Origin of the sequence: Streptomyces rectiviolaceus, assembly GCF_039533825.1 — a bacterium.
GTDB lineage: Bacteria > Actinomycetota > Actinomycetes > Streptomycetales > Streptomycetaceae > Streptomyces > Streptomyces rectiviolaceus.
Map to the genome: position 1 here is coordinate 1 of NZ_BAAAUG010000016.1, position 44,419 is coordinate 44,419.

The 44,419-nt window shown below is 69.5% G+C and carries 36 protein-coding genes and 1 pseudogene; 17 read left to right on the top strand and 20 right to left on the bottom strand.

What is annotated here, in order from left to right:
• From ABD378_RS03475 to glgB, 3 genes are all read left to right on the top strand, one after another.
• Window positions 1-855 (top strand): alpha-glucosidase C-terminal domain-containing protein (locus ABD378_RS03475; RefSeq protein WP_344518827.1); only part of this gene is annotated, 855 nt, incomplete at its 5' end.
• A gap of 119 nt (window positions 856-974) precedes the next feature.
• Window positions 975-2,396 (top strand): maltokinase N-terminal cap-like domain-containing protein, encoded by a 1,422-nt coding sequence (locus ABD378_RS03480; protein ID WP_344518828.1) that lies wholly within the window; start codon window positions 975-977, stop codon window positions 2,394-2,396.
• A gap of 26 nt (window positions 2,397-2,422) precedes the next feature.
• A complete protein-coding gene (glgB, locus tag ABD378_RS03485) occupies window positions 2,423-4,753 on the top strand; it encodes a 1,4-alpha-glucan branching enzyme (protein ID WP_344518829.1) in 2,331 nt (776 codons plus the stop codon).
• 1 nt (window position 4,754) lies between these two features.
• On the opposite strand, the gene ABD378_RS03490 is transcribed toward glgB, so the two are convergent.
• The 6 genes from ABD378_RS03490 to ABD378_RS03515 all read right to left on the bottom strand — a co-directional run bounded on the left by ABD378_RS03490 (window position 4,755) and on the right by ABD378_RS03515 (window position 9,990).
• A complete protein-coding gene (locus ABD378_RS03490) occupies window positions 4,755-6,995 on the bottom strand; it encodes a HelD family protein (RefSeq protein WP_344518830.1) in 2,241 nt (746 codons plus the stop codon).
• Window positions 6,996-7,156: 161 nt separating this feature from the next.
• Entirely contained in the window at window positions 7,157-7,495 is a 339-nt protein-coding gene (trxA, locus tag ABD378_RS03495) for a thioredoxin (protein WP_344518865.1), read from the bottom strand.
• 24 nt (window positions 7,496-7,519) lie between these two features.
• Window positions 7,520-7,912: a MerR family transcriptional regulator gene (locus ABD378_RS03500; protein ID WP_344518831.1), complete on the bottom strand. Its 393-nt coding sequence runs from the start codon at window positions 7,910-7,912 to the stop codon at window positions 7,520-7,522.
• 48 nt (window positions 7,913-7,960) lie between these two features.
• Entirely contained in the window at window positions 7,961-8,323 is a 363-nt protein-coding gene (locus tag ABD378_RS03505; RefSeq protein WP_344518832.1) for a VOC family protein, read from the bottom strand.
• Window positions 8,324-8,371: 48 nt separating this feature from the next.
• Window positions 8,372-9,283 carry an NAD(P)-dependent oxidoreductase gene (locus tag ABD378_RS03510; RefSeq protein WP_344518833.1) on the bottom strand — a complete coding sequence of 304 codons (912 nt, stop codon included), beginning with the start codon at window positions 9,281-9,283 and terminating at the stop codon, window positions 8,372-8,374.
• Between the two features lie 101 nt (window positions 9,284-9,384).
• Window positions 9,385-9,990: a mycothiol-dependent nitroreductase Rv2466c family protein gene (locus tag ABD378_RS03515; protein WP_344518834.1), complete on the bottom strand. Its 606-nt coding sequence runs from the start codon at window positions 9,988-9,990 to the stop codon at window positions 9,385-9,387.
• A gap of 133 nt (window positions 9,991-10,123) precedes the next feature.
• Between ABD378_RS03515 and ABD378_RS03520 the strand changes: the two are divergent.
• Window positions 10,124-11,122: pseudogene (locus ABD378_RS03520) on the top strand (glycoside hydrolase family 16 protein); the annotation flags it as partial.
• A 54-nt stretch (window positions 11,123-11,176) separates the two neighbouring features.
• Here ABD378_RS03520 and ABD378_RS03525 read toward each other — a convergent pair.
• From ABD378_RS03525 to ABD378_RS03540, 4 genes are all read right to left on the bottom strand, one after another.
• Window positions 11,177-12,079 carry an SGNH/GDSL hydrolase family protein gene (locus ABD378_RS03525; RefSeq protein WP_344518835.1) on the bottom strand — a complete coding sequence of 301 codons (903 nt, stop codon included), beginning with the start codon at window positions 12,077-12,079 and terminating at the stop codon, window positions 11,177-11,179.
• 187 nt (window positions 12,080-12,266) lie between these two features.
• Window positions 12,267-12,755 carry an HIT family protein gene (locus tag ABD378_RS03530; RefSeq protein WP_344518836.1) on the bottom strand — a complete coding sequence of 163 codons (489 nt, stop codon included), beginning with the start codon at window positions 12,753-12,755 and terminating at the stop codon, window positions 12,267-12,269.
• Complete coding sequence (locus ABD378_RS03535; protein WP_344518837.1) at window positions 12,752-12,979, bottom strand: hypothetical protein; 228 nt, start codon at window positions 12,977-12,979, stop codon at window positions 12,752-12,754. Before ABD378_RS03535 ends, ABD378_RS03530 begins: the two co-directional genes overlap by 4 nt.
• Before the next feature lie 2,356 nt (window positions 12,980-15,335).
• Entirely contained in the window at window positions 15,336-17,075 is a 1,740-nt protein-coding gene (locus ABD378_RS03540) for an MFS transporter (protein ID WP_344518838.1), read from the bottom strand.
• Between the two features lie 145 nt (window positions 17,076-17,220).
• On the opposite strand from ABD378_RS03540, the gene ABD378_RS03545 reads away from it, so the two are divergent.
• Window positions 17,221-17,868 carry a TetR/AcrR family transcriptional regulator gene (locus ABD378_RS03545; protein ID WP_344518839.1) on the top strand — a complete coding sequence of 216 codons (648 nt, stop codon included), beginning with the start codon at window positions 17,221-17,223 and terminating at the stop codon, window positions 17,866-17,868.
• On the opposite strand, the gene ABD378_RS03550 is transcribed toward ABD378_RS03545, so the two are convergent.
• Entirely contained in the window at window positions 17,865-19,325 is a 1,461-nt protein-coding gene (locus ABD378_RS03550; RefSeq protein WP_425583811.1) for a cation:dicarboxylate symporter family transporter, read from the bottom strand. The genes ABD378_RS03545 and ABD378_RS03550 overlap by 4 nt on opposite strands.
• A gap of 185 nt (window positions 19,326-19,510) precedes the next feature.
• On the opposite strand from ABD378_RS03550, the gene ABD378_RS03555 reads away from it, so the two are divergent.
• From ABD378_RS03555 to ABD378_RS03575, 5 genes are all read left to right on the top strand, one after another.
• Window positions 19,511-21,199, top strand: coding sequence for a sensor histidine kinase (locus tag ABD378_RS03555; protein WP_344518840.1), 1,689 nt, complete (start codon window positions 19,511-19,513; stop codon window positions 21,197-21,199).
• Entirely contained in the window at window positions 21,196-21,882 is a 687-nt protein-coding gene (locus tag ABD378_RS03560; protein WP_344518842.1) for a response regulator, read from the top strand. Before ABD378_RS03555 ends, ABD378_RS03560 begins: the two co-directional genes overlap by 4 nt.
• A 222-nt stretch (window positions 21,883-22,104) precedes the next feature.
• Complete coding sequence (locus ABD378_RS03565; protein ID WP_386543845.1) at window positions 22,105-23,466, top strand: extracellular solute-binding protein; 1,362 nt, start codon at window positions 22,105-22,107, stop codon at window positions 23,464-23,466.
• 52 nt (window positions 23,467-23,518) lie between these two features.
• On the top strand, window positions 23,519-24,466 hold the full coding sequence (locus ABD378_RS03570) for a carbohydrate ABC transporter permease (protein WP_344518844.1): 948 nt from the start codon (window positions 23,519-23,521) through the stop codon (window positions 24,464-24,466).
• On the top strand, window positions 24,467-25,339 hold the full coding sequence (locus tag ABD378_RS03575) for a carbohydrate ABC transporter permease (RefSeq protein ID WP_344518845.1): 873 nt from the start codon (window positions 24,467-24,469) through the stop codon (window positions 25,337-25,339).
• Here ABD378_RS03575 and aac(3) read toward each other — a convergent pair.
• Window positions 25,329-26,186 (bottom strand): aminoglycoside 3-N-acetyltransferase, encoded by an 858-nt coding sequence (gene aac(3) / locus ABD378_RS03580; protein ID WP_344518846.1) that lies wholly within the window; start codon window positions 26,184-26,186, stop codon window positions 25,329-25,331. The genes ABD378_RS03575 and aac(3) overlap by 11 nt on opposite strands.
• 123 nt (window positions 26,187-26,309) lie before the next feature.
• Between aac(3) and ABD378_RS03585 the strand changes: the two genes are divergently transcribed.
• Complete coding sequence (locus ABD378_RS03585; RefSeq protein WP_344518847.1) at window positions 26,310-28,559, top strand: protein kinase domain-containing protein; 2,250 nt, start codon at window positions 26,310-26,312, stop codon at window positions 28,557-28,559.
• A gap of 21 nt (window positions 28,560-28,580) precedes the next feature.
• Here ABD378_RS03585 and ABD378_RS03590 read toward each other — a convergent pair whose 3' ends face one another.
• On the bottom strand, window positions 28,581-29,057 hold the full coding sequence (locus ABD378_RS03590; protein ID WP_344518848.1) for an HIT family protein: 477 nt from the start codon (window positions 29,055-29,057) through the stop codon (window positions 28,581-28,583).
• A gap of 295 nt (window positions 29,058-29,352) precedes the next feature.
• On the opposite strand from ABD378_RS03590, the gene ABD378_RS03595 reads away from it, so the two are divergent.
• On the top strand, window positions 29,353-30,009 hold the full coding sequence (locus ABD378_RS03595) for a hypothetical protein (protein ID WP_344518849.1): 657 nt from the start codon (window positions 29,353-29,355) through the stop codon (window positions 30,007-30,009).
• Between the two features lie 721 nt (window positions 30,010-30,730).
• Window positions 30,731-31,462: a helix-turn-helix domain-containing protein gene (locus tag ABD378_RS03600; protein WP_344518850.1), complete on the top strand. Its 732-nt coding sequence runs from the start codon at window positions 30,731-30,733 to the stop codon at window positions 31,460-31,462.
• 67 nt (window positions 31,463-31,529) lie between these two features.
• Here the strand turns inward: ABD378_RS03600 and ABD378_RS03605 are convergent, their stop codons facing one another.
• A complete protein-coding gene (locus tag ABD378_RS03605; protein WP_344518851.1) occupies window positions 31,530-32,555 on the bottom strand; it encodes a 6-phosphofructokinase in 1,026 nt (341 codons plus the stop codon).
• Window positions 32,556-32,846: 291 nt separating this feature from the next.
• On the opposite strand from ABD378_RS03605, the gene pta reads away from it, so the two are divergent.
• From pta to pyk, 3 genes are all read left to right on the top strand, one after another.
• Window positions 32,847-34,931 (top strand): phosphate acetyltransferase, encoded by a 2,085-nt coding sequence (gene pta, locus ABD378_RS03610; protein ID WP_344518852.1) that lies wholly within the window; start codon window positions 32,847-32,849, stop codon window positions 34,929-34,931.
• Window positions 34,928-36,172 carry an acetate kinase gene (locus ABD378_RS03615; protein ID WP_425583810.1) on the top strand — a complete coding sequence of 415 codons (1,245 nt, stop codon included), beginning with the start codon at window positions 34,928-34,930 and terminating at the stop codon, window positions 36,170-36,172. The genes pta and ABD378_RS03615 overlap by 4 nt, the downstream gene beginning before the upstream one ends.
• 120 nt (window positions 36,173-36,292) lie before the next feature.
• A complete protein-coding gene (pyk, locus tag ABD378_RS03620) occupies window positions 36,293-37,723 on the top strand; it encodes a pyruvate kinase (protein WP_344518853.1) in 1,431 nt (476 codons plus the stop codon).
• 107 nt (window positions 37,724-37,830) lie between these two features.
• Here pyk and ABD378_RS03625 read toward each other — a convergent pair whose 3' ends face one another.
• The 4 genes from ABD378_RS03625 to ABD378_RS03640 all read right to left on the bottom strand — a co-directional run bounded on the left by ABD378_RS03625 (window position 37,831) and on the right by ABD378_RS03640 (window position 42,067).
• On the bottom strand, window positions 37,831-39,150 hold the full coding sequence (locus ABD378_RS03625) for a hypothetical protein (RefSeq protein ID WP_344518854.1): 1,320 nt from the start codon (window positions 39,148-39,150) through the stop codon (window positions 37,831-37,833).
• Window positions 39,140-39,694 (bottom strand): DUF6114 domain-containing protein, encoded by a 555-nt coding sequence (locus ABD378_RS03630; protein WP_344518855.1) that lies wholly within the window; start codon window positions 39,692-39,694, stop codon window positions 39,140-39,142. The genes ABD378_RS03625 and ABD378_RS03630 overlap by 11 nt, the downstream gene beginning before the upstream one ends.
• A 140-nt stretch (window positions 39,695-39,834) precedes the next feature.
• On the bottom strand, window positions 39,835-40,452 hold the full coding sequence (locus ABD378_RS03635) for a DUF6230 family protein (protein WP_344518856.1): 618 nt from the start codon (window positions 40,450-40,452) through the stop codon (window positions 39,835-39,837).
• Window positions 40,453-41,077: 625 nt separating this feature from the next.
• Window positions 41,078-42,067, bottom strand: a complete 990-nt coding sequence (locus ABD378_RS03640; protein WP_344518857.1) for a tetratricopeptide repeat protein — start codon at window positions 42,065-42,067, stop codon at window positions 41,078-41,080.
• A 365-nt stretch (window positions 42,068-42,432) separates the two neighbouring features.
• Here ABD378_RS03640 and ABD378_RS03645 point away from each other — a divergent pair, with 365 nt between their 5' ends.
• Entirely contained in the window at window positions 42,433-43,068 is a 636-nt protein-coding gene (locus ABD378_RS03645; RefSeq protein ID WP_344518858.1) for a TetR/AcrR family transcriptional regulator, read from the top strand.
• Here the strand turns inward: ABD378_RS03645 and ABD378_RS03650 are convergent.
• The gene (locus tag ABD378_RS03650) at window positions 43,056-44,072 is read right to left on the bottom strand and encodes a GDP-mannose 4,6-dehydratase (protein ID WP_344518859.1); all 1,017 of its coding nucleotides are present in this window, start codon (window positions 44,070-44,072) and stop codon (window positions 43,056-43,058) included. The genes ABD378_RS03645 and ABD378_RS03650 overlap by 13 nt on opposite strands.
• Window positions 44,069-44,419 (bottom strand): UDP-N-acetylglucosamine--N-acetylmuramyl-(pentapeptide) pyrophosphoryl-undecaprenol N-acetylglucosamine transferase (locus ABD378_RS03655; protein WP_344518860.1); only part of this gene is annotated, 351 nt, incomplete at its 5' end. The genes ABD378_RS03655 and ABD378_RS03650, both read right to left, overlap by 4 nt.

The following is a 44,419-nucleotide window of genomic DNA, read 5'->3' on the forward strand; positions in this document are numbered from 1 at the left end:
CACATGGCCTTCCACTTCCCCGTCATGCCCCGCATCTTCATGGCCGTACGCCGCGAATCGCGCTACCCCGTCTCCGAGATCCTCGCGAAGACCCCCGCCATCCCCTCCGGCTGCCAATGGGGCATCTTCCTGCGCAACCACGACGAGCTCACCCTCGAAATGGTCACCGACGAAGAACGCGACTACATGTACGCGGAATACGCCAAAGATCCGCGCATGCGCGCCAACATCGGCATCCGACGGCGCCTTGCCACCCTCCTGGACAACGACCGCAACCAGATCGAACTCTTCACCGCCCTGCTCCTCTCGCTGCCCGGATCCCCGATCCTCTACTACGGCGACGAGATCGGCATGGGCGACAACATCTGGCTCGGCGACCGCGACGCCGTACGCACCCCCATGCAGTGGACACCCGACCGCAACGCCGGCTTCTCCTCCTGCGACCCAGGACGCCTCTACCTCCCCACGATCATGGACCCCGTCTACGGCTACCAGGTCACCAACGTCGAAGCCTCCATGTCATCCCCCTCCTCCCTGCTCCACTGGACCCGCCGGATGATCGAGATCCGCAAACAGAACCCCGCCTTCGGACTCGGCTCCTACACGGAACTGCCGTCGTCGAACCCGGCGGTGATCGCGTTCCTGCGTGAGTACAAGGACGACCTGGTGCTGTGCGTGCACAACTTCTCCCGCTTCGCACAGCCCACGGAACTGGATCTGCAGACGTTCAACGGACGGCACCCGGTGGAGCTGATCGGCGGGGTGCGCTTCCCGGCCATCGGCGAGCTGCCCTATCTGCTGACTCTGGCCGGACATGGCTTCTACTGGTTCCGGCTGCGCAAGGACGCGGCGTAGGCTCCACCCCTGCTACTCCTGTGCGGGGCGGTTTCCACCGCCCCGCCCTGGGCACTCTCCCGCACAACCGGCACTCCCGCACTCTTCCCTTGTCCGCACCGCGGAAAGGACGCGACGCCATGTCGGAAGCCGTCACCCGCCCGGGCATCACCACGGACGCGCTGCTCGCCTCGCTCGATCCGCTGCTGCGGGCGTGGCTGCCACGGCAGCGCTGGTTCGCGGGCAAGGGCCGTCCCATCACCGACTTCGCCCTGGTCACGGCGACCGAACTGCTTCCACCGACCTCCGAGTTGGGGCTTCTCCACTTGATCGTCCGGGTCCGGCAGCCGCAGGTGCCGACCCAACTCGGCGGCGCGCCCGCGCCGCCCGCCGACTGCTACCAACTCCTCCTCGGCATACGCCGCGAGCTTCCGCCACGGCTCGCGCCCGCCCTGATCGGGCATGTGACGCGGGGGCCCCTCGCCGGGTTCACGGTCTACGAAGCGCTGCACGACGCCCGGATGTCCGGGTTCCTCCTCGAGGCGTTACGGGTCCAGGCGCGCATCGGCAAGCTCCGCTTCGAGCGAGACCCGCACAAGGACATCGGCGACGATCTCGCCCCGCGCATGCTCGCCGCCGAGCAGTCCAACTCCTCGCTCGTGTACGGCGATACGTTCATTCTGAAGCTGTTCCGCCGCATCGTGCCCGGAGTCAATCCGGACCTCGAACTGCCCCTGATGCTGGCCCGAGAGCACTGCGTCCAGGTTCCCGCCCCCGCCGCCTGGCTCCTGGGGGCCGGAGAGGACGCGGCGGACGACGTGAACGTCCTCGGCGTGCTCCAGCCCTATCTGAAGGGCACAGTGGACGGCTGGGAGCTGGCCCTGCAAGAGCTCGCCGCGGACCGGGACTTCAGCGACGAGGCGCGGGCGCTCGGCCGCGCGACGGCCGAGGTTCACCTTGCGCTCGCCCGCGCGCTGCCCACCGTCACGCTGGGCCGCGCCCAGATGGAGCTGATCGCCGGGGGCATGGCCGACCGCCTGGACACGGCCGCCAAGGCGGTGCCCGCCCTGCTGCCGTACGCCCCCGCCCTGCACACGACCTTCGAGGCGCTCGCCGACCTGGGCAGGGGCGAGGAGACCTGGACGGCCCAGCGCATCCACGGGGACCTGCACCTGGGGCAGTGCCTGCGCTCCCCCGCCGGGGAGTGGTCGCTCATCGACTTCGAGGGTGAGCCATCGCGTCCGCTGTCCGAGCGCAGGCTGCCGCAGCCGCCGGTGCGCGACGTGGCGGGCATGCTCCGTTCCTTCGACTACGCGGCCCGCTCGCACGAGCCGTGGGCGCCGGAGTGGGCGGGCGACTGCCGGGCCGCGTACTGCGCGGGGTACGAGGAGGTCTCCGGCCGCGATCCCCGTACGGACCCGGTTCTGCTGCGCGCCTACGAAACGGACAAGGCGGTCTACGAAGTCCTCTACGAGGCCCGCCACCGCCCCGACTGGCTCCCCGTCCCCCTCGCCGCGATCAAGCGCCTCTCCACGAACGGCCCCGCCACCGATCCCCACTGACCTGCCATCGCCGAGGAGGCTCCCCCGTGACCCCCCGCCCGCAGCCGCGCAAACCGTCCGACGAGGCCAGCAAGAAGGGCAAGCGGAAGCCGGAGCCCGCACGGCGGACCCCGGAGCCGCCCCGGCAGAAGCAGCGCAGGAGCGGCCGCTCCACGTCGCCCGTCCCGCAGGCCGACCGTGCCCGCCTCCTGGGCGGCACGCACCACGACCCGCACGGGGTGCTCGGCGCCCACGTCGTGCGCGAGGGCATCGCCTTCCGCGCGCTGCGGCCGTACGCCCGCTCCGTCACCGTCGTCGCCAAGGATCTGCGGGCCGAACTGCAGGACGACGGGGAGGGGTTCTTCTCCGCGGTACTTCCGCTGCGCGAGGTCCCCGAGGACTACCGGCTCCACATCACGTACGAGGACGCCGAACTGGAGATACACGACGCGTACCGCTTCCTGCCCGCGCTCGGCGAGTTCGACCTGCATCTGATCGGCGAGGGCCGGCACGAGCAGCTGTGGCACGCGCTCGGCTCGCACCCGATGGTGCACGAGGGGGCGACAGGGACGCGGTTCACGGTGTGGGCGCCCAATGCCCTGGGCGTGCGCGTGGTCGGGAGCTTCAACTTCTGGGACGGCACCGGATTCCCGCTGCGCTCGCTCGGCGGCACAGGCGTCTGGGAGCTGTTCGTTCCCTCGGTCGGCGAGGGCGAGCTCTACAAGTATGAGATCACCCGGCCCGACGGCTCCAAGACGCTGCGCGCCGACCCGCTCGCCCGCCGCACGGAGACCCCGCCCGCGAACTCATCCGTCGTGCACGAGTCGCACCACGAATGGCATGACGAGGAGTGGCTCACGCGCCGGGCGGAGCTGCCCGTCCACCAGTCACCGTTCTCCGTGTACGAGGTGCATCTGGCGTCCTGGCGACCGGGCCTGACGTATCGCCAGCTGGCCGAGCAACTCCCCGCCTACATAGCTGACTTGGGGTTCACCCACGTCGAGCTGATGCCGGTCGCCGAGCACCCCTTCGGCGGATCCTGGGGCTATCAGGTCACCGGCTTCTACGCGCCGACGGCCCGCCTCGGCACACCGGACGACTTCAAGTACCTCGTCGACGCGCTGCACAGGGCGGGCATCGGCGTCCTGATGGACTGGGTGCCCGCGCACTTCCCGCGCGACGACTGGGCGCTCGCGGAGTTCGACGGACGGACGCTGTACGAGCACGAGGACCCGAACCGGGCCGCGCACCCCGACTGGGGCACCCTGGAGTTCGACTACGGCCGCAAGGAGGTCCGCAACTTCCTTGTCGCCAACGCCACTTACTGGTGCGAGGAGTTCCACATCGACGGCCTGCGCGTCGACGCCGTCGCCTCGATGCTGTACCTGGACTACTCGCGCGAGGACGGCGAATGGTCCCCGAACGTGCACGGGGGCCGCGAGAACCTCGACGCCGTCGCCTTCCTCCAGGAGATGAACGCCACCGTCTACCGCCGCGCCCCCGGCGTCGTCACGATCGCCGAGGAGTCCACGGCCTGGGACGGCGTGACCCGCGCGACGCACCACGAGGGCCCCGGCGGCTTCGGCGGGCTCGGCTTCGGCCTGAAGTGGAACATGGGGTGGATGCACGACTCGCTCGACTACGTGTCGAAGGAGCCCGTGCACCGCAAGTTCCACCACAACGAGATGACGTTCTCGATGGTGTACGCCTACAGCGAGAACTACGTCCTGCCGATCTCGCACGACGAGGTCGTGCACGGCAAGCGGTCCCTGGTGTCGAAGATGCCCGGCGACTGGTGGCAGCAGCGCGCCAACCACCGCGCCTACCTGGGCTTCATGTGGGCCCACCCCGGCAAGCAACTCCTCTTCATGGGGCAGGAGTTCGCGCAGGGCGCCGAGTGGGCGGAAGGGCACGGCCCGGACTGGTGGCTGCTCGACCCCGCGTACGGGGCCGAGGCCGAGCACCGGGGCGTACGCGACCTCGTACGCGACCTGAACACCGTCTACCGCCGCGAGCCGTCGCTCTGGCAGCGCGACACGGACCCCGGCGGATTCGCCTGGGTCGAGGGCGACGCGGCCGAGGACAACGTCTTCGCGTTCCTGCGGTACGGGGACGCGGACGGCAAGGACACCGACGGCGCACCGCTCCTTGCGATCTCGCACTTCTCGCCGGTGGTGCGGCACGAGTACCGCCTGGGCGTCCCCGGCGACTTCACCGCCTGGCGCGAGGTCCTGAACACGGACGCGGCGCGCTACGGCGGCGGCGACGTCACCAACCCGGACCCGGTCAAGACCGAGCCGGTGGCGTCGCACGGCCGCCCCGCGTCCCTGCGCCTCACCCTGCCGCCGCTGGCTACGGTGTGGCTGCGACCTGTGTGAATCAGCCGAACCGCTTGAGCGCCACCGGCAGCTCCTCGGCGTGCAGAATGCCGAGGCGCTGCGTGGCCCGCGTCAGGGCCACATACAGGTCGCTCGTGCCGCAGCGGCCCGGCTCCACCACCAGGACCGTGTCGAACTCCAGGCCCTTCGCCTGACGCGGGTCGATCAGAACGACCGGCCGCGTCAGGTCCGGGGCCTCCCCGGCCGTCACCCCGGGGAGCTTTCCGGCGAGCTCCTCATGCAGCTCGCGAGGGGCGATCACCGCGAGGCGGCCCTCGTCCCGTGCCTCGTCCGCCACCGCGTCGGCCACGGCCGCGGCGAGGTCGTCGGCGCGGCGCGCCCACGGGAGCACCCCCGTCGACCGCACCGAACTCGGCGGCCGGAAATCGGGGTACTCGACACGGGGCACCTCGGCGGCCACGTCCATGATCTCCACCGGCGTGCGGTAGTTGACGCCGAGCCGTGTGTACTCCCAGCGGTCCTCGACGTACGGCGACAGGATCGTCTCCCAGGAGCCGCAGCCGCCGGCCTCCGCGGTCTGCGCGGGGTCGCCGACCAGCGTCATCGAGCGGGTCGGACAGCGCCGCATCAGCAACCGCCAGGCCATGGCGGAGAGTTCCTGCGCCTCGTCGACGATGATGTGCCCGAACGCCCACGTCCGGTCCGCCGCCGCGCGCTCGGCGGCGCTGCGGTGGTCGGCCTCCTCCTGGCGCTCGGCCATCCGCTCGGCGTCGATGATGTCGTGCGCGAGCAGGACCTCGGAGTCCTCATCGTCCTTGTCCTCGAATTCGTACGTACGGGACGCGTACGAGACGTCGAGCACACCCTGGGCGTAAGCGATCTGCTTCGCCCTCTCGGCCTCCGCCATCGCCCGCGCCGCGCTGTCGTCGCTGCCGAGCAGCTCGGCGGCCTCGTCGAGCAGCGGGACATCGGCGGCCGTCCACTCGGCACTGCGCGGGCGCCGCACGACCTGGGCGTCCTCCTCCGACAGATGCGGCGTCGGCTCCTCCAGGAAGTCCGCGAGGAAGCCCTCCGGGGTGAGCTGCGGCCACAACTCATCGATGGCGGCGTGCACTTCGGGGCTCGCGGCGATCGCCTTGCCGAGCTGGGCGATGTCGTCGGGGCCGAGGAAGTTGGGGCCACCGTACGGGTCGGCGCCGAGCCGTTCGGCGAGCTGCTCGGTGAGCATGTCGATGACGCGGAAGGCGAAGTGCGGCCGGCCGAGGTTGTGCGGGACGTCCGCGTCACGGGCCGCCTCGCGTGCCTCCTCGGCGATCGTCCAGTCCAGGACGAGGTCGCCGTCGTCGTGCTCGATGACCAACGGGGCGCCGGGTTCCGGGGTCCGCTGCCGGTCGCGCACGGCGGCGGCGAGCACGTCCGTCATCTCCGCGCGGCCCTTCACCTCGGTGGCTTCGGGGGTTTCGGTGCCGGTGGCGCGCACGCCGGGGAACAGCTCGCCGACCGTCGAGAGCAGGACGCCCGTCTCGCCGAGCGCGGGCAGGACCTCGCTGATGTAGCCGAGGAAGGCGGGGTTCGGGCCGACGATCAGGACCGCGCGCTTGGCGAGCAGCCGGCGGTGGGCGTAGAGGAGGAACGCGGCGCGGTGCAGCGCCACGACCGTCTTGCCGGTGCCGGGGCCGCCCTCGACGACGAGGACGCCGTGGTGCGGGGCGCGGATGATGCGGTCCTGCTCGGCCTGGATGGTCTGCACGATGTCGTGCATGCGCCCGGTGCGGGCCGAGTCGAGCGCGGCGAGCAGCACCTCGTCGGCGTCCGCGCCCTCGTGCCCGGTGCGGGTGGTGTCGCCGAGATCGAGGATCTCGTCGTGCAGGGCCGTGACGTCGCGGCCCTCCGTGGTGATGTGCCTGCGCCGGCGGAGCCCCATCGGCGTATGCCCGGTCGCGAGATAGAAGGGGCGCGCGACTTCGGCACGCCAATCGATCACGAGTGGGGTGCGTTCGATGTCGGACGCGCGGATTCCGATGCGCCCGATGTGGTGATCACGGCCGTCGCGGAATTCGAGCCTCCCGAAGCAGAGCCCGTTCTCTCCCGCATTGAAGGCGGCCAGCAGTCCGGACCGCTCGGCCACCAGGACGTCACGCTCAAGCCTGGCCTGCAGACCAGTCCCGACCTGCGTCAACGACACCCGCACGGCGGCTTCCGCCTCCTCGCGCAGCGCGTCGAGGCGCGCGTACAGCCCGGAGACGAATTGCTGCTCTTCCCGCAATTCCTCGGTTGACAATTCAGCCCCTCGCCAGTTACAGTGCTCTTATACAGATTCTCGCGATTCCGGTCTGCCCAAATGGGCAAGGGATCGTGAAAGGATCCAATATACGCCAGGAAAAGCCCCGGACGTCAATTCGTCCGGGGCTTTTCTCTTTCTGCGTACGTGTGCCGCGTAGGTCAGAGCACCTCGGCCTCGGCAAGCTCGGCGAGGAGCTTGCGCTTGGGCCGGGCGCCCACCATGGACTTCACCGGCTCACCGCCCCGGAACACCAGGAGCGACGGCACGGAGAGAATCCCGTACGCGAGCGCCGTCTCCGGGTTGTGGTCCACGTCCAGCTGCACGATCTTCAGCCGCTCCGCCTCCTCGCGCGAGATCTCACTGAGCACCGGCGCGAGCTGCCTGCACGGCCCGCACCACTCCGCGCCGAACTCCACGAGCACGGGCAGATCCGCCTTGAGCACCTCCCCCTCGAAGTCCGCGTCCGTCACCTCGGCCACACCGTCCGCCTTGACCATTCCCATGCTTACGTTCCCTCTCCCTCAGCCCGTCAGCTCGCACTGCGGGTCCGGACCCCCCGAAACCACCGCCTCGGCACGCAACAGCTGCGCGCCCACCTGTTCGCGCACCGCGGTCAACTCACTTATCACCGCGTCGAGTTCACCGAGCTTGCGGCGGTACACGTCGAGTGAGGCGGGGCAGGAGTCGCCCGCCGGATGCCCCGAGCGCAGACACTCCACGAACGGCCGCGTCTCCTCCAGATCGAACCCGAAGTCCTGAAGGGTCCTGATCTGCTCCAGGAGACGTACGTCGTCCTCGTCGTAGGTGCGGTAGCCGTTGCTCCCGCGACGGGCGGGCAGCAGCCCCCGTGACTCGTAGTACCGAAGCGTCCGCGTGGTGGTGCCGGCCCGCTCCGCAAGTTCGCCGATGCGCATGTCTACGACGGTAATCCTTGACGCAGGCGTCAAGGCCAGCGTGGCTCGTCAGCGGGATTTCGGCGGCTGGTGCAGGCCGAAGGTCGAACCCTGGTCGTCCTTGCACAGCCGGAACCGGCCGAAGGCGGCGTCCGACTCCTCGCTCTCGCCGCCGATGGGCGCCTCGACCGTGCCGCCCAGCTTGATGACGTTGGCCAGGGCCGTGTCCATGTCGTCGACCTGGAAGAACAGATAGGGCGCGGCCCCCGCGTCGCCGCCGTGCATGCCGCCGGACACACCCGGCGTCCCGATCACATACCCCTGCCCGGACGGCCCTGGCTCGAAGGACCAGCCGAGCAGCTCGCCGTAGAAGGCCCGCCCCCGCTCCGGGTCCTCGACACCGATCTCGAAGAAGCTCGGTTCACCAGTCATCTCACGGCTCCTGCTCTGTGACGGCGGTCACTTTCACCGTACGCCGCTTCACCGCACCCCGCGTACGGCCTCGATGGTGGCCGTCCATCCGTCCGCGCCGTGCCCCTTGGCGATGGCCCGGTCCAGGACGGCCTTGATGCCGCTCAGCGCGCCCACGTCGAGGCCCCGGTGCGCGGAGGCATGGATGATGTGATCGACATTGACGGCCTCCGTGGCGAGTGGGGCCTCCTCGCCCGGATACTCGCCGGAGTCGACCTCGACCGCCGTCGACTCGATGGCCGGCGGGAAGATGGAGAGCAGGGCGCTCAGGTAGGGGGCCAGCTCCGATCCCTTCACGCCGTCCGCCCCGGCCAGCGCGAACGCGTGCACAAGGCCGGACATGCTGGTCCAGAAGAAGTCCAGCAGGGCGTTGTCGTAGACGGCGGCGAGACCGTGATCCTCACCGAGGTACACGGTGTTGCCGCCGAGCACCTTGAGCGTTCCCTCATGCCGCTCGTAAACGGCCCTCGGACCGCTGTGGAAGAGCAGCGCGTCCGCGGTGCCGATCACCGTCACCGGCACCAGGATGGCGCCGTCCAGGTACGCGATCCCCTGCTCGGCGGCCCAGGCGGCGGCCTCGCGTGAGCGCTCCGGGGTGTCCGAGGTGAGGTTGACCAGGACGCGGCCCGCCAGGTCCGCGGCGATCGGGCCGAGCACGGCCCGCGAGACCTCATAGTCGTAGAGGCAGACGACGACCACGTCCGAGGCGCGGACCGCCTCGGCGGCGGTGGCCGTGCGCACAGCGCCTCGGGCCACCAGGCCGTCGCCCTTGCCCGGCGTGCGATTCCAGACGGTGGTGGGATGACCGGCCTTGAGGAAGGCACCGGCGAGGGCCCGTCCCATGGCGCCGAGGCCGAGGACGGTTACGGGTGTCTTGTGCTTGTGGTTCGTCTGCTTCCGGTTCGTCATCTGGTTCGTCATGACGACCATGCTTGGCGAGCGCCCCGCTCCTCACAAGTACCGACTAATTAGTCAGGTACATACGAAAAGGTAAGCGTGCAAGGGGAGTTGGGGGGCCGCCATCAACCGAAGTCGAGTTCGCCGTACGCCCGCTTCAGCTCGCAGAACTCCTGGACACCCGCCATCAGCACCACCCCGTCCCACAGCCGCCCCGCCGCCTCCCCCTTCGGCGCGGGCGAGACGACCGGCCCGAAGACGGCTCCCGCTCCCTGAACGGAGAGCACCGGCGTCCCCACCTCGGGGCCGACCAGCGCGACGCCCTGTTCGTGCGAGGCCCGCACGGCGTCGTCGTACTCCTCCGTCCAGGCCACCGCCGCCAGCTCCGTGGGCAGTCCGGCGTCGGCCAACGCGCGCTCGGCGCCGTCCCATTCACCCCGCTCGTGCAGCCGCACCCCGAGCACGTCGAGGTACGCGCCCAGCGCCTCGCTCCCGTACCGCCCGGCCACGGCCGCGCAGACCCGGCCCGGACCCCGCATGTAGTCACCCCACTGCCCCTCGGGGTCCTCGGGGTCGACATCGAGGCCTTCGTTCAGCACCGAGAGGCTCATCACCCGCCACCGCACGGTGACGTCCCGCACCCGCTCGACCTCGCGGATCCACCGGGAGGTGAGCCAGGTGTACGGGCAGACGGGGTCGAACCAGAAGTCGACGTTCTGCGGCGCGCTCATCCAACTACCGTACGTGTTCGGGAAGTTGACGCGCCGAGGCCATTGACGCCCGGCGTGTCTGCAACTACAAAACCCGGAGAGCGTTCTGAGAGCGCTCTCACCGGTACGCACACTCCCCCCACGGAGGTGTTCCATGAGCACCACTCACCCCACGCGCAGTACTCGCGCTACTCACACCACTCGCGCCACTCGCATCAGCCGCTTCACCAAGTCCCCCCGCACCGGCCCCGTCCTGGCCGGACTGGCCGCCGTCGGCCTGCTCGGCGCCCTGATGACGCCCGGCACAGCGCGCGGCGACGTCCCGCCACCGGCGCCCGGCTGGTCGCTGGAGTGGAGCGACGACTTCAACGGCGCCGCGGGCTCACCGCCATCCGCTGACAACTGGCAGACCGACCTCGGCCACAACTACCCTGGAGGGCCAGCGAATTGGGGAACAGGTGAGATCCAGTCGTACACGGACTCCCCCGAGAACCTCGCCCTCGACGGAGACGGCAGCCTGCGGATCACCCCGCGCAGAGACGGCGCGGGGAACTGGACCTCGGCGCGCATCGAGACGAAGCGCTCCGACTTCAAGGCCCCGGAGGGCGGCACACTCGCCATCGAGGGCCGCATCCAGATGCCGAACGCCACCGGGGAGAGCGCACTCGGCTACTGGCCCGCGTTCTGGGCACTCGGCGCGCCCTACCGCGGCAACTACCAGAACTGGCCGTCGATAGGCGAGTTCGACGTGATGGAGAACGTGAACGGCATCAACTCGGTGTGGGGCGTGCTGCACTGCGGCGTGAACCCGGGAGGAGACTGCAACGAGACGCAGGGCCTGGGCGCAAGCCGGGCGTGTCCCGGGGCCAGTTGCCAGTCGGCGTTCCACACGTACCGCTTCGAATGGGACCGCTCGACGACCCCGAACCAGCTGCGCTGGTACGTGGACGGAGAGCAGTTCCACAGCCTCTCCCAGGACCGCTTCTCCGCCGCCACATGGTCCAACATGACGGACCACGCGGGCTACTTCATCCTGCTGAACGTCGCGATGGGCGGCGCCTTCCCCGACGGCGTCGCGGGCAGGGCGACTCCGGTGGCGCAGACGGAGCCGGGGAAGGCGATGGCGGTGGACTACGTGGCGGTGTGGACGAAGCGGCCCTAGGCCCTGACCGGCTCACGGCCCCAGGGCCTGACCGGCTCAGGTCAGTCAGCCCAGCTTCAGCACACCGATGGCCTGATCGGCCATCCCCTTCTCACCGAGGGCGTTCGGGTGCACCGGGACGAAGTTGGTGCCGAACAGCACGGGCTCGATCCAGCGGGTGCCCAGCGGCTTGCAGGCGTCGTGCCCCTCCGAGGCGGCGGCCATGTCGACGAACGTCGCACCCGTCTCGGAGGCCGCGCGCTGCACGGCCTTGTTCAAATGGGCCTGCAGGTCGCGCAGGTAGGGGACATCCCCGGTGGCGATCGGCATCTTGGCGAAGCAGGTGGGGTCGGCCTCGGCCGGGACGATCCACGGGTAGCCGAGGATGCCGACGCGGGCGTGCGGGGCCTTGGCCTTGACCGCTCGCAGGGCGGTCTTCAGCGCCGGGTACGTACTGGCGTCGATCTCCTTGGTGAACTTGTCCCCGTTGGCGTCCTTGCAGGGGCTGCCCTTGCCGCCGGAGAGCACGCCGGCGGAGCCGCAGGCGACGATCGCGCCGATGAAGGTGTTGTTGTCGTTGCCGCCGATCGTCAGCGTCACGACGTCGGTGTCGGCGTCGACGGCGTCGAGCTGCGGGGCGACGCCGGGGTACTGCGACCCGGCGAAGTCCTTGGTCTGGGCTCCGCCGCAGGTCACGTCGGTGAGCCGGGCGCCGGTGCGCTTGGCCATGACGTGCGGGTAGTTGGCCGTCGAGCGCGCGCAGAGGAGGGGCGCGGTCGGGTCGAGCGGGAGGACGCCGGATCCGGCGCTGAAGCTGTCGCCGAGGGCGACGTAGTCGAGCGGGTCGCCGCCGGTCGCCTGGGCGGGAGCGGCCAGGCCGAGGGTGGCGGTGCCTGCGGCGGCGAGAGCGGCGGCCAGGCGCAGGGAGCGGGTGCGAATTCGGGTGCGAGTGCGGGTGCGGATCGCCATCTGGAGTCTCCTTTGAATCCGATGGGGAGGTCAGTCCCGGGGAGGAGTGAGCAAGCCGCAGGCGCCAACAGCCGTGCTGTGCAAGGGATTTGGGCAGGCTTCAGCGGCTTTTGGCGGGTCTCGGTGGTGCAACGCTGAAGTTACTGGCAGGTTTGAATAACAGTCAACAGTTTGCGCACGCGCCCACCTAGATGGCGGAACCCTCATCAAGCACACGGCGCATCAATCCGCAGAATTCCTCCACGGCGCGCGGCTCCAACTCCGCGCCCTCGGCGAACATCGCCGCCTGGAGGGCGGGCCCGTACACGTAGCCGCCGTGGCGGTCGATATCGGATGTACGAGCGGGCTGCACGACAAAGTGGACATGCCCGGGCACGCGCCCGGCGTGCGACCAGAGGCAGACGTAGACCTGCTCGCACTCGTCACCGACTGCCGCGCGCAGGGCGCCGCTCACGCGGCCGAGCAAGGGCCCTAGCTCGGCGCCCTCGCCCGCATTCATCTCGTGTACGCCGGTGATGTGCCGCAGCGGCTTGACGATGAGGGTGCCGACGCCGAGGGGGCCGATGCAGTGCTCGACGGTCCAGTGCGCGGTGCGCAGGAGCGTGCCGCCGGGCAGCGGGCGGGTGCCGTCGGCGAGCCCGCAGGCGACGCAGCCTCCGCTGTCCCCCGCTGTCACTTGTCCGCTCGGTACAACCGGAGTTCACTGTTCACGAAGAGGTGGACGTACCCGCACTGCCAGCAGATGAGTCCGGTCGCCGACTCGTTCGCCCACGCCAGGTTCATGAACTCCATGCCGGAGCTGTTGAGCTTGACCTCCCGGTCACGGAACAGATCCCCCCTGCAGACCTGGCAGTTGATCCACATCTCACCAATGGCAGCACGCTTCGGCTTGGACGCCATCCGCTCTCCCCTTCCCCGTTTCCCGTGGTCATCGACGAGGCGGGTCATGCGACGCCGATGACCTTGAGGCTAACCGCCGGGACCTGCGAGCCCCACACTGCCCACCGCCCTGGCCAACGGGAACTCGATAGCGCCGACCCGACGACCCGAAAGGCCTGTACGGCAGAAACACCTGGCCGATCACCCCCGCACTGAACACGACAAGGGACCCGCCCCCGCCAGTCCGGGCAAGGGGCCAGGGGCCAGGTCAACCGGGGCTCGGTGACGGTGGGTTGGCGGGCCTGCGCTGTGAGCGCCCCGCCCGGGGAGCTTCGTCGCACCGGCGGCTGAATCGGTTACCGGAGCCGCCCGGTTGTCCCGAGGTTGGCGGTTCCGGGCCGGGAGTCAAGGGCGCCCTTCGGGCGTCGGCTACGCCGATTCCGCTTCGCTCCACCCTTGACACCCGCCCCTCCACCACGCGAGGGAAGACGACCGGACGGCCCGAGGGGCGAGACTCTCGACCACTGCCGTGGGGCCATTCCGCTTTCCTGCCGGGTGCGGACTGATTCGTCGGGGGTGGCCGCCAGGTGGCAGGGGTGCGCGGTCGCTCCGGGGAGGTGCACCGGTCTCGTCAAGCGGCTACCGACCGGTTCGTCGCAGGGCACCGTCACGGGCCGGGGCGCGCGATGCGGTCCGGGGATGGGCGCCGGTCTCGTCAAGCGACTGCCGACCGGATCTTCCAGGGTGACCGCCCGGGGATGGGGCGCGCGGCTGCTCCGGGGAGGGGAGCCGGTCTCGTCAAGCGGCTGGCGACCGGCCCATTGTGCGTGGTCGGCAGGATGAGCGTGTCCCGTCATGCAGCGGCAGCGGGAGTAGGGAGCGGGAACGCTGGGGTGTTTCGTCGGCCAGTGCCGGGGCGTGTGGGGGGATGCGGTGTGAGGAGATGGGCGGATGGTGGTGTTGGAGTCGGCAGGAGGAGGGCTTGGGGACTGGAGCGCCCCTGCCCGGCTGGTGGCTGGGGTGCGTCGGACTCCGAGGGGGGCTGGGGGGTCCGGCACCTAATTCCGAGAAGGCGCATTGCGAAACACGCGCGCCCCCCTTCTGCCAGAACACAACTTTGCCAAAGTAGGTGCCCCGCGAGCCCGGATGCAGAAAAGTCTCACCAACACCGCCCCCCACGCCTGGCATCGTGCGACTCTCTTGCAATTCCGCTCTACGAGCCACCGGCGAACCGCCCCCCGCCCGGCCGCGAACGGCAGACGCCTCCCGTCGACATGGACTGCCGATACCGGCGCTCACACGCCCTGCCCGGGCGGCCAACCGGAAGAACCAACCAGTCGGCAGCCGCTTGATGAAACCTCCGCCCAGCAGCAGGCGTTGGCGCACGGCCGGCCCCGTGACGCCCACCCCGAAAGACCCGGCCGGTAGCCGCATGACGAGACCCGCACCCCTCCCCGGAGCAGCCGCGCACCCCATCCCCGGACGGCCACCCCCGACGAACCGGTCGGCAGTCGCTTGACGAGACCGGCGCCCATCCCCGGACCGCATCGCGCACGCCCTGCCCCCCGGGTCCACCTCGACGAACTAGTCCGCACCCGGCAGTCAGACCCGACAACCCCACGGCAGTGGTCGAGAGTCCCGCCCCTTGGGCCGTCCGGTCGTCTTCCCTCGCGCGGTGGAGGGACGGGTGTCAAGGGTGAAGCGAAGCGCAATCGGCGCAGCCGACGCGTAGCGCAGCGGAGCGCCCTTTACACCCGGCCCGGAACCGCCAACCTCAGGACAACCGGGCGGCCCCGGCACCAACACCACCGCCGGAGCAGCAAAGCCCCGCCCCGGCGCCAAGACCCCTGACGGTCACCCCGGAAGGCCCGATCGGCAGCCGCTTGACGAGACCGGCACCCACCCCCGGAGCAGCCGCGCGCCCCATCCCAGGGCGGTCACCCTGGATGATCCGGTCGGCAGTCGCTTGACGAGACCGGTGCCCCTCCCCGGAGCGACCGCGCACCCTGCTGCCTGGCGGCCACCCCCGACGAACCAGTCCGCACCCGGCAAGAATGCCGAACGACCCCACGGCAGTGGTCGAGAGTCCCGCCCCTCGGGCCGTCCGGTCGTCTTCCCTCGCGTGGTGGAGGGACGGGTGTCAAGGGTGGAGCGAAGCGGAATCGGCGTAGCCGACGCGACGCAGGAGCGCCCTTGACTCCCGGCCCGGAACCGCCAACCTCGGGACAACCGGGCGGCCCCGGTAACCGATTCAGCCGCCGGAGCAGCAAAGCCCCCAGCTCGGGGCGCTCACAGCGCAGGCCCGCCACCCCACCGTCACCGAGCCGAGGACGTCCCCGCCGCGTGGCGCTCGCCTCACCCTCCGCGAACTCCCGTATCAGCGGCCCCCATCCACGTACTCAGACTCACGCTCAGCTCCACCCTCAGCCCGATCCCCGTCGGCCCCGTCAGTCCCGCCAGCCCGAACCCCCTCACTGATCGCCCCCGAAGCAGCCTTGCGCGCCCCCGCCCGGGGCAGCAGCGCGGCAACCGCCACGGTCCCCACCCCCAGGATCACCGCACCGACGAGGCTGGTGTGGGCCACCGCGTCGGAGAACGCCGAGCGCACCGCGTCCGCCATCTGGTGCGCGCCCCCGGCGAGTTCCTGCGCCTGGGCCTTCAGCTGTGCCGCCTCCTGGGGCGAGGACGCCCCCGCCGCCTTCTCCGAGAGCGCTCGCGCCTGCTCGGCGATGCCCTGCGCCACCCCGTTGCCCGCGCCCACCGAGTCCTGAGCCGTGTCGAGCGCGGAGGCGGGAAGCTTGCTGCCCGATGTCTCTTCGGCCAGCTTCGACGAGTACGAATTCGCGAGGACCGAGCCGAGTACCGCGATCCCCAGCGAACCGCCCAGCTCCAGCGAGGTGTCGTTCACCGCGCCGCCCACGCCGAGTTCCGACTCGGGGAACGCGCCCATGATGACGTCCGTGCACGGCGAGACCGCGAAGCCGAGCGACAGGCCGAGGATGATCAGCGGTGCCACGAAGTCCGCGTACGTGGAGCCCGCCTCGATCTGGGTGAGGAGGGCCAGCGCGACCGTGCCGCCGACCATGCCCGCCACCACCATGATCTTGCCGCCGATGCGCGGCGCGAGTATCCCGGTGACCGCCGAGCCCACGAACACCGCGCCGGCAAGCGGCAGCATGCGGATGCCGGTCTCCAGCGGGTCGTAGTCGAGTACGAACTGGAGGTGCTGGGTCAGGTAGTAGAAGGCGCCGAACACCGCGAGGAAGAAGAGCGCCACTGCCAGGTTCGAGCCCGCGAAACCGCGCTGCGTGAACTTGCGTACGTCGAGGACCGGGCGCGGGTGCTTCAGCTCCCAGATGATGAATGCGATCAGGCCTATGCCCGCCACCACCGCCGCGGAGACAGCGCGCACGCCCCATCCGAAGTGCGGGCCGTCGATGATCATGAAGATCAGGGAGCCCACCCAGACGACCGAGAGCAGGCCGCCCACGTAGTCGATCCGGCCGTGCTGTGCCGCCTTGGAAGGCGGTACGAGGACGAACGCGCCCACGATCGCGAGCACCGCCACCGGGATGTTGATCAGGAACGTCGAGTGCCAGCCGTTGTCGCGAAGGAGCGCGCCCGCGATCAGCGGGCCCGCCGCGATCGCGATGCCGGACGTGGCCGCCCAGATGGTGATCGCCTTGGCCCGCTCCGCGCGCGGGAAGGTCGCCGCGAGCAGCGAAAGCGTCGCGGGCATGATCAGCGCCGCGCCCACGCCCATCACCGCGCGGACCACGATGACCGCCGTCGAGCTGTCCACCATCGCGCCCGCCCCTGCGCCGACGGACATGATCACCAGGCCGAGCACCAGCGCGCCGCGGCGGCTGTACTTGTCGCCGATCGCGCCGAGCAGCAGCATCAGAGCGGCGTACGGGACGGTGTAGGCGTCGATGACCCACTGCAGGTCGGAGCTGGACAGACCGAGGTCCATGGTCATGTCGGGCGCGGCCACCGTGAGCGCGGTGTTCGCCATCACGGCGATCAGCAGACTCAGGCAGAGCACGCCGAGGGCCCACCAGCGGCGGGCGTACGGACGGTCCATCCGTTCGACCGGTTCCTTGATCAGCAGAGGCATCTCGATTCCACCCATCCCATCTTGCGCAAATCCGTGCAACTACACAGCGTTGTGCAACTACACACTGCTGTGCAAGATAACGATGTTGCACAGTCGTGTGCAAGTCGGGTGAACGGAGGCGCCCGCGAGTGGGCAGAATGGGGCCATGAACCCCCGCCCAGCGAGCAGCGTCAGAGCCGACGCCAACCGCCGCCGCATCCTCGACGTCGCCGTCGCCGAGCTGCTGCGCGACCCCGACGCGTCCATGGACCAGATCGCGCGCGCCGCGGGCGTGGTGCGCCGGACGGTGTACGGACACTTCCCCAGCCGTGACGCGCTGATCGAGGCGATCGTGGAGCGGGCCGTCGCGGCGGTGGAGAGCGCGCACGCGGCGGGCCGCGAAGGCATCGACGACCCCGCGGAGGCGGTGGCCAGTTCCCTGCTCGCCGTATGGGACGTCGCCGACCGCTACCGCCTGCTGCTGTCCCTCGCCCAGCGGAGCGTGACGATGAGCGGCATCCGGGAAAGGCTCGGCCACGTCCATGAGTCCGGCATGGAGATGTTCCGTCGCGGCCTGGAGGACGGCACGTTCGTGTCGCCGCTGCCGACGCGGGCGCTCGGGTACGTACTCGAAGGGATCCTGTTCGCCGTGATGGAGGCCGTCAACGACGGCGTCGTACCAGCGGAAAAGGCGGGCAGGTCCACCGCGATCACGTTTCTGACCGCGGCGGGCCTGCCCGCCTCACAGGCCACCGAGCTGGTGACCAGGGTCGCCGACCGAAGGGTGGCAACCCGAGCGACCACCGACGGCTAAGCCGTCAGGGACTTCTTCTCGACGCTCTTCTCGACGCTCACCGGCTGCGACGGAACGGCGTCCGCCGCGTCCGGGTCCACGTCCTCACGCTCGGGACCGCCGTCGTCCTCACGCTCGGAACCGCCGTCGTCGAGCAGCGTCTTCTCGTCGAACGGGAGCTTCCCGGCGAGCACGAGCCCGACCCGCTCCCGGTCGACCTCCTTGGTCCACGTGCCGATCAGGAGCGTCGCCACCGCGTTGCCCGCGAAGTTCGTCAGGGCACGGGCCTCGCTCATGAAGCGGTCGACGCCGATGATCAGGCCGACGCCGTCCACCAGGCCCGGCTTGTGCGACTGCAGGCCACTGGCCAGGACCGCGATGCCGGACCCCGAGACGCCCGCAGCGCCCTTGGACGCGATCATCATGAACAGGAGCAGCGAGATCTGCTCGCCGATGCCGAGCGGCTGGTCCATCGCCTCGGCGATGAAGAGCGACGACATGGTCAGGTAGATCATCGTGCCGTCGAGGTTGAAGGAGTAGCCCGTCGGGACGGTGATGCCGACGACCGGGCGGCTGACGCCCAGGTGCTCCATCTTCGCGATGAGCCGCGGAAGGGCGGACTCGGACGAGGAGGTGGACAGGATCAGCAGGAACTCGCGGCCCAGGTACTTCAGGAGCTTGAAGAGGTTGACGCCGGTCACCAGGCGCAGCAGCGTGCCGAGCACGATCAGGATGAACAGCGCACAGGTGACGTAGAACCCGATCATGATGGTGGCAAGCGCCTTCAGGGCGTCCGTGCCGGTTTCGCCGACCACCGCCGCCATCGCGCCGAACGCGCCGACCGGGGCGGCCCACATGATCATGCCGAGCACGCGGAAGACCAGCCGCTGGATGTGCCCGATGCCGCGCAGGATCGGCTCCCCGGAGCGGCCCATGGCCTGCAGCGCGAAGCCCACGAGCAGCGCGACGAGCAGCGTCTGCAGCACCTCGCCCTGGGTGAAGGCGGAGACGAGCGTCTTCGGGATGATGCCGAGCGCGAAGTCGACGAGGCCCTTGCTCGCCTCTTCGGCCGCGTCGTGACCCGCGCCCTTCTCGGAGTCGGAGATGTCCATGCCCGAGCCCGGGTGCAGGATGTTGCCGACCAGCAGGCCGATGGCGAGCGCGACGACCGACATCGCGACGAAGTAGCCGAGCGCGAGACCGCCGACCTTGCCGACCTTGGCGGCCTTGCGGACGGATCCGACGCCCAGAACGATCGTGCAGAAGATGATGGGCGAGATCATCATCTTGATCAGGTTCACGAAGCCGGTTCCGACCGGCTTGAGCTCCTTGGCGAAGTCCGGGAAGAGCAGGCCGACACCGATACCGAGGACGACGGCGATGATGACGGCGATGTACAGATAGTGGGTTCGGTCCCGTTTGGCAGCGGGCGCCGGTGCCACCTGGCTGTCGGTGGTGTCGGTGGTGTCGGCCACGATGGGCCCTCCTTGAACGACTACGTCGGCGTTTTCGGCCAGTGCGTGCGGCTCACGTCCTGGGTTCGGCCCGTGCGTGCGGCTCACGTCCTGGGCAGGCGAATCCCGGTGACTATCTCTCGCCCTGTGAGGGCGGTCACCCTTACGTTCATTTAGTTCGCACTTATGCGGCGAGGCAGACTTGCACCATGTCCCTCGCCCGTCCGCCCCGGCCGCGCAGCCTCGCCGGGCAGCTCTTCGCGATGCAGATCGTGCTGGTCACCGTCGTGGTGGCCGGATGTGCGCTCTTCACGTTCCTGAGCGACCGGCAGCAGGCCGAGGAGGGCGCGCGCCGCCAGGCGACGGCCGCGGCGCGGGCGGTCGCGGACTCTCCCTCGGTACGTGAGGCCGTGCTCGGCAAGGATCCGACGAAGACCCTCCAGCCGTACGCGACGGATGTGCACCGCCACACCGGGGTCGACTTCGTCACGATCATGGACCCGGACGGCATCCGCTGGACGCACCCCGACAAGGAGCAGATCGGCGAGCGCTTCCTCGGCCACCGGGCGGAGGCCCTGCGCGGCAGGACCTTCACCGAGACGTACACGGGGACGCTCGGCCCCTCCGTGCGCGTGGTCACCCCGATCCTGGCCGACGACGGTTCCGGCAGCATCACCGGTCTGGTCAGCGCGGGCATCACCATCGAGGAGATCAGCCAGAAGGCGCGCGGCCAGCTGCTCGCCCTGCTCGGCGTCGCGGCGGGCGCGCTCGCGCTCGGCGGACTCGGTACCTACGTCATCAACGCCCGCCTGCGCCGCCACACCCACGGCATGAACGCCGCCGAGCTGAGCCGCATGCACGACTACCACGAGGCGGCGCTGCACGCGGTGCGTGAGGGGCTGCTGATGCTGGACGGGCAGCGGCGCATCGCCCTCATCAACGACGGAGGGCGCGAGCTGCTCGGCGTCTCGGGCGACCTGGTCGGCCACAACGTCGCCGAGCTCGGCCTGCCCGCGCCGCTGACGGGCGCGCTGCTCGCGGCCGAGCCGCGGGTGGACGAGCTGCACCTGACGGCGGACCGGGTGGTCGTGGTGAACACCTCGCCCGTGTCGAGCGGCGAGCGTCGTGGCACGGTGGTGACGTTGCGCGATCACACCGAACTCCAGGCCCTGACCGGCGAGTTGGACTCGGAGCGCGGCTTCACGCGGGCCCTTCGCTCGCAGGCCCACGAGGCGGCGAACCGTCTGCACACGGTGGTCTCCCTCATCGAGCTCGGCCGGGCCGACGAGGCGGTCGACTTCGCCACGGCCGAGCTCGAGCTGGCGCAGACCCTGACGGACCAGGTGGTCGCCGCGGTGAGCGAGCCGGTCCTCGCGGCCCTGCTCCTGGGCAAGGCGGCCCAGGCGAACGAGCACGGCGTGGAGCTCGTCGTCTCCCCCGACAGCAGCATCGACGACGGCATGCTGCCCGCGGACCTGCCCGCGCGCGACCTCGTGACGGTCCTTGGCAACTTGATCGACAATGCGGTGGACGCGGCCCAGGGCTCACCATCGGCCCGCGTGACGGTGACGGCGCGCGCGGACGAGGCGGGCCTGACGCTGCGGGTGTCGGACACGGGCCCCGGGGTGGACCCGGCCCACACGGAGGCGGTCTTCCAACGCGGCTGGTCGACCAAGGCCACGGCGGGGCGCGGCCTTGGCCTTGCCCTGGTCCACCAGACGGTGACGAAGCACGAGGGGACACTTGATGTGCGGGAGGCGGCCGGGGGCGGCGCGGAGTTCGAGGTCCACCTGCGGACGGCTGCCGCCGCTCCCGGCCGCCGGGAACGACCCCCGATGCCGGGTGCCGATGACGAGGCGTCCAGTACACAGGACGCAGCAGACGGAGGCACCAAGTGACTGAAACGATCCGCGTCCTGGTCGTCGAGGACGACCCCGTGGCGGCCGACGCCCACGTCCTCTACGTGAACCGCATCCCCGGCTTCCACGCCGTGGGCAAGGCGCACAGCGCCGCCGAGGCGCGACGCGCCCTGGACCGTACGGAAGTGGATCTCCTCCTCCTTGACCTCCACCTCCCGGACGGCCACGGCCTCCAGCTCGCCCGCACCCTGCGCGCCGCGGGCCACCGCACGGACGTCATCGCCGTCACCTCGGCCCGCGATCTCGCGGTCGTACGCGAGGGCGTCTCCCTCGGCGTGGTCCAGTACGTACTGAAGCCCTTCACCTTCGCCACCCTCCGCGACCGCCTCACCCGCTACGCCGAGTTCCGCACCGCCGCGGGCGAGGCCACCGGCCAGGACGAGGTGGACCGTGCCCTGGCCACCCTGCGCGCGCCCAGCCCCGCCGCCCTCCCGAAAGGGCTCAGCGGCCCCACCCTGGAGAGGGTGACCCGCACCCTGCGCGACGCGCCCCCCGAGGGGGTCACCGCCGCGGTCGCCGCCGAGACCGTGGGCATCTCCCGCATCACCGCGCGCCGCTACCTGGAGCACCTGGTCACCACGGGCCGCGCCGCCCGCACCCCGCAGTACGGCCACGTCGGCCGCCCCGAGTACGCGTACCGCTGGCTGACGTCGACCACCTGACGCCCCAAGTCACCACCCGCGTACGCCTGTTACCAGCCTTCGGACACCCCGGTAAGGCCCTGGTATCGCCCTGGCACCGCATCCCAATAACAACGTTGTCACGTTGATGACAAGGGGCGACGCACGGGCATTGACCTTGCTCCGAGCCCGCCCTTACGTTCACCGGGCAACCCCGCGTTGCGCCCTGCGTGGTAACCCGGCCGCGTCGGCCAGTAGGAGGTCGTGCCCGTGCGCCCCACCACCCCTCTGCTCCTCGCCACCGCCCTGGTCGCCGCCGGCACCCTCACCGCGTGCGGCGGGGACTCCGGCGACGATCCGGACACCGTGAGGGTCTCCTTCAAGCAGTCCACGGACAACCAGATCAAGGTCATGGACACCTATCTGGCGGACATCAAGAAGCAGTTCGAGGAGGAGAACCCCGGCAAGAAGGTGAAGCTGGTGCCGATCAAGGCGCCGGACTCCGAGTACTACACCAAGCTGCAGCAGATGATGCGCTCCCCGAAGACCGCGCCCGACCTGGTCTACGAGGACACCTTCCTCATCAACTCGGACATCGCCAGCGGGTACTTGAAGCCGCTCGATCCCTACCTGGACAAGTGGAAGGACTGGGACCAGTTCATCAGTACGTCCAAGTCGGCGGCGAAGGCGGCGGACGGCAAGACGTACGGCGTCCCGGACGGCACCGACACCCGGGGGCTCTGGTTCAGCAAGGGCATCTTCAAGAAGGCCGGGCTTCCCGCGAACTGGCAGCCGAAGTCGTGGGACGACATCCTGGAGACGGCGCGGACCATCAAGAAGAAGGTCCCGGGTGTCACGCCCCTGAACGTCTACACCGGCAAGCCCGCGGGCGAGACGGCCACCATGCAGGGCATGGAGATGCTCCTGTACGGCACGGGCCAGGACCCCATGTACGACCCGAAGTCGAAGAAGTGGGTCACGGGAAGCCAGGGCTTCAAGGACTCCCTGGAGTTCGTCGAGACGGTCTACAAGGAGAAGCTCGGCCCTGACGTCACCGACGCCCTCGACCCGAACTTCGCCACCCGGGTCCGCGGCGAACTACTCCCCGAGGACAAGCTCGGCATCAACCTCGACGGCTCCTGGCTGCCGCAGGACTGGGGCAAGGGCGCCGGTCACGAGTGGCCCGAGTGGTCGAAGAAGCTGGGCCTTGCCCACATGCCGACCCAGAACGGCGAGGCTCCCGGCAAGGTGAGCATGTCCGGCGGCTGGACCTGGGCGATCCCGTCCAAGGCGTCCAACCCGGATCTGGCCTTCAAGTTCATCGAGCAGATGCAGACCAAGGCCAACGCCCAGAAGTGGTACGTGGCGAACTCGGGCATCGCGGTCCGCAAGGACGTCGCCGCCGACCCCGCGTACCTCAAGGCGCAGCCCGGCCTGAAGTTCTTCACCGACCTGGTGCCCTCGACGCACTACCGACCCGCTTACCCGGCATACCCGAAGGTCTCCACCGCGGTGCAGGAGGCCATGGAGAAGGTCACGACGGGCGACGGTTCCGTGGCCGACGCGGCGAAGGGCTACGACGAAGAGGTCGACGCGGCGACGGAAGGCAAGGTCATCAAGAAGTGACCGCCGGCGCACGGTAGTTGTCGTCCGTACGCAAGGGAAGTGAGTGCCCGAGGTGACCACCGCACCCCCCGCCGGGCCCGGCGACATCATCAAGACGGCGCCGGGCCCGTCCTCCTCTCGTCCACCGTCCCGCCGCAAGCTGACGGGCCGGGCGCTGACCCGCGCGCTGCCCGTCTCCCCCGCGGTGATCCTGCTGCTCCTCTTCCTGGCAGGACCGATCGGCTACTGCGCGTACATCGCCTTCACCGACCTCCAGCTCACCGGCCAGGCGGAGTCGAGCTTCGTCGGGTTCGACAACTTCCGTAAGGCATTCGGCGACGAGGCGTTCCTCAACGCGGTCTGGCTGACCCTGGTCTTCACGGTCGTGTCGTCGCTCATCGGGCAGAACACCATCGGTCTGGCGCTCGCGTCCCTGATGCAGCGCGCCTCCAAGCCGGTCCGCACGGTCACAGGGGCGATCGTGATCACGGCGTGGGTGCTTCCGGAGGTGGTGGCGGCCTTCCTCCTGTACGCGTTCTTCCGCCGCGAGGGCACGTTGAACGCGGTGCTCGACTTCCTCCATCTCCCGGCCCAGAACTGGATGTACACGCTGCCGATCCTGGCGGTGTCGTTCGCCAACGTATGGCGGGGGACGGCGTTCTCGATGCTGGTCTACTCGGCGGCCCTGAACGAGATCCCCAAGGAGATCACCGAGGCGGCCGAGGTGGACGGCGCGGGCGGCTGGCGCCGCATGTGGCACATCACGCTCCCGATGATCCGCCGCTCCATCGGCACGAACCTCATGCTGAACACCCTCCAGACCCTCTCCGTCTTCGGCCTGATCTGGGTGATGACGCGAGGCGGCCCGGGAAACCGCAGCCAGACCCTCCCCCTGTTCATGTACGAACAGGCCTTCCAGAAGAGCATGATCGGCTACGGCACGGCGGTGGCGCTTCTGCTCCTGGTCGTCGGCTCACTCTTCTCCCTCGTCTACATGCGCCTGCTCCGCACGGAGGTCTGAGTGTCCGCGAACACCGTCCGCACGGCCAAGTCACCTGCCCGGAGCCTGAGTTCACGCCGCACCGGCCGCCGTCTCGCGGCGGACGCGGGGCTGCTCGTGGTCGCCGCCGCGTTCGTCCTGCCACTGGTCTGGGTGATCCTGTCGTCACTCGACACCGAGGCCGACCTCAAGGTGAAGATGCCCGACGGCATCACCCTGGACAACTACGACGCGGTCCTGACCCCCGAGATCACCTTCACGCCCCTCCTCAACAGCCTGCTGCTGTGCGGCGGCGGCACCATCCTGACGGTGGTCTGCGCGGCGCTCGCCGCGTACCCGCTCTCGCGCTTCAAGTCCCGTCTGAACCGCCCGTTCATGCTGACGATCCTCTTCGCTACGAGCCTGCCGATCACGGCGATCATGGTCCCGGTGTACGCGCTGTTCGTCCAGGTCGACCTGATCGACACGATGCAGGGCACGATCTTCTTCTTCGCGGCCTCCCAACTCCCGTTCGCCATCTGGCTGATGAAGAACTTCATGGACGGGGTCCCGAAGGAGCTGGAGGAGGCGGCGTGGACGGACGGCGCGTCGCCGTTCCAGTCCCTGCTGAGGATCGTGCTCCCCCTGATGGGCCCGGGGGTGGCGGTGGTGACGGTCTTCTCCTTCGTGATGATGTGGGGCAACTTCTTCGTCCCGTTCATGCTCCTGCTCACGCCGGAGCAGATGCCCGCGTCGGTGAGCATCAATGACTTCTTCGGCAACAAGGGGACGGTGATCTATGGCCAGTTGGCGGCGTTCTCGATCATCTACTCGACGCCGGTGATTCTGCTGTACGTACTGATCTCGCGCCGCCTGGGCGGGGGCTTCGCGCTGGGGGGTGCGGTCAAGGGCTGACCCCGGCGAGCTTCTCCTCGATCCAGGCGACGCCGAAGCTCGCCACCTCCCGGGCCTCGAAGAGATGGCTCCTGGCGGCCCCGACCGTCCCTTCGTCGCCGAACCCGGCCGCGAGCATGTCCCGGGCGATGACCTCGAACGGCCACCGCCCTTCCGGCACCACGGAGGAGTAGTCGAAGGCACCGTCCGACGAGTCGATGTCGCGGAAGCGCCGCCAGACCCGCTCCCCCTCCACGGTGATCGGCTGCTCGTACTCCACGAACCGCTTGCCGGGCGCGTCGGCGAGCGCCTCCGCGTGGTGCAGCAGCGTGAGGGAGTCCAGCGGGGCACCCAGCAGGAGGACCCGCCCACCCATGGCGACCAGGTGCGCCAGCGGACTGTCGGGCCCGTGCGGGTCGTCCCAGGGATGGTCGGCCATCAGCGCGGCGGCGGCGGGGCCGAGCGCCGCGAACCCGGCGTCGGGATGACGGCTGCGAACGGCCCCCGGCCAGCGGCGAAGAGCCTCGGGGAGTCGCCCGTAGGCGTGGTCCGCCTCGCTGAGAACGGGGTCGTACGCGGGGTGCTGCGCACGCACGGCGTCCTGCCAGGCCTGCGGCCAGTCGGTGAGGTCGTAGGGCGGGGCGTCGTTCCAACCGCAGGTGACCATGAGGGTGCCGCGCTCCCCGACGACATCGCGCAGGGCACCGATGACGGTCGGCGGACCGCCCGCCACATACCCGATCGCCGACATCTCGGTATGGAACATCACGATGTCACCGGCGCGGAGCCCGAGGTCCCGGAGCTCACGCGCGAGCCGACCACGGGTGACAGGGCCGCCGGAACGCTTGAGCAGGGCCATTTCGTCCATGAGGGGAATCTACCCAGGGGGCCGGGAGGCCCAGGGCCCGGAGGCCTAGGGGCCCAGGGGCGGACGGGCGAACGGGCGCCGGACGGCCATGGTTAGGATCATCGGCGTCGAAGGGGGAACGCCGTGCGCGGGCGGTTGCTGAACGGTCGGTACGAGTTGCTGGCGCCGATCGGTTCCGGTGGCATGGGGCAGGTCTGGCGGGCCCGAGACCGGAGCCTGGACCGCGAGGTGGCGGTGAAGCTGCTGGTGCCGGGCCCTGCGGGTGCGGGTGCGGCGGGTGCTGTGGACGACCAGGATGAGCTCCTGGCCAGGTTCCGGCAGGAGGCGCGCGCGGCGGCCTCGCTGGACAGCCCGCACATCGTCGCCGTCCACGACCACGGCACGGACGACAGCACCCCGTACCTGGTGATGGCCCTCGTGCAAGGGCGCTCGCTCGACCAAGTGCTGCGCGAAAGCGTCCGGGTCCCGGTGGCGGACGCGCTGCGCTGGGCGGCGGACATCTGCCGCGCCCTGGACACGGCACACTCGGCGGGCATCGTGCACCGCGACATCAAGCCCGGCAACGTCATGATCGCGCAGGACGGCGCCGCCAAGGTCGTCGACTTCGGCATCGCGACGTTCATGGAGCGCGCCGCGGGCGACTCCCGCCTCACCCGGACCGGGCAGCTGCCGTTCGGCAGCGTGCCGTACCTGGCACCGGAGCGGTTCCGCCAGGAGCCGGGCGACGGGCGCACCGACCTGTACGCGCTCGGCTGCGTCCTCTACGAACTCCTCGTCGGCAGACCGCCGTTCACCGGCACGGCGGCCGGCGTGATGTACAACCACGTCAACGACGCACCGCTGCGGCCTTCGCGGGCACGGGCGGAGGTGACGGCCCCGGTGGAGCGCCTCGTGCTGGACCTCCTGGCCAAGGACCCCGCCGACCGGCCGACGGACGCCGCGACGACGCTGGAGCGGATCCTGGCGGCGGGAGCGCAGGAGACGAAGGCTGAGACAAGGGCTGAGGCAAAGGCTGACGCATCCGCGTACGACAGCGGCGCGGCGCCGGACGTACAGGACTCCGTCCCCGCCCCGGACTCCCCTGCCGAGGACGCCCGACCCCAGTCACCCCACTCGCCGACCATCCGCAAAGAGCCCACACCCCCGGACGCGCGCGGCCCCCAACGCCGCCCACGCAAGCGCCTGTTGATATCCGCGGCCCTCGTCCTGGCGGTCGGCATCCCGACGGGCCTCGGCGTACGTTCCCTCGCCGCACCCGACACCGAGTCCGCGTCCGCGTCCGACGCCAAGGACGCGCCGACCGTCTACACGATCGGCGTCGCGCACAGCTACACCCACGTCGGCGCCGAGCGCTCGGACGGAGCCGGAGACACGTACGAGAAGTCGGAGTACAAACAGTTCACGACGCAGCAGAAGCGCACCGTAGAGTCGGCCTTCTCCGAGACGCTCGGCGCCAAGAGCAGCAGCCGCTTCCGGATCGTCCCCGTGTCCGCCGACCCGGACACGACCTCCCGAAAGCTCCTTGCCGAGCACCCGGACATGCTCGCCGTCATCGGTGACACCGTCGACTTCGCCTGGGTGCACGACACGGACGAGGCGTTCCTGCCGGAGATCAGCACATGCTCCGAAGTAGCCCACGCCGAGGGGGCGTTCGCGATCCCGGCCGACGAGGCGCGGCAGGGCGAGGCGATGGCCGAGTACCTACTGACGCGGACCAAGGCGCGCAGGGTGTTCGTGGCGGAGGACAAGATCTGGACGGACCGCGAGGACGGCATCGGCACCGCGCTGCGCAGGGCCGGCGTGCCCGCCGAGGCGCTGGACGTCCGGCCCGACGAGGTGAAGACGTCACAGATCCCGGCACTGGTCGAGAAGGCGGGGGCGGACGCGGTGGTCGTACCCAGCGGCTCGAGCGCGGGCGTGTGGGCCAAGAAGCTGAGGGCCGACGGCTTCAAGGGGCCCCTGCTGACCCAGAGCGGTCCCGAGGGCGTCTGCGAGGACTCGAAGGAGCGAGCGACGACAGAGAAGACGGACAAGGCCGTCCCCGACGGCGTGGTGCGAACCCGCAACTACTCCGGCGAACCCGACGAGAACCTCCCCGCACGCGGCAACCAGGAGCTGTACGACGGCGCCCTGGCCCTGGCCACCGCACTCAAGAAACTCCCCGCCGAAGGCTCGGCCACCTCGGCCACCTCACTGCGCCACACCCTGGACCGCGAGATCCAGGGTGTCTCCGTCAACGGGGTCCTCGACGAGGTCTCCTTCGAGAAGCGCCGTTCCGCTCGCGGGCGCCCCGTGTGGTTCGACAGCCGCGGGGACGGCCGCTGGACCGAAATCGGCAAGGTGGACAAGAAGTTCGAGCCCACCCGGCAGTAGCGGCGCTCTACCGCACACGCTCTACCGCCCGATGGCGGCGCGGAGCCGCGCGGCGATGTCGGCCATGTCATCCGGCTCCACGTCCAGTACACCGTTCTCGGTCATCAGGACATGGAACTGCTGCTCCTCGTACGGGACTCCGGGCGGCAGGGCGGCGATGTGCCAGTGGAGGTGACTGTTCCCTTCCTGGCTCCCGAGGGAGTACAGATAGGTCCGCTCGGAGTCTTCAAAGACGTGCTCGACGGCGAGGGCGACCTCCCGCACAAAGAGCATGAGCCGCGCGTACGCCGCCGCGTCCAGATCACGGACGACGTGCTCGACATGGGCTTTCGGCACGACGAGAACCTTGCCGGGAAGGGTGGGCCACCGATCGAGAAACGCGACGTGATCGTCGTCCTCGTGGATGGTGTGATGCGCATAGCCGGGGTCCCCGGCAAGGAACGCACAGATAAAACAGGGCCCGTTCCGCGCCCGCTCCATATAGCCCTCAAGGTCCATGTCTTTCCGCTCCATCCCCATGAGCACTCCACTCCCTACGTCCGACTGGCTTCCAGAAAGGGTGAAAGGGCGACGTGACCCTTGCACTCCATGCTGCGCCTGGCCGCCAGCCACGAGCCAGCACGTGGCGCAAGCACAAACCGGCACACGAGCCGTGGAATTGAAGCGTTGCCCGGATTCACCGGGATAGGCCCCACACGCCCCATTACTCAGCAGATATCTCTCTGGTGCCACGGATCAGCTCCCACTAGCGTGCTTAACTCGCGCCAACTCTCACCCTCACCAGGAGCCGTCAGTGAACCGCCCTCTCCGTCTCGCGACGGTCGCCCTCACCGCGTCCGCGGCTCTGCTGCTGACTTCCTGCGGGAGCGGCGACGACGAGTCCAAGGACAACGACAAGATCGCTGGAGCGGAGCAGGAGGGCGGCGAGAAGTCGACATCGCCGAGCGCGAGCCCGTCAGGGGACTCCAACCGCCCTGAGATCAAGCTCCCGGCGGACCTGACCATGACGTTCGAGTCGCCCCGCACCGGGGACGCCGTGAAGAAGGCGGTACTCGCCGACAACGCGGAGCGCATGCGTGCCGTGAATGCCGCCATCACGGGAACCGACCCACAGAGCAAGGCCGTCGGCTACTACAACACCGGCAAGGCTCTTGAGGCCGCGGCGACTTGGATCGAGGAGTTCAAGGACGCCGGTCTCACCCTCACGGGGACAGTGCGCTACTACGACCGTCAGGTAACGCTCAAGGACAAGAACACCGCCACGCTCTCCTTCTGCGCGGACGAAGGAAAGGGCTTCAGCAAGAAGAAGAAGACCAACAAGATCAACAAAACGCCGGTGACCAAGAAAAGCTACGTCGGCTACAACACGCAGTTGGTCAAGAACGGGGACGGCGCATGGCAGACATCCCAGATCATTTCCACACGAGGGGCGGCGCAATGCCAACCGTAGGGCGGGCCACGGCCCTCACGGCCATCATCGCGGGCACAGCGATCGCCTTGAGCAGTCCACCGGCTTGTACAGGCAGGTCACGTGACGATCAGAGAAGTCCGTGAAGGCGTTCCGAGCGAGATAATCTTTCACCCGGACGCCTTTGAAACAATCAATAGAAACACCCAATGGTTGGGACCAATTACGCCATGATTTCAGACGGTCAGGACAGAAACCCTGAGTCATACTCCGCGTCCGACTTGCGTAAGACGGAGTGGGGCACTTTCGAAAGACAGGACAGCGGGTCCTGGAAGACAGTATGGCGACTCACTCTGCGTAACAGTAGGAGTGAGGGGCAGGTGGACGTATTTCGTGACGACGCCATCGGGTTCGTCTCGACCATCCACTTCACAGGCTCACCCAGTGCGCAGTTGTTGGTAATCACTCGTGAGCATGCAATGTCTCCGGAATATTACCCGGCCACATACACATCCTTCAGGATCATCAATGATGAACTATCAGAGATCGACAAGATCCAGGACCTGCCCAGGGATTGGTACGCCCCTTTTCGTGGGCGCTAGTAGTCACCGACAAGCTGGCGGCCCGACGCGCGGGCGCTCTTCCGGGAGTACGGGCACGCGCTGGACGCAACTCTGGGCGCCCCCAGCCCCCCGTAGCTTCGCACCAATCCGCAACCTCGTATGAACACACCGTAGTCGCCAGCGCCTCACCCCCATACCGTGTGCCCGTGCAACCGAGCCAACCGCCGCATCAGCCGACGCCCCCGTTCAACTTCCCCGCCGCCCGGCGTCTTCGGGAGGCGCTCGGGATGGCGCACGGGCATGTCGCCTACGGGATGCGGGCGAGCTATGGGCTCACCTACATCACCCCCGAGACCATCGCCGCCTGGGAGCGGGGGCTCGCCGCGCCGACCTCCGGGGAACTCACCGCCCTGGCGGGCACCTTGTGGTGCTCGCCGGGGGAGCTCATGGGCGCCGCGACCACCTTGCGCGAGCACCGGCTCACCCAGGGGCTCGCGCCCGAGGACGTGGCTCGGGGCTCCGGAGTGGAGATTCAGGCCTATCTGCACATGGAGGAGACCAATACCTGGCGCGGCAACGACCGGCAGTCCGCCGCCCTCGCCGAGGTGCTTCAGCTGCCTCTTCCCGATTTCATCACCGTCACCGGGCGCGCCGACGACCTCGCCGAGCTGCTGCGCAGCGCCGTGACCACCCGCTGGCAGGGGTATGTCCGGCCCGTCAGCAAGGTGCTGCCCGTGCGGAAGCGGCATCTTGAGGATGTGCTTCAGCAGTTGCACGCCGACTACCAGTCGCGCATGGTGCGGACGCTGAGCTGGGGCGGCGGTGCCGGAGCCGATGCCTCGGGGAGTGCCGGGCAGGACTTCCTGGACAAGATCCTTGAGCACTTCTGGACTCAGGTCCGGGGGACGGGGGCGGGGGGCGTCGGGGGATGACGGCCCCCGCCGGGGGATGACAGCCCCCGCAGCCCCCGGCCCGCCGAAAGCCGCTAGAAGCTAGAAGCTAGAAGACCGACTCCGCCTCGTCCATCCGGTCCTTCGGCACCGTCTTCAGCTCGGTGACCGCCTCCGCGAGCGGCACCATCGTGATGTCCGTGCCCCGCAGCGCCGTCATGCGGCCGAAGTCCTCGCGGTGCGCCGCCTCCACCGCGTGCCAGCCGAAGCGGGTGGCGAGGACGCGGTCGTACGCCGTCGGGGTGCCGCCGCGCTGGACGTGGCCCAGGATGACCGGCTTGGCCTCCTTGCCGAGGCGGGTCTCCAGTTCGTACGCGAGTGCCGTGCCGATGCCCTGGAAACGCTCGTGGCCGAACCGGTCGATCGCGCCCACGTTGTAATCCATGGTGCCGTCCTGCGGGTGTGCGCCCTCGGCCACGCAGATCACCGCGAACTTCTTGCCGCGCGAGAATCGCTCCTCGACCAGTTTGACCAGGTCAGCGGGGTCGAAGGGGCGCTCGGGGAGGCAGATGCCGTGGGCGCCGCCCGCCATGCCGGACTCCAGGGCGATCCAGCCCGCGTGCCGGCCCATGACCTCGACCACCATCACGCGCTGGTGGGACTCGGCCGTCGTCTTGAGGCGGTCCATCGCCTCCGTGGCCACGCCCACCGCCGTGTCGAAGCCGAAGGTGCGGTCGGTCGACGAGATGTCGTTGTCGATCGTCTTGGGGACCCCTACCACCGACAGGCCCGCGTCCGACAGCATCTTGGCGGCCGTGAGCGTGCCTTCGCCGCCGATCGGGATCAGGACGTCGAAGCCGATCTCCTTGGCGAGCGCGGGCGCGTCCTCGCAGGCCGCCCGGAAGCGGTCGCGCTCCAGGCGCGATGAGCCGAGAATCGTTCCGCCACGGGCCAGGATGCCGCTGACCTCGTTGAGGCCGAGGGAGCGGTAGCGGCCGTCGAGCAGGCCCGCGTAGCCGTCCTCGAAGCCGATGACCTCGTCGCCGTAGTGCGTGACGGCTCGGTGCACGACCGACCGGATCACTGCGTTGAGGCCGGGGCAGTCGCCGCCTGCGGTGAGAATTCCGATGCGCATCGTGCTGTGTCTCCTGCTCGCTGTTGATGCGTGTGAGCCGGTCTGATTGTTCCATGGCCGCGAACCCGTCGCCGCTCACACATCAAGCGTCGCACCAAGCGCCCCCGCTCACGGCTGCTCGGCCCATTCCTGGGGAGAAGGCCCTTGGGCCCCCGGTACGAGGCCTTTCGTCCGGCGGGCGACTTAGCCAGCCGCAGAGGTATTGTCAAGAGGGCACGGCAACCATATCGGGTCATTTGTCCGGCCCTGAGCTACGCAACGGACACCGCAGCGAAGAAGGGGAGAGCACGCGTGACGCGCAGCGTGTACGTGACCGGGATCGACCGGGGCGACGGCCGCCAGGTCATCGAGCTGGGAGTCATGGAACTCCTGACCCGTCAGGTCGACCGGGTGGGGGTCTTCAGGCCGCTCGTCCATGACGGGCCGGATCGCCTCTTCGATCTTCTCCGCGCCCGCTACCGGCTCGCGCAGGACGCCGCATCCGGGTACGGGATGGACTACCACGAGGCCTCCGCGATCCAGGCCGAGCAGGGCACCGACGAGCTGGTCTCCCAGCTCGTCGACCGTTTTCACCGGGTGGCCAGGGACTACGAGGTCGTCCTCGTGCTCGGCACCGACTTCGCCGCCACCCAGCTGCCGGACGAGCTCGCCCTCAACGCCCGCCTCGCCAATGAGTTCGGCGCCTCGGTGATAGCCGTCGTCGGCGGCCAGAACCAGACCGCCGAGTCCGTCAGCGCCGAGACGCGCAACGCCTACCGCGCCTACGAGAGCCTGGGCTGCGACGTCCTCGCGATGGTCACCAACCGGGTGGCGCCCGCCGACCGCGCCGAGATCCACGACGGCCTCGCGGCCGGCCTCCCCGTGCCCAGCTACGTGCTGCCGGACGAGCCCGCCCTCGCCGCCCCCACGGTCGCCCAGATCACCCACGCGCTCGGCGGCCGCGTCGTGCTCGGCGACGACGCGGGCCTGGCCCGTGACGCGCTCGACTTCGTCTTCGGCGGCGCGATGCTCCCGAACTTCCTGAACGCCCTGACCCCTGGCTGCCTCGTGGTCACCCCCGGCGACCGCGCCGACCTGGTCGTGGGCTCGCTCGCCGCGCACAGCGCCGGTACGCCGCCCATCGCGGGCGTCCTGCTCACCCTCAACGAGCAGCCCGGCGAGGCGATCCTGAAGCTCGCCGACCGCCTCGCGCCTGGCACCCCGGTCATCGCCGTCTCCGGCGGCTCCTTCCCCACCGCGGGCGAACTCTTCGCCCTGGAGGGGAAGTTGAACGCCGCCACGCCCCGCAAGGCGGAGACCGCCCTCGGGCTCTTCGAGCGCTACGTCGACACCGCCGGGCTGCTCAGCCGCGTACAGGCCCCCAGCAGCGACCGCGTCACGCCGATGATGTTCGAGCACAAGCTCCTGGAGCAGGCCCGCTCCGACAAGCGCCGCGTCGTCCTGCCCGAAGGCACCGAGGAGCGCGTCCTGCGCGCCGCCGATGTGCTTCTGCGGCGGAGTGTCTGTGATCTGACGCTGCTCGGGCCCGTCGAGCAGATCCGCAAGAAGGCCGCGGACCTCGGCATCGACCTCGCCGACTCGCAGGTCATCGACCCGCAGACCTCCGAGCTGCGGGACGCCTTCGCCGCCAAGTACGCGGAGCTGCGCGCCCACAAGGGCGTCACCGTCGAGCTCGCGTACGACGTCGTCGCGGACGTGAACTACTTCGGCACCCTGATGGTGCAGGAAGGGTTCGCCGACGGGATGGTCTCGGGTTCTGTTCATTCCACGGCCGCCACCATCCGGCCCGCCTTCGAGATCATCAAGACCAAGCCCGACGCCTCGATCGTCAGCTCCGTCTTCTTCATGTGCCTCGCCGACAAGGTTCTTGTCTACGGGGACTGCGCCGTGAACCCGGACCCGAACGCCGAGCAGCTCGCCGACATCGCGGTCCAGGCGGCGGCCACCGCCGAGCAGTTCGGCGTGGAGCCGCGGATCGCGATGCTGTCGTACTCGACGGGCACGTCGGGTTCGGGCGCCGACGTCGACAAGGTGCGCGAGGCCACCGAGCTGGTGCGCGCGAGCCGGAGCGACCTGAAGGTCGAGGGGCCGATCCAGTACGACGCCGCCGTGGAGCCCTCGGTCGCGGCGACGAAGCTGCCGGAATCGGAGGTCGCAGGCCAGGCGAGCGTGCTGATCTTCCCGGACCTGAACACCGGCAACAACACGTACAAGGCCGTCCAGCGCTCGGCCGGCGCCATCGCCGTCGGCCCGGTCCTGCAGGGCCTGCGCAAGCCGGTGAACGACCTGTCCCGCGGCGCCCTGGTCCAGGACATCGTCAACACCGTCGTCATCACCGCGATCCAGGCCCAGGGCCGCCCCGCTACCTCCGCATGACATCTACAGAAAGCGCCGCACCCGTGACCGCCACCCGCGTCCTCGTCCTCAACTCCGGCTCCTCGTCGGTGAAGTACCAACTGCTCGACATGCGCGACAGCTCGCGTCTCGCGGTCGGCCTGGTCGAGCGCATCGGCGAGGAGACCTCGCGGCTCAAGCACACCCCGCTGACGGGCGGCGACGAGCGTGAGCGCGAGGAGCCGATCGCCGACCACGAGGCCGCCCTGAAGGCGGTCTCCGCCGAGCTGACCGCCGACGGGCTCGGCCTCGACTCCCCCGAGCTGGCCGCGATCGGCCACCGCGTGGTGCACGGCGGCCTGAAGTTCACCGCGCCGACGGTGATCACGGACGAGGTGCTCGCGGAGATCCAGCGGCTCGTCCCGGTGGCGCCGCTGCACAACCCGGCCAACATCACCGGCATCCGCACCGCCCAGGCGCTGCGCCCCGACCTCCCCCAGGTCGCCGTCTTCGACACGGCGTTCCACACGACGATGCCGGAGTCGGCGGCGCGCTACGCGATCGACGTGGCCACCGCCGACCAGCACCGCGTGCGGCGCTACGGCTTCCACGGGACGTCGCACGCGTACGTGTCGAGGGAGACCGCCAAGCTGCTCGGCAAGGAGCCGCAGGACGTGAACGTCATCGTGCTGCACCTGGGCAACGGCGCCTCCGCGAGCGCCGTGCGGGGCGGCAGGTGCGTGGAGACTTCGATGGGGCTCACGCCGCTTGAGGGGCTCGTGATGGGTACCCGTTCCGGTGACGTGGACCCGGCGGTCGTCTTCCACCTGGCCCGCGTCGGCGGGATGTCGATCGACGAGGTCGACACCCTGCTCAACAAGAAGAGCGGTCTGGTCGGTCTCTGCGGCGACAACGACATGCGGGAGATCCGGCGCCGCATCGACGGGGGCGACGAGGCCGCCGCGCTCGCCTTCGACATCTACATCCACCGTCTGAAGAAATACATCGGCGCCTATTACGCGGTGCTCGGCCGGGTGGACGCCATCGCGTTCACGGCGGGGGTCGGTGAGAACGCGGCGCCGGTGCGGGAGGCTGCCGTCGCGGGTCTCGAGGAGCTGGGGCTCGCGGTCGACGGAGAGCTCAACGCTGTACGTTCCGACGAGGCTCGGCTCATCTCGCCGGAGTACGCGCGGGTCGCGGTCGCCGTCGTCCCCACCGACGAGGAGCTGGAGATCGCGCGGCAGACCTACGCACTGGTAGCACCGGTCGGGACCCCGTCATAACCCAATTCATCGGCAATTCATCAGAATTCATCACCGCAACGCCTGAGCGCACTTCCGCCCATTTGTAGATTCCACCAGACGGAATATTCCGAAGCGAAACAAACCGATAGGATCGCCCCCATGCGCCGTTCCAAAATCGTCTGCACGCTGGGCCCCGCCGTCGACTCCGAAGAGCAGCTCGTCTCGCTGATCGAGGCCGGCATGAATGTGGCCCGCTTCAACTTCAGCCACGGCACGCACGCCGAGCACCAGGGGCGGTACGACCGCGTCCGTGCCGCTGCCGACAAGACCGGTCGTGCCGTCGGCGTCCTCGCCGACCTGCAGGGCCCGAAGATCCGTCTGGAGACCTTCGCCGAGGGACCCGTCGAGCTGGTGCGCGGTGACGAGTTCACCATCACCACCGAGGATGTCCCGGGCGACAAGTCCATCTGCGGCACCACCTACAAGGGCCTGCCGGGTGACGTCTCCAAGGGCGACCAGGTCCTGATCAACGACGGCAACGTCGAGCTGCGTGTCGTCGAGGTGAGCGGCCCGCAGGTGAAGACGATCGTCGTCGAGGGTGGTGTCATCTCCGACCACAAGGGCATCAACCTGCCCGGTGCGGCCGTGAACGTGCCCGCGCTCTCCGAGAAGGACATCGAGGACCTGCGCTTCGCCCTGAAGATGGGCTGCGACATGGTCGCCCTGTCCTTCGTGCGCGACGCCGGCGACGTCAAGGACGTCCACAAGGTGATGGACGAGGAGGGCCGCCGGGTCCCCGTCATCGCCAAGGTGGAGAAGCCGCAGGCCGTCGCCAACATGGAGGGCGTCGTCGCGGCCTTCGACGCCGTCATGGTCGCCCGTGGCGACCTGGCCGTCGAGTACCCGCTCGAGAAGGTCCCGATGGTGCAGAAGCGCCTCGTGGAGATGTGCCGCCGCAACGCCAAGCCGGTGATCGTCGCGACCCAGATGATGGAGTCGATGATCACCAACTCGCGCCCCACGCGCGCCGAGGCGTCCGACGTCGCCAACGCGATCCTGGACGGCGCGGACGCGGTCATGCTGTCCGCCGAGTCGTCCGTGGGCGCGTACCCGATCGAGACCGTCAAGACGATGTCGAAGATCGTCATGGCGGCCGAGGAGGAGCTGCTCGCCAAGGGCCTGCAGCCGCTCGTGCCCGGCAAGAAGCCGCGTACGCAGGGTGGTTCGGTGGCCCGAGCCGCGTGCGAGATCGCGGACTTCCTGGGCGGCGAGGCGCTGATCGCCTTCACGCAGTCCGGTGACACGGCCCGCCGTCTGTCCCGCTACCGCGCGGCCCAGCCGATCCTGGCCTTCACCACCGACCAGGCCACCCGCAACCAGCTCACCCTGAGCTGGGGCGTGGACTCCTACGTCGTGCCGCACGTCGACAACACCGACGCGATGGTCGACCTCGTCGACGCCGAGCTGGTCAAGCTGAACCGCTTCAACGACGGCGACACCGTGATCATCACGGCCGGTTCGCCCCCCGGCGTCCCCGGCACCACCAACATGGTCCGGGTGCACCACCTCGGCGGCGTCGGCCGCGACTGAGGTTCCTCCGTACGACACTGAGGGCGCCCCCTGCATTCAGGGGGCGCCCTCAGCGCTTTTGCGGCTCCCGGTGGGGACTTGGGGACCGGCCGGTGATCGTACGAGGATCAATCGGTGATCGTCTGGCTCAGACCGGGGACGTGCAGGTTGCCGCCGAACTGCCCTGCCTGCTTCACCTTCACGTCCGTGAAGTAGATCAGCGGGATGTTCAGGGGCGGGGGGTGCTCCGGGTCGAACGTGATCGGGATCAGGCCGAAGAGCTTGCCGGAGATCGACTCGGTGTACATCGTCGTCTCCCCGCCACGGATCGTGGAGGTGGAGCCCTTCTCGGCCTGCACGTGGTACTTCTTGCCGGCCGGGCCGTCGACGATCTGGTGCAGGTCGCCGATGTCCGTGTTCTGGACGACGTACTTCAAGGCCTGCTTGCTCTTGCCGTTGGGCATCGTCAGGTTCACGACGCCCTGGTAGTCCGCGCCCTTGAGCGTCAAGGAGCTGGCTTCCAGGTTCCACGGCTGGTTTGGGATCGGCGCGGGCGTCTGCTCGGCCTTTCCGTCGACCTTCTTCTCGACGACGCACGGGAACGGCTTCTTGCCGTTCTCGTCCGGCGCCAGCGGGTCCTCGGCCTCTTCCTTGGCCTTGGCCTTGTCGGCAGCCTCGTCAGCGGCCTTCTCGGCCTCTTCCTTGGCCTTGTCGACCGTGTCCTCGGCCTTGTCGGCACCGTCCTTGACGCCGTCCTTGACCCCGTCGACGGTGTCCTCGACGGGCTTGGTGACGTCGTCGACCGTGTCCTTCGCCGCGTCCTTTGCCGTGTCCTCGGAGGCCGAGGGCGTCGGCGTCGGGCTCGCGGACTCCTTCTCGTCGGGCGTGAAGAGGTCCTCGAGCGCGGGACCGACACCCAGCGGGTCCAGCGGGTTCTTGGTCTCGGAGGGCTCCGGAGCGGGCTCCTCGGCCTTGTCGTCCTTGTCATCGGAGGCAGAAGGCGACGGAGTCGGCTCGTCCTTGTCGGAGCTGTCGGAGCTCTCGGAGTCCGAGCCCGCCTTGTCACCAGCGGAGGGCGAAGGCGTCGGCTCGGCGGCCTCGTCCTTCTTAGCGGCGTCCTTGGCGGCCTCCTCGGCCTTCTCCTTGGCCGCCTTCTCCTCGGCAGCCTTGTCGGCTTCCTTCTCGGTGGCCTCGGACGCATCGTCCGGCGCCGTGACACACGGGCCGTCCTGGAAGGGGTTCTTCGGCAGCGGCTTCGCCTGCGCGAGCTGGGGGGTCAGTCCCATGCCCATGAGGACGGCGGTCGGCATGGCCGCGATGGCTATCGCCTTGCCCGCCGGCACATGCAGGCGGGTGAGGAGCGGCTTTCTGGGTGCCGCGTGGCGCGGCCCGGATCTCGCGCGGGGCTCCCCCGCGGAGTCCGCATGGTGCACCTCGTCAGCCGGCACGGTGCCTCCCGTTCGTCCCGTTGTCCGGGCTCGTTCCTGACAGATCGTCCGTAGTGCCGCTCACCCCGTTCGCGGCCCCCGCGGCCGCGGGCTCCGGCGCCCCGTCGTCGGACCTTTCGGCCCGTCCCTTCGCGGATTCCTTCACGGGCTTGGCCGCCGCCCAGGAGATGCCGAGGGCACCGCCGAGCAGAGCGAGCAGGAAGCCGATGACGAAGCCACCGAAGTTGGAGACCACCAGAGAGACCAGAGCGAGCAGAATCGCCGCGACACCCGCGAAGATCCGGGAATGCGGCTGGAACCACATGGTCAGGCCGAGCACCACAAGCAGGACGCCGATGATCAGCGAACCGGCACCGGCGGTCGTCGCCATCCGGATCGTCATCGTGCCGATCGTGAGGTTCGCGTACGGGAAGTACATGATCGGGATGCCGCCGAGCAGCGTCAGCAGTCCACCCCAGAACGGGCGCTGACCGCGCCACCCTCGGAACGATTGGCGCATCCGACCGAGCTTGTCGCCCAGTCCCACTTGCGCTTCGGCGCTCATGTCGTACAGCTCCTCGGGGAATGGCGTTGGTTCTGTGTCCTGCGGATTCGGGCACGGGGACGGTTTGAGGTCAAGATCCGTCGCGCCCCCGCGCCCTGCCGTTTTATGCAACAAGTACCGCTGTCAAGGCATCAATTGCCTCAGTAGCACTCGTGCTTGCCCTTCTTGACCGACATGGCCAGACCAGAGAGCTTGAAGGTGCCGGCGGTGGTCGCCCACGCGCGCTGCTTGACGTCGGTGAACCGCACCTTGTCAGCCTGCTGCGCGAACGAGTCCGGGGCGTACTTGTCGCCCTTCGCCGGGCCGGGGCCCTTGGTGGTCTGGTCGACCGAGACGCCGATGTCGACGTTGGTGAACGTCGCGTCGGCCTTCAGGTCATCGGCGTCGATGTAGAGCTTCTTCGCCTCGACCCTGGGGCCGCCCTTGCCGCCGGCCTTGAGGGTCATCGACACATCGCCGAAGACGGGGACCGGAACGACGACGGACTGACACAGGTTGGTGATCTTGGCCGAGTTGAGGCCGACGACGGCGACCGGGTGGTTACCCGACTTGCCGCTGTCAAGCGCCCCGTACTGGACGAAACCCGTACCGTCGAGCTGGTCGGCAGTCACCTTGAACTGCTGACCGGACACACTGAACGATGCCGCGAGTGCACCCTGCGAAAGGGCCACGCCTATCGCGGCAGTCGCCGCGACGCTCGGCACCATGACTACGGCGAACCGCTTCCATCTGGTTCCGCCACGAGCCACGGACTCCATGACTTTCCTCCTTCTCGGACGTACATCTCCGGCCCTGACTGGTCCCGTTCGGGCGGCTCAGTCGGGCAGGGATGGGAGAAGCGCTACGTCCTCGGGAGATCACCCCCGAGCGACAACCACTGGTCGCACGCGACACGCACAACCTGCCGGACAGGCCCTGCCGGATGGCAGAGACCCCCCTGTCCAAGGCCGGCGACGGGGTGCCTCCGGCCTGCTCGGTGGGGACCCAGAAAGCCCGCTCCCGACTGGCTTTCGGGCTGCGGGTTATTGGACCGAGCGTCGCCGATCGTGGTGCATTCTCGCCCCCCGCACAAGGGGGTTCGTTACTGGCTAGTAACGGCGCGATAACCGAACCACGACCGCGCGGTATCGGTCGGCCACAGACGGTGTGCCCATGGCCAGGAACAGACCGGGATGTTGAAGGGCACAACAGGACAGAAGACTGGCCTGGGCTTACTCCAAGTAACAGTGGCCGCGTTTACCAAGATTTGGTAAAGCGCGGCCACCGTGACGCCTTGGAAGCGATTTTTTCACTCGGGCATCACAAGCCCCAGCGTTTAGCGACTGGTCAGCGAACGGCTCGCGAAGGGTCGAACAGCCCGGCGCGAAGGTCCGAACGGCTGTGTCAGAAAAGTACCCGCGCGAGCTGCGTGCGCGCCGCGGTCACCCGCGGGTCGTCCGAGCCCACCACCTCGAGGAGTTCGAGCAGCCGCACCCGCGCGGCGTCCCGGTCCTCGCCCGCCGTGCGCCGGACCGCCTCGATGAGCCGGCCGAAGGCGTCCTCGACATGACCGCCCACCAGATCCAGGTCGGCGGCGGCGATCTGCGCGGGCACGTCCGCGGGACGCTCGGCGGCGTCCTTGCGGACCTGCTGCGGGTCCAGATCCTGGACGCGCTGCAGCAGTTCGGCCTGCGCGAGGCCGAGCTTGGCCTCCGTGTTGCCCGGGTCGTCGCTCAGTACGTTGCGGTACGCCTGGACGGCGCCGCCCAAGTCGCCCGCGTCCAGCGCCTGGACGGCGGCTTCGAGCAGGGCGTCGTAGGGACCGGCGGGCACCTCGGCGACGGGGGCCTCCTGCTGCTGCTCCCCGCCCTCGGCGTCCGGGTCGACGGTGATGCCGGTCAGGCCGAAGCGCTCCTCGCCGACCTGGATCAGCTGATCCAGGGTCTGGCGGATCTGCTCCACCGGGGCCGCGCCCTGGAAGAGCGGCAGGGCCTGCCCGGCCACCACCGCGAAGACAGCCGGGATCCCCTGGACCCCGAACTGCTGCATCAGCATCTGATTGGCGTCTACGTCGATCTTGGCGAGGACGAAGCGGCCGTTGTACTCCCGCGCGAGGCCTTCGAGCAGCGGGCTCAGCTGCTTGCAGGGCTCGCACCACTCGGCCCAGAAGTCGATGACGACGGGCACTTCGGTGGAGCGCTGCAGGACCTCGCGCTCGAAACCGGCCTCGTCGACGTCGATGACGAGACTCGACGGGGAGACGCCGGGGGCAGTGCCCCCGCCCTGCCTGGCCGCTTCGGCGCGCGCCTGCTCCGCCTTCGCCTTGGCCTCCTGGGCCGCCTTCACGGCGGCGAGGTCGACGACTCCGCTCATGGACATGTTCCGTGGCTGCATGAGTACATCCTCCCCCAAGCCGTGCGGGAACCGCGCCCGTCCGTAGCCCCCCGCCGGATTGCGGGGCCGTGGACGGCCGTGGCTCCAAGGTCCCGAGGAGGACCGATGGTTGTCGGCGCGGGGTCCCCACCCCGTGCCAGTGCTTGCCGCTGTGGTGTCGCTCTGGTGTCACTGTGGTTGTCGCCGAGCGATCGAGCGTGGGCGCCGAGGAGTTGCCGTTCGTCCCGCCCACGTCTCTTTCGCTACGAGTCGTAGCGTAACTGCCGATCACTGTCGTGTGGGCGGCGGGCCTGCGCGAACTTCGGTGATCTGCCTCACTCGGCCGCCGCTCCGACCTGTTCCGTACTGGCCGGTATGGTCACGGGATGCAGAGCCGCATCCCCCCTCCCGCCCGCACCGGCGGCCGCCCCCGCAACGCCGCGGCGGACGCCGCGATCCTGGAGTCGACCCGCCAGGCCCTGGTCGAACTGGGCTGGTCCAAGCTGACCCTCGGCGACGTGGCCACACGCGCGGGCGTCGCCAAGACGACCCTGTACCGGCGCTGGGCGGGCAAGAGCGAGCTGGTCGTGGACGCGGTGGCGGAGCTGTTCGACGAGCTGGAGCTGCCGGACCGCGGCAGCCTGGCGGCGGACATCGAGGGTGTGGTGCTCCAGTTCGCCGCGCTGCTCGGCCGCCCCGAGACGAAGACCGCGCTGATGGCGGTGGTGGCCGAGTCCACGTCGGACGAGCCGCTGCGGGAGCGGATCCGTACGTCGATCGTGGACCGCCAGAAGCGTCTTGTCCTCGCGGGGCGCAAGCGGGCGCAGGAGCGGGGTGAACTCCCCCCGGAGCCCGACCCCACCGCCGCCGGACTGACCGCCGACCTCATCTTCGACGTGATCGCCGGCGCGGTGGTCCACCGCGCCCTGGTCTCGGCGGAACCGGTCGACGAGGACTGGGCCCGCCGCTTTACGTTGCTCCTCCTTGGCGGTCTTGCGGCAGCCGCGGCTCAGACCTGGTAGCGCTCGGGCGCGAACAGGCGGAGGTTCTCCGCGACCCACGCCGACGTCCGCTTCAAACCCTCCGGCAAAGAGACTTCCGGAGTCCAGCCCGCCCACTCCCTGGCCCGGGAGTTGTCCGAGAGCAGCCGCTGGACCTCGCTGCCGGAGGGACGGAGACGGGACGGGTCGACGACCACCTCCGCCTCGCGGCCGGACGCCACGATCAGCGCCTCCGCCAGGTCACCGATCGAAATCTCCTGGCCCACCCCGAGGTTCACCGCATGCCCGATGGCCGCCTCGCACTCCGCGAGCGCCATGAAGCCGCGCGCGGTGTCCGTCACGTACGTGAAGTCCCGCGTGGGCGTGAGCGAGCCCAGCTTGATCTCCCGTGCGCCGGAGTGCAGTTGGGCCAGGATCGTGGGGATCACCGCGCGGGCCGACTGCCGCGGACCGTAGGTGTTGAACGGGCGCACCACCGTCACCGGCAGCTCGAAGGCGTGCCAGTGCGACAGCGCCATCATGTCGGCGCCGATCTTCGAGGCGGAGTACGGGGACTGGGGCTGGAGCGGGTGCTCCTCCGAGATGGGGGCGGTCAGCGCCGTCCCGTACACCTCGCTCGTGGACGTGTGGACGAGCCGCCGCACGGAATGCCGCCGGCACGCCTCCGCCACGTTCTCCGTGCCGACGACGTTCGTCTGGACGTACGCCCCCGGGGAGTCGTACGAGTACGGGATCCCGATCAGCGCGGCCAGGTGGAAGACCGTGTCGCAGCCCGCGACCGCGTCCATCACGCGCCCCGCGTCGCGGACGTCGCCCGCGAGCATCTCGACCCGCGGGTCCCCGATCAGATGCGCGAGGTGCCCCTTGTCCGCGTACGGCTTGTAGTGCACGAAGGCGCGGACCTTCGCGCCCTGTTCCAGGAGCAGGTCGACGAGCGTCGAGCCGATGAAGCCCTCGGCCCCGGTGACGAGGACGGTGCGCCCCGCCCAGCCGAAGGGGGCGTCGAGGGTGCCGTTGCTGCTCATGCGTACTCCAAGTGCGTGGTGTGGGAGGTGAGTTGGATGACCCGCTCGGCGAGCAGGTCGGCGGCCCGCGCATGCGGGCCCGGATCGGCCGCCCCGCTCATCGCGGCGAGCCGCGCAGGATCGGCCAGCAGCGGACCGACGAGCTCCGCGAGCCGGGCCGCCGTCGTCTCGCCGTCGGGCAGCAATAGGCCCGCGCCCGCGTCGGAGAGGACTCGCGCGTTGTGGGTCTGGTGGTCGCCGGGCGCGTGCGGGTAGGGGACGAGGACGGCGGGGACCCCGGTGGCGGCGAGTTCGGCGACGGTCGCCGAACCGGCGCGGCAGACGACCAGGTCGGCGGCGGCGTACGC

Excerpts from the sequence above, each read along its gene's own strand:
- ABD378_RS03535 (WP_344518837.1), bottom strand. The coding sequence starts at position 12,979 with ATGGCGTCCAAGCCGAAGCGTGCTGCCATTGGTGAGATGTGGATCAAC.
- trxA (WP_344518865.1), bottom strand. The coding sequence starts at position 7,495 with ATGGTCAAGGCGGACGGTGTGGCCGAGGTGACGGACGCGGACTTCGAG.
- ABD378_RS03540 (WP_344518838.1), bottom strand. The coding sequence starts at position 17,075 with ATGCCTCTGCTGATCAAGGAACCGGTCGAACGGATGGACCGTCCGTAC.
- ABD378_RS03645 (WP_344518858.1), top strand. The coding sequence starts at position 42,433 with ATGCAGAGCCGCATCCCCCCTCCCGCCCGCACCGGCGGCCGCCCCCGC.
- ABD378_RS03505 (WP_344518832.1), bottom strand. The coding sequence starts at position 8,323 with ATGACTGGTGAACCGAGCTTCTTCGAGATCGGTGTCGAGGACCCGGAG.
- ABD378_RS03650 (WP_344518859.1), bottom strand. The coding sequence starts at position 44,072 with ATGAGCAGCAACGGCACCCTCGACGCCCCCTTCGGCTGGGCGGGGCGC.
- ABD378_RS03515 (WP_344518834.1), bottom strand. The coding sequence starts at position 9,990 with ATGAGCGCGCCGCAGAACGTCGACTTCTGGTTCGACCCCGTCTGCCCG.
- ABD378_RS03545 (WP_344518839.1), top strand. The coding sequence starts at position 17,221 with ATGAACCCCCGCCCAGCGAGCAGCGTCAGAGCCGACGCCAACCGCCGC.
- ABD378_RS03640 (WP_344518857.1), bottom strand. The coding sequence starts at position 42,067 with ATGCAGCCACGGAACATGTCCATGAGCGGAGTCGTCGACCTCGCCGCC.
- ABD378_RS03500 (WP_344518831.1), bottom strand. The coding sequence starts at position 7,912 with ATGCGCATCGGCGAACTTGCGGAGCGGGCCGGCACCACCACGCGGACG.
- ABD378_RS03615 (WP_425583810.1), top strand. The coding sequence starts at position 34,928 with ATGACATCTACAGAAAGCGCCGCACCCGTGACCGCCACCCGCGTCCTC.
- pyk (WP_344518853.1), top strand. The coding sequence starts at position 36,293 with ATGCGCCGTTCCAAAATCGTCTGCACGCTGGGCCCCGCCGTCGACTCC.
- ABD378_RS03555 (WP_344518840.1), top strand. The coding sequence starts at position 19,511 with ATGTCCCTCGCCCGTCCGCCCCGGCCGCGCAGCCTCGCCGGGCAGCTC.
- ABD378_RS03510 (WP_344518833.1), bottom strand. The coding sequence starts at position 9,283 with ATGACGAACCAGATGACGAACCGGAAGCAGACGAACCACAAGCACAAG.
- ABD378_RS03605 (WP_344518851.1), bottom strand. The coding sequence starts at position 32,555 with ATGCGCATCGGAATTCTCACCGCAGGCGGCGACTGCCCCGGCCTCAAC.
- ABD378_RS03525 (WP_344518835.1), bottom strand. The coding sequence starts at position 12,079 with ATGGCGATCCGCACCCGCACTCGCACCCGAATTCGCACCCGCTCCCTG.
- ABD378_RS03635 (WP_344518856.1), bottom strand. The coding sequence starts at position 40,452 with ATGGAGTCCGTGGCTCGTGGCGGAACCAGATGGAAGCGGTTCGCCGTA.
- ABD378_RS03590 (WP_344518848.1), bottom strand. The coding sequence starts at position 29,057 with ATGGACCTTGAGGGCTATATGGAGCGGGCGCGGAACGGGCCCTGTTTT.
- ABD378_RS03630 (WP_344518855.1), bottom strand. The coding sequence starts at position 39,694 with ATGAGCGCCGAAGCGCAAGTGGGACTGGGCGACAAGCTCGGTCGGATG.
- ABD378_RS03480 (WP_344518828.1), top strand. The coding sequence starts at position 975 with ATGTCGGAAGCCGTCACCCGCCCGGGCATCACCACGGACGCGCTGCTC.